Genomic DNA, 57,671 nt, shown 5'->3' with positions numbered 1-57,671 from the left:
GGTACTTTATCCAAGCTTTCAGAAAATTATTTTGACGCCGATTTCACTGAGGCACCGGACAGCGAATCATGAGTGAAAGATTAGCACAGATTCTGATTTCTTCTTTTACCAGAATCCTTATCCCCGGAATTAAAGTTACCATTCCCCTTACCTTAATTTCTTTTGTACTTGGCTGTACCATTGCACTGTTTCTGGCAGTGGTACAGACTGCAAATATCAAAGGACTGAAGCAATTTTCCAGATTCTACATTTGGGTATTCAGAGGAACGCCGCTGATTGTACAGCTGTTTATCATTTTCTTCGGTCTGCCCTCTGTGGGAATTGTGCTGGATGCTTTTCCGTCTGCTGTGATTGCTTTTGCACTGAACCTTGGCGCATACAATGCCGAAATTTTCCGTTCTGCCATCCAGGCTGTACCCCAGGGACAGACAGAAGCCGCGTACATGATAGGTTTGAATTATCCACAGACCATGTTACGTGTTGTAATGCCCCAGGCATTTCGGATTGCATTCCCGCCATTATTCAATTCCCTGATCGGATTAACCAAGGATACCTCCCTTGCTTCCAGCATTACAGTAGTGGAACTTTTTACCACCGCACAGCAGATCGCGGCCAGAACCTATGAACCATTTGCCCTGTACTGCGAAGCAGCAGTCATCTATCTAATGATCTGCACGGTTTTAACCTGGATCCAAAACTATTTTGAGAAAAAACTGGTCTGGAATACACCTGCGCCAGTGAAAGGATGATAATATGTCTTATATTTCAAAAATAAATCCGGAAACCGCCGGAGAAAAAGAAAAGAAAGTAATCGAGGAGCACCTTGCACAGGGCTATAAGCTTACCAACGAGAAGCTTACCCTGCTTCACAATGCAGAGGCGTTCAATGCCATTGAGGCCAGTTCTTATGCTCTGGACCGGGAGCTTCAGAGACTGATCGGCAAGCGGGCAGGCGACTTTTTCGAGTATGCCATCTCGGAGGAAAACGACTGCCTGGTATGCAGCACGTATTTCAGAAAGCTTCTGAAAGAGAACGGAATCGATTTCGATACCTTTGAATTTACGGACAAAGAAAATCTCCTGATTTCATTCGGACGCGCCCTTGCCAGAGACCCGAAAAATGTTCCGGAGGAAATTTATGCCCAGTTAAAAGAGCAGTTCACAGAGGAAGAAATTGTAGTGATCACCGCAATGGGCGTGATGATGATCGCCAATAACTATTTTAATGATATTCTGAAAGTAGAAGCGTGAAAACCTATGCTGGAAGTAAAAAATATTCATAAAAAATTTGGTTCAAATGAGGTCCTGAAAGGTGTGGACTTTAAAGTGGAGAAGGGTTCTGTGATCGCAGTTCTGGGAAACAGCGGCTCAGGAAAAACCACCCTTTTGCGCTGTATCAGTTTCCTTGAGCAGGCAGATCAGGGAGAGATTACCTTTGATGACTTCCAGAAGGACATTACCGCAGTTACCAGGAAGGAAATTAAAGAATTGCGGATGAAAATGGGCTTTGTTTTCCAGGGCTATAATCTTTTTCGCAACAAAACAGCCCTTCAGAATGTGCTGGAAGGCCTTACAGCAGCCCGAAAAATCTCTGTCAAAGCAGCCCAAAAAAGAGCTATGGAAATGCTGGGAAAAGTAGGCATGGAGAATCGTGCCAATTTCTACCCGGATCAGCTCTCCGGCGGTCAGCAGCAGCGCGTGGCCATTGCAAGAGCCATTGCCTATAACCCGGAAGTGGTGCTGTTTGATGAGCCCACATCTGCCCTGGATCCAAGACTCACCGGAGAAGTTCTGGATGTTATGCGGAAACTGGCAGACGAGGGAACCACCATGGTAGTAGTTACTCACGAAATGGAATTTGCCCGGAAAGTGGCGAACTGGGTGGTGTATATGGAAGATGGCGTAATTGTAGAAGAAGCTCCTTCCAAAGAATTTTTCGCCTGCCCGAAGAACCCGAAGACCATGGCATTTCTACACATGACAGATTCAGACTATTCCATTTAAAGGAAGTTAGGGGCAAAAAGCATTTTGACCCTAACTTGATATCCACGAATTGCTCCGCTGCAAAGCAGCTGTTACTGTTCACTCCGTGCCCAGTAACACGCTTCGCGATGCACAGAAATCATGCTTTGCATGATTTCGCGCCGCAATTCTCGATATCTTTAAAATTGCACTTGACATTCTTACAGTACTGTGCTAAAGTATAAACCAGTTAAACCGATGAGAAAGAGTAGTAAACCAGATGTGACATTTGGTCATTGTGAATGGAATGAGTGATGACCTGACAGAGAGCGGAGGATGGTGTGATCTTCGTATGAAGCGGCTGGCGGAATGGACTTTCGAGGGCGGCCCGAAATTTTGAACCAAGAGTAGGCACCGACGGGAACCGAACCCGTTACCAATCAGGAGTGTATGTTTGTACATGAGAAAGTGGACGATTTGTCAATTTGAGTGGCACCGCGATAATAAGAACTTATTACCGTCTCAAAGAACAACGAAAGCGTTGTTCTTGAGGCGGATTTTTATTTATCCCACTCATTCTTTCTCGCAGACAAGATGCGGGGAATCGGCTCAGTAATTCCCCAGCCAATTTTAAGAGAGAGAGGAAAACAACTATGAAAAAAAGAATGATCGCAATCGCAGCAGCAACAATGGCAACTATGATGATGGCAACACCTGTTCTTGCAGATGACTATAAGATCGGTATCTGCAACTACGTAGATGATGCATCCCTGAACCAGATCGTAGACAACTTAGAGAGCCGTCTTGCAGAAATTGGGGAAGAAAAGGGTGTAAACTTCGAGATCTCCTATGACAACTGCAACGCGGATGCCAACGTAATGGAGCAGATCATCTCTGATTTCCAGGCTGACGGCGTAGATCTGATGGTAGGCGTTGCAACTCCGGTAGCTATGCGTATGCAGGCAAGCACAGAAGGAACCGACACTCCGGTTGTATTTTCCGCAGTATCTGACCCGGTTGGAGCAGGACTGGTAGAGTCTCTTGACGCACCTGGTGCAAACCTTACCGGAACAAGCGATTATCTGGATACCGCTTCCATTATGAAGCTGATCGAAGCAGTAAATCCAGACACCAAAAAGATCGGACTTTTATATGATATCGGACAGGATTCCTCCACAGCAGCCATCGAAGCAGCAAAGGCTTACATGGATGAGAACGGAATCGAGTATGTAGAGCGTACCGGAACCACCACAGATGAGGTACAGCTTGCAGCAGATGCGCTTGTTGCAGACGGTGTAGATGCCGTATTTACCCCAACGGACAACACCATCATGACAGCAGAACTTTCCATCTATGAGAAATTCATTGATGCAGGAATCCCGCACTACACAGGAGCTGATTCCTTCGCATTAAACGGAGCTTTCGCAGGATACGGCGTTGACTATGCAAACCTTGGCGCAAAAACAGCTGATATGATCGCTGACATTCTTTTAAACGGTGCAGACCCGGCTACCACTCCTGTAGAGACCTTTGACAACGGTACTGCAACTGTAAATACAGAAACCTGCGAGGCACTTGGCCTTGATTTTGAGACTGTCAAAGCAGCTATGGAACCTCTTTGCACACAGGTAAATGAGATCACCACAGCAGAGAGCTTTGATGAACTGGAAGAAAACTAACCGGAGGAAAAAACTGTGACACTGGCTACTGCACTCTCCTTAGGAGAAACTGCCCTGAAACTGGGACTGATCTGTTCCCTGACTGTCCTTGCATTATTTTTAAGTTATTCCATGCTGAATGTCTGCGACCTTTCTACAGACGGCTGCTTTACCTTAGGCGCCGCTGTAGGAGCCGCCGTGGCAGTCAGCGGACATCCTTTTTTATCCATTATAGCGGCAATGCTTGCTGGAATCTGCTCCGGTTTTGTAACCGGATTCTTTCAGACGAAGATGGGCGTGGACAGTCTGCTTGCGGGAATTATTGTGAATACAGGACTGTATTCCATTAACATTGCGGTGATGGGAGGCTCTTCCCTGATCAATATGAACCGTACAGACACGGTATTTTCCATGATGAAGGATGTTCTGGCAGATACTCCATTGAAAGGAAGAGCAGACATTCTTGTTGCGCTGATCGCAGTAGCAGCAGTGATCGCGTTCCTGGTAGTTTTCCTGAAGACACGGCTTGGTCTTGCAATCCGTGCCACTGGAAACAACGCGGATATGGTGAAGTCGTCCTCCATCAATCCCGTATTTACAACAATCGTGGGACTTTGTATCGCCAACTCCTTTACCGCACTGTCCGGATGCCTGCTTTCCCAGTCACAGAAATCTGTGGATATCAACATCGGTCAGGGAATGGTTACCATCGCACTGGCTTCCCTTCTCATCGGCGGTACCATCCTGGGAAAAGGCGGGATCTTTGTAAGAGCGGTGGGAATGGTTCTTGGTTCCTTTATTTTCCGTCTGGTGTATACCGTTGCACTGAGATTTAACATGCCGGCATTTATGCTGAAGCTGGTATCCTCTGTGATCGTCATTCTGGCTATTTCCGGTCCGTACCTGAAACGGCAGTGGCCGCAGCTGAAACGAAGAATGACACACAAGAAGGGAGGATTTTAAGCCATGCTGAAGCTTTCACATATTTCCAAAACCTTTAATCCGGGTACCGTGAATGAGAAGGTGGCAATCCAGGATCTGTCCCTTCATCTTGAAAAAGGTGATTTTGCAACCATCATCGGTTCCAACGGAGCCGGCAAGTCTACCATGTTTAATGCCATCTGCGGGGATTTTCTCACAGATTCCGGTTCTATCGTGCTGGATGGACAGGACATTACGTTTATGCCCCAGCATGTCAGAGCCAAGAACATTGGGCGCCTTTACCAGGATCCTATGAGAGGAACAGCGCCGGGCATGACCATTGAAGAGAATCTTGCCCTTGCGGCAGGAAAAGGCGGCTGGCTTTCCCGTATTTCCAAAAGTGATAAGGAACGGTTCCGTGAGCAGCTGGCGCTTCTGGATATCGGACTGGAGAACCGCATGAACCATCCGGTGGGACTGCTTTCCGGAGGCCAGAGACAGGCACTTACCCTTCTGATGGCAACTATGAATCCGCCCAAGCTTCTGCTTCTGGATGAGCATACAGCAGCACTTGACCCGGGCACAGCCGAGAAGGTGCTGAACCTGACCAAAAGGATTGTGGAGGAACATCATCTGACCTGTCTGATGATCACCCACAACATGCAGTCTGCCTTAGAGCTTGGCAACCGCATTCTGATGATGGATTCCGGAAATATTGTTCTGGATATCAAGGGAGAAGAGAAGAAAGGACTTACGGTAGAGGGACTTCTTGATAAGTTTAAGGTTGGCGTCGGAAAGAAACTGGACAATGACCGGATTCTTCTTTCTAATGAGAAATAAAGATATAAGATACAAACATCCTGACTGCAGGGAATTTTGAAGCAGCCAGGATGTTTTTTGTATGGATAGAAGTTTTTATAAAATTATAATTTGCTGTTTGTATTCATGCACGTAAGAAGTGCCGTTTTTTTGTGCCAGCATGCTCTCGTAGAGGTTGGAGGCGAAGGTGGTTTCGTCCAATAATGGAAGAGCGGAGGAAGACTGAGAGAGCCTTATACGAACAGGTTCGCGATCCGCCAGAGCAGGCTCATCACTGGCAGCTGCAAGGATCTCCTTCGCATTGGCAAGTTTCGTAAGCAAAGGGATGTGCCCACGCTTTTTGATTTCTCCAAGAAGGGCCGAACTGCTTTTTCGAAAGCCCAGAACCCGGGCGTAGGGAATCTGCTCCGGGGCCTTCTGAATATGAAGAAGCATGTGAAGAAGCGCCCTCTGGATCCTGGTGCGGGTGATATCCCTGGTTTTCAGAAGGTCTGCAAACTGGGAAAAGGTCTCGTACTGATCCTGGCAGGCGAGAATTCTTCTGGCAAGAGAGTGGGACATGTCCAGGTATGTGCACAGGCTCGTTTCATTTTCCTGAAGGAGGCAGTAACGGTACAGGCTGTCCAGGTCATTTTCCAGAAGAAAGGCATTCTTACAAATGGCATCGTAAAACAATTCCTGGCAGGATGCAGGAAGAAAATTACGGGCGAGATCTGCAAGTGAAGCAGTATTGGAAGCTGCCGACTGGATCACCGCATTTCGGATGGCAGAAGCCGATGGGAAGCTGTCTGTGAACAAGGAATTTTCATGATAATCATTTCCTTCACGCTTTATAGCAGTCGGCACAATGGAGCTGTTTTCCCGCAGGATGGCCTTGCAGTATTCAATCCCCAGAATATTGTTGGGAGAGGAAAGCACCTGCTGGTATTTTTCAGACTCATTTCCCGGCAAAACTTCCCCAAGGGCCAAGCTCCTGGCTTTGGGAAACGTCATTCCTTCTTTCAGATTCCGTCGAAGAGCACTTTTGAATTCTTCTGGCTCTTCCACAAGAATCCCGGCCAGCTTCATAAGAATCTCCGTGTCCCCGCATTCGCTTCCAAAACAGAGGGTGTCCACCACCCCAAGTCCATCAAGAAGCTGCACGCCGCTCCTTGCAAAAAGCTCCGCGCTGGCTGTGGCACAGGAAACAGGAAGCTCCAGCACCAGGTCTGCTCCGGCACGTAAGGCCATCTCGGCCCGCACATATTTGGAAAGAAGGGCTGGCGTACCCCTCTGCACAAAATCTCCGCTCATAGCAATGACCACATAGTCTGCGCTAAGCGTACCCTTCACATGATCAATCTGATATTTATGCCCTGTGTGAAAAGGGTTGTATTCCGCAATGATTCCAGCTGTTTTCATGAAATTGCACCTCAAAAAATACGTTGTTCTGCCATATTCTAACATTGAAAAGCTTGAAATACAAGGCCGGGTGGCGTATAATGGGAGTAAGTTACCAGAGGGCTGATTCCTACTCGAAAGGTTTTGGGAGGATCACCCGGAGGACTACTGTAACGAATGAAAGGAGCCATTTAATCATGGGATTTATTGATGTAATCAAAGAAAGAGCAAAATCCAGCATTAAGACAATCGTACTGCCAGAGACAGAGGACATGAGAACTCTTGAAGCAGCAGACAAAATTTTAAAAGAAGGAATTGCTAAGCTTGTACTTGTAGGTAATGAGGAAGCAGTTAAGAAGAGCGCAGCTGAAGGCGGCTTCGACATTTCCGGTGCACAGATCGTAGATCCTGCAACATCTGAGAAGACTCAGGGATATATTGACAAATTAGTAGAATTAAGACAGAAAAAAGGCATGACACCAGAGCAGGCTAAGGAGATCCTTCTGAACCAGTATCTGTACTACGGTGTTATGATGGTTAAGATGGGCGATGCAGACGGTATGGTATCTGGAGCATGCCATTCCACAGCTGATACTTTAAGACCTTGCCTTCAGATCCTGAAGACCAAACCGGGTACCAAGCTTGTTTCCGCATTCTTCCTGATCATCGTTCCAGACTGCGAGTACGGCGCTAACGGTGCATTCGTATTTGGTGATTCCGGTCTGAACCAGAACCCGAATCCGGAAGAACTTGCAGCAATCGCAGCTTCTTCCGCAGAGTCCTTCAAGCTTCTTGTACAGGAAGAGCCTGTAGTAGCTATGCTTTCCCATTCTACTAAGGGAAGTGCTAAGCACGCAGATGTTGATAAAGTTGTTGAGGCTACCAAGATTGCCAAAGAGCAGAACCCAGACCTTGCACTTGACGGAGAGTTCCAGCTTGATGCAGCTATCGTTCCAAGCGTAGGCGCATCCAAAGCTCCGGGAAGCCCGGTTGCAGGTAAGGCCAATGTTCTGATCTTCCCAGACCTTGATGCAGGAAACATCGGATACAAACTGGCTCAGCGTCTTGCTAAGGCAGAAGCTTACGGACCTATCACACAGGGTATCGCAAAACCTGTAAACGACCTGTCCCGCGGATGCTCCGCTGACGATATCGTTGGTGTTGTTGCAATCACATCCGTACAGTGCCAGGCTCAGGACTAATTAAATATTCATACATAAGGTGTCGGGGAAGGGAGTTCGCTTTCCCCGTTATCTTACATAATCATGTAAACAGGAGAGTAGAAAAATGAATGTATTGGTAATTAACTGCGGTAGTTCTTCTTTAAAATACCAGTTGATCGATTCTGAGACAGAAGCAGTTCTTGCAAAAGGTCTTTGCGAGAGAATCGGTATCGACGGAAGACTGGTATACCAGAAGGCCGGAAACGACAAAGAGATCACAGAGGCTTCCATGCCGACTCATAAAGAAGCAATCCAGATGGTTCTGGAAGCTCTTACAAATGACAAGACAGGCGCAATCAAGAGCCTTGATGAGGTTAACGCAATCGGTCACCGTATCGTACACGGCGGTGAGAAATTCGCTTCCTCCGCTATCATCACAGATGAGATGATCAAGACTGTAGAAGAGTGCAACGACCTTGCTCCTCTTCACAACCCTGCAAACCTGATCGGTATCCGCGTATGTGCTGAGCTTATGCCGAATGTACCGCAGGTTGGTGTATTCGATACCGCTTTCCATCAGACAATGCCTGCAAAAGCATATCTGTACGGACTTCCGATCGAGTACTACAAGAACTACAAAGTAAGAAGATACGGCTTCCACGGAACCTCCCACAGCTTCGTATCCAAACGTGCTGTTGAGTTCCTTAGCCTTGACAAAGACAACTCCAAGGTTATCGTTTGCCACCTTGGAAACGGTTCTTCCATCAGTGCAGTACAGAACGGCAAATGCGTAGATACCACAATGGGTCTTACTCCTCTTGAAGGTGTTGTAATGGGAACACGTTCCGGAAGCATTGATCCGGCTATCGTTGAGTACATTGCAAAGAAAGAGAACCTTGACCTTGCAGGTGTTATGAACGTTCTCAATAAGAAATCCGGTCTTCAGGGAATGTCCGGCGTTTCCAGCGATATGCGTGACCTTCGTGCAGCAGCTGCAGAAGGAAACGAGGACGCTAAAAACGCAATCGAAGTTCTCTGCTACGGCATTGCAAAATACGTTGGCGGCTATGTAGCAGCTATGAACGGTGTTGACGCAATCGTATTTACCGCTGGTATCGGTGAGAACGTTGGCATGATCCGTGAGAAAGTTTGCTCCTATCTTGGATACCTTGGTGTTACAATCGACGCTAAGGCGAACGAGGCTATGGGCGAGGAAGTTGTAATTTCCGGTGCTGATTCCAAGGTTAAGGTTGCAGTGATCCCGACTAACGAGGAGCTTGCAATCTGCCGTGATACAGTGGCACTTGTAAAATAATTCCAGTGCACAGATCACTGCTGCGGTGCTGAAGCAACAGGCTTCTGATAACCGCAGAAATCCTTTTCGGAACATTAGGATCCTGCCGGGGCAATAGATCTCCGGCAGGATTTTGTGTGAAAGAGAGAAATTCACTGCCTTTTATTTTGTCGGCTGCAATGGATTTTCCCGGGTTCTGCTTAAATTTTACAATTTTTTTGAAAATTTATGGCAGATACGGAAAAATTCGAGTTGACAAACAATGACAGGGTATGTATAATTGATTGAGTGTGAATAGGAGACGATTATGCAGATACATTTATCAGACATTTCATCCAGTGAAGGGAAGAGCGTACACTACAGTGCAGCTTTTGAGATGGAGGACATCACCTTCCAGCAGGGAACTTTTCCAGTTCTGGAGAAGAAGCCTGTAGAGCTTACCATTACCAATACCGGAGACAGAGTTCTGGAGCTTGAGGGAAGCGGTCTTGTGACTGTTGGAATCCCGTGTGACAGATGCCTGGATCAGGTAGCGACTGAGATTCCTTTTGAGTTTAAGAGGAAGCTTGACATGAAGCTGACTGATGAAGAACGTGTGAATGATCTGGATGAGAGCAGCTATCTCACCGGCTATGACCTGGATGTGGACCGTTTGGTCTATCTTGAGGTACTGATGAGCTGGCCTTTGAAGGTCTTATGCAAAGAGGACTGCAAAGGGATATGTAGCAGATGCGGGAAGAACCTGAACAATGGTCCCTGCGGATGTACCGAGGAGCCCAAGGATCCCCGTATGGCAGCTATCAGTGATATATTCAGTAAATTTAAGGAGGTGTAACCGAAATGTCCATCTGCCCAAAGAATAAATCTTCCAAAGCAAGACGCGATAAGAGAAGAGCAAACTGGAAAATGAGCGCTCCAAACCTTGTAAAATGCAGCAAATGCGGCGCACTTATGATGCCACACAGAGTTTGCAAGGCTTGCGGAAGCTATAACAAAAAAGAAATCGTTAAAGTTGAAGACTAATAACGAACCATGAAAGGACATCTGAGCTGATCGGGTGTTCTTTTTTTATGCAAAAAAACAGAAGAATTCTTGTTTTTTACGCAGGTTTTTTATATAATATTACAAGGAGATTAGAGCTAAAATGTATTTTGCCCCCCTGACTTTGATATCTACGAATTGCTCCGCTGCTTTGCAGCTCCCGCAATTCCAGGACATTCGGAATCCGGAGATTTACTACGTAAATCGCTACTTCCTCATGTCCTGCAGGCCCTAAGTTCAAAAGCTTTATCGTGCAAGTACGAACAGCTTTTTGACCTTTTGACCTTGATATCTCAAAATATTACAACCTTGGAGGAACTATCATGTCTGAATTAAGTGATAAGATCAGATCAGAGTTTAAGAAATCAGATGACGAGCGCGATGCGCTTATGAATACCCCGGAGGACGTAGACCGCTGGGATAATATTGTATATGGACACGACGACAGGGAAATGCAGAAGCTGGATGTGTACAGACCGAAGCAGGCCCAGGGAGAGGACCTTCCGGTCATCATCAGCGTACATGGCGGCGGCTGGATGTACGGCGACAAGGAGAGATACCAGTACTACTGCATGAGCCTTGCACAGCGCGGCTTCGCAGTAATAAACTTTACATACCGCCTCGCCCCGGAGAACAAGTTCCCGGCAATGTTAGAAGACCTGAATTTGGTGTGCAAATGGGTGATGAAGCGTGCAGGACGCTTCCACTTTGACACAGAGCGTATTTTTGCAGTGGGAGATTCCGCTGGTGCCCACATTCTGGGCCTTTACGCAGGTATCTGCACCAACCCGGCATACGCTGCCAAATATGATTTCACAGTGCCGGAAGGCTTTGCCCTCACAGCCATTGCCCTGAACTGCGGCGTTTACCAGGTTTCTGGGGAGAACGTAGAAGACCTGACCATGCAGATCATGAAAGAGCTTCTTCCACAGGGCGGCACCGAAGAAGAACTGGCACAGATCAGCGTTCTTGACACCATTACAGACGTTTATCCACCTGTATTTTGCATGACAGCAGTTGCGGATTTCCAGAAAGGACAGGCCCCTGCTCTGGTACAGAAGCTGATGGAGAACAATGTGCCATTTGTTTATCGTGTATTTGGAGACAAGGTCAACAAGCTTGGCCATGTTTTCCACTGTGACATCAAGACAATTGACGCTGCACAGTGCAATGACGCAGAATGCGACTTCTTCCGGGAATTCTGCTTCTGATTTTGTGCTGCTTTTCACGGAAACCTGCGGTTCGCCACAGGTTTCTTGTTTTATTTGGAGGAATCCTATATGCTAAAACCAGAACAAATTCAAATGAGGAAATACATGAAAAGAAAAATGACTTTCTGGATTTTTGCCCTTTGTTTCCTGCTGATGCTGTGTCCTCTGACAGGCGCGCAGAAGGTGTGGGCCGGGAACAGCGTGATCACAGATTTTTCCAGAATTTTTTATATACCTGCAGGAGCTGTGTTAAGAGGGGGAAGCCTGGAGAAGCTAAAAGAGACCTATGACTCTATGAGCTGCATGGCCTACACAGAAGACGGCCAGGAGCTGGAACTAAATGTAATCTGGGATTACTCCAAAGTGAATGTGCAGAAGGTGGGGGCATACCAGATCACAGGAACCCTGAAGCTTCCGGAAGGCTATACCAGCAGTATAACTGTTCCCAGCTGGACTGTGGGAATCTCTGTTCAGAATTTTGAGGAGCTGGAGATCCAGGTGTATTCCAGAATGATTTCCGCGGGACTCTATTATTTTCCCTGGATCACAGATCAGGACCCGGATGCTATGGAAATCTGGATGCAGCCGGAAGGCGAGGACTGGATCAACATCAGCGAGGAAGGGTATGGAATGTGTGATACAGACGGTATGTACCTTTCCTGCCAGAGCATGGTGAAAGGAAATACCTACACCCTGACTGTGGTTTATCCCAATGGGAAAACAAGGAATCTGAAGTACCGCTATGCATCAGATGGAACTCTGGATATCATCAGCTACCAGCCCTGGCTTTTGGGAAGCAGCGGCGTGAAGGACACCACCATCCGTTCCTGTGAACCCATAGAAGAGGGAAGCCTGGAGCGTTTGGGGGCCTATGCCCTTCGCAAAGGCCAGAGTACCTATGGACTGAAAAAACAGCTGGAAAAGAGCTTGCATATCCTTGGCAGCACCCAGACGGAATACGAGGACAGCGCGTCCCACCCTTCGGTTGTAATGCCTTCTGTGTGGGATTTTGGCGGGGTAAATACCAATGTTCCAGGTGTTTACAAGGTAACAGGAAGCTTCCAGGCACCAGAGGGATATACGCTGGATCCGGATGCCAAGCTTCCGACAGCATCTGTCTATGTTGCCGTCCAGCGCCCGGATCAGCCGCAGGTGCAGACCTGTGCCATGGCTGGTTCTTCCCACCTGTTTTTCCCCATGATTCTGGATGCCTTTACAGACGATCAGCTAAAGGATTTTCAGCCGGAGTTAAAGTGCAAGGATCAGAAGATCAGCCTGAATCAGGACAGCTGGTACATGACCCGGGAAGGCCTGTATCTGAAAAAGACTAACCTGCAGCTAAACCATGATTACAGCCTGCAGGTAGCATATCCCGGCGGAAGCACTGGTACCTACACCTTCCATTTTGATGAAAATTTCATTACAAATGACCACTGGTATGAGAGAAATTACGCGGACCGTGACGGCAAGGACCTTCCGGACATTGACACAGGCAAAGAGACGGTCACCGATGTGTCCACCGTGATCGTGGGAAACCGTCTGGCCGCCCTTATGAGCGCACAGGTAGAGAAGATTCCTTTTGAAAGCGGAGGCGTGCTGGTTCGTGTCCCTACGAAAGTGGTGAAGGACTGGGAAGTAGGACCGGAGGATGAGGTGAAGGTGGATATTTCCAGGGAAGATGGGGAATTATCCGTAAGCATTTCCAAAAACGGCGAGGAGATCACAGATATTCCAGGTGCTACCGTGGAGATTCCAAAGAGCTCTGGGTCTGGCACCAGAACTGTGCTGACAGATGAAGAGGGAAATTCCTACACGGGAATGGTCAATGAGACCCAGAATGTAGCTGTGATCCCTGTGGATAAAACCGGGGAATATTCCATCAAAGAAGAGCAGTCCCAGGATGCTTCCGAAAACGGGGAAGAAACCGAGAAAGCATTGGATGAAGAGACAGATACAGAGGAAGAAACTGCCGATGATTCTTATGAGACAGCTGAAATCGCAGGAGAAGATGTGGAAGCTGCCCAGAAAACAACCGGGGACAGCAGTCAGGATGATTTGAGAAAACAGCATATAAAAACAACCGCCTTGGTTGCGGGAATTGTAGTTTTGTTAATATTGTTATTGCTTTTGCCTATGAGAAAAAACAGAAGGCTCCGAAAGGGGGACCGGGGTGAAGGAGAAGAGGACAGGTAAGAAAGACAGAAAGCTGCTGTGGGGAACCATCATCATAAGTATGATCCTTTCCCTTATGGTTTTTTATGTATTGTATAACGCGAACAACAAATACATGACAAGAGAAGAAAAGGCCATACACGGAATTCTCTACGCAGACGGTTCCTACGACAGCCTTCCGGTCTACTATCTTTCCAGGGAATGGGAATACTATCCGGATGTGCTGCTTACCCCAGGGGATGACCTGGAAAAGTACTATTTCCGGTATCTTTCCATCGGGGAATACGGCGGAATGGAGTTAGATGACAGAAATGGAAATCCCTATGGAAGCGGAACCTACCGGCTTCGGATCATGCTTCCCTCAGAAGAGCATACTTATGGCCTGTATCTGCCGGAGATATTTTCTGCATATAATCTGTATGTGGACGGCAAGCTGATCGAGCAGGTGGGCAATCCGGACCCGGATCACTATGAAGAGCGGATCCAGCACAGAATGTTTACCTTCAAAGGGCATACCTCTGTAGAGATCATGATCGCAGTGACGGATAAAGATTCCGCGTCTCCGGGAATCCAGTATGTTCCAGCCTTTGGCAATCCTCTGAAGGTCAATACCGTAAGGGGAATCCCGGTATTTCTCAATTCCTCTGTTTTTACCCTGGTTCTCCTGGTGCTGATCTTCTCCGTATGGGCGTTTTTCAGAACCAGAAGCCGGGCAAATGCACTGTTTGCAGGAGTGTGCGTCTGTGTCCTTGGATACACCTGCTATCCCCTTTTGCATACCTATCTGGCTTTGCGGGTACAGCCCTGGTTCAGTCTGGAAATGCTGTTTTATTATCTCACATTTCCGGCCATGCTGCTTCTGGAGCATGAGATCACAGGCAGGAAATACAAATGGGTGTGGTGGCTGGTTGGCTTTACTGCTGCGGCTGGCATTGGTGCCACAGTTGCCGGGATTTTTGCAGGAGGAATGGAAACGGCAGCATTGTTCTACGGGGTGTCGGCTGTTACAGAGGTTTTGAAATGGTTTACTGCCATATGCCTGGTGGTGATTGCCTTTTTTTACACGGAAGGAACCCGCGGGCTTCCGCTGCTTGCAGGGACAGTGCTCTATGCCTCTTCTCTGGCAGCAGACCGGATCTGGCCCTTATATGATCCCATCATCGGCGGATGGTTCCCGGAATGGGGCGGTACCATTCTGGCTGGCGTGTTTGGGGTAATTTTGTGGCGGGAGCTTACAGACGGCTACCGGATGCGGCTGATCTACGAGGAGCAGTCCAGACAGATGGAGCTGCGCCTGATGATGCAAAAGGAGCACTACGAGAAATTGACTGGTGCGTTGGAGGAAGCAAGCCGGACAAGGCACGATATGCGCCAGTACATCCGTACCGCTTCCATGCTGCTGGAAGAGGAGCATTATGAACAGCTTCGGGAGTATTTCCATCAGTTTGCAAAGGAGAGCAGTGAGAAAATGCAGGCGCCTATGTGCTACTGCAAAAACATGTCCGTGGATGCCATCCTGCACTATTATGCAGGCCAGCTGGAAGATGCAGGAGTAAGCTTTCACCATTCAATTGAAGTTCCCCAAAAGATGAAGATTACAGACCTTGATATCTGCAGGATTTTCGGAAATCTTCTGGAAAATGCGGTGCGAGCGGTGAAAGCGGATAAAGAAACAGAGGAGCCCTATGTAAACTGCATCTGCAGGGTTCGCATGGGAAAGCTTCTCATTGATATTGAAAACAGCTATTCAGGGGAAGTACGAAGAAATGGGGATGTTTTTTATTCCACAAGCCACAGCGGCCAGGGAATCGGGACAGCCTCCGTCAGCAAAACGGCTGAGAAATACGGAGGCTATGCAGATTTCGAAGCATCAGAGGGCGTTTTTCGGGCCAATGTATTTATCCCTCTGGAAAACAGCGGATCATGAGAACAGATAGTTCAGGTATTCTTTCTTGATGGCGTTGGCACCGCGCTTGCGGATCTGCACCACCTCCTGGTTGTCCAGAAGAAAGCTGTCCTCAAGGGTCTTGTGGATGCGGTCCATGTTCACAAGACAGCCCCGGTAGCAGGAAAGAAAGCAGGGAAGATCCTGGATCAGCTCCTCAAATTTCTGAAAGGTAAGATAAGTGCGCAGAACCCCGGCATCCGTGTGAAGCTGGACGGCATTGTGGAAGGTATCTGCATATAATATGGTTTTTACAGGAACACGCACAGGCGTACGGTCACAGATCACTTCGATGTACCGCACGTCCTGTGCGTTTTTGATCTGGATGGTGTCAAGCACCTTCATAAGCTTGGCGGTGTCAAGGGGTTTCAGAAGGTAGTATGCCGCCTGCACGTCATAGCTGGCCACTGCGAAAGCGTCGCTGCTGGTGACAAAGATTAAGGAGCAGGAGTCGCCTGCCTCACGGATGCGCACTGCCACGTCCATGCCGTTATCCTGGTCCATGTAGATATCAAGGAAAATCAGGTCATATTTGCCGGGAGTGTAGGCCTTCCAGAAGGCAGCAGGGGAAGAAAAGCTTTGGATCTGCACCATGATCTGCCGGTCTTCATAATAGTTCTGTGCAGCCCTGCCAAGGGTGTCAAGGTCCTGCTGTACGTCATCGATAATTGCAATGTTCAATGTTATGTATCCTCCATATGAAAAGAAATGCGCTTTCGGATTCCAAATATCACCGAAAGTGTCATCTCGTCCCATGTGTATTGTTTTTTGGAAAAAAATCAGATATAGTGGTCTCAAGGTGGTGAGGTACTTAGAGACCTACATATCATACCACAAAATTCAAAAAAGTGAGGTAGAAAATATGAAAAACTGGAAAAAAGTTATGGCGATGTTATGTACTGCAGCAATGATCACAGGATTCAGCGCACCTGTATGGGCAGAAGCTGATGCAGCAGAAGAGACAGAGGCAGCTGAAGCAACTGAAATCACTGAGCTGACCATCGATATGCTGGAGGAAGCAGCATACGAAGGAACCTGGTTGACCTTTGAACCAGGCTTCGACCTCTATGTACCAAGTAACTGGAATGTTCTGGAAGTTTCCGAGGAAGACCAGGCGGACGGGGTTATGTTCCAGGCACTGGATCCGGAGTCTGAGGATGGCGTCAATCTGGCAGTAACAGCAACAGAGGTAGGAACAGAGTATGATCTGGATTCCATGGCTCAGGAGCTTGATGAGGCAGGCTATATTGATGTTGAGAAGGTTTCCATCAACGGAATCTTTGCAGTGTCCTTTGAGACAGAGTCTACTTATGGAATCGGATTCCTGGATGACACAGGAATCATGTACAACGTTCAGATCGGACCGAAGAGCGAGGAGCTTCAGCCGACCGCAGAGACTCTGTTCATCTCCCTGATCAAGAGCGAAGAGAATACCTACAAGGATGATGCACAGGCAGCAGATGAGACAGCTGACGAAGCAGCAGACGAGGAAGCTGCAAACTAAGAAAAAAGAAGGCATAGCAGAGTAAAGTAAAATGCAATGCCGCGGCTTTGAGTGATACGAGAGGGAACCATGTATAAGCTGCAAATGACCGTGAAATAAGAAAAAAGGGCTGTTATAAAATAGCCTGAAAAAGAAGGACCTGTGGATTATAAAAAGGAATCCAGGGTCTTTCTTTTGTGATGATATGAAAGTCGGCTACCTGGCGCCTATGGGCGCTCCCACAGCGGATGACTGCATTTGTAATCCAGGCTATTGCCCAGACCATATCCAAGAATTCGCTCATGCAAGCCTAGAGCGTGTTTGAAAAATCATTCCCGCAATCTGCACGCCCCACTTTGCGGTATATTTTGCCCGAATTCGGTTGCCGTAGCCCGCTACGGCGCCCTCATCCGGACAAAATCTCCCACAAATTGTGACGCACATCTTGCAGAAAGCCTTTTTCAAACACGCTCTAGAGCGTGTTTGAAAAATCATTCCTGGATGTCGTCTGGGACTTTCATAGTAAATTACTTCAGCGCTTTCTTAATCCGTGCATTCCACTTCTGTACAATCAGCGGATTCATTTTTACTTTCTTACGGTCATAGGTAATCAGTCCGTTTACTTCCTCCTCAATATCAGAGAGCTGCGTATAAATAGCAGCGGAGTAACCCTTTTTCACAGAGGGAACAATGGTATCCTCCATCAAGCGGGCGAATCCGCTGGTAAGCCCGTCGGAGGTGGCGAATTTCTTATAGCCATAGGTATTTTTGCAGGCGCTGTGTTCCGGGATACGAAGGGAATAACCTCCAAATTCCGAGAGTGCCAGTACACGCTTAGACCTGGGAATCGGAAGACCCAGGAAATAATAGTGGAGGCTGTTAATGTCACCGCAGCCCTGGTCAAACCAGCCGCTGGCGGAATCCACCAGACGGGAAGAATCCAGCTTGTGAATCATGTCTGTGACCTGTTTCGTAGAAAACTGTCCCCACCCCTCATTAAATGGAATCCATGTAACAATGGAAGGATGATTGTACAGCGCCCGGATCATGCCCCGGATATCATCCACATATTCCTGCCGTCCGTCCTCATCTGTGCGGGAGAGAAGCTTCGCATGAATGTCCTTCACTGGAATGCGCATCCAGTTCAGTAAGGTAGCAAGGTAGGTGACAAACCAGTGATGGTAGGAGGAACCGCCGTTTGGCATGTCCTGCCAGACCAGCATGCCCATGCGGTCGCAGTGGAAATACCAGCGGTCTGCCTCAATCTTGCCGTGCTTGCGCAGCATGTTAAAGCCAAGATCCTTCATGGCACGGATGTCATAGATCAATGCCTCATCGCTGGGGGCTGTGTAAAGTCCGTCCGGCCAGTAGCCCTGGTCCAGAACCCCGCTCTGGAAATAAGGCTCATGATTCAAGAAAAAGCGGGGATATCTGTCCTCTGCCATCTGAACGTCGCATTTCCTAAGGGCAAAATAGGTAAGAACCCGGTCTTCCCCATATTCAATGGAAACGGGATACAGCCAGGGCTTCTCCGGGGACCAGTGTTTCTGGTATTTGGCAGGAACAGGAATGGAAATTTCTTTCCCCGGTTTCAGGAAGGCTTCGGTGATGGGCTGCTGGCAAAGCTCATCCGTCACGCCGTCCGCATCCAGATAGACCGGCGGATAAATCCGGCAGAGAGCGGAAGCGTGGACCGATCCTTTAGCGTCTTCGCAGGAGTCAGAAGAAGTCTTATCACTATCTGGCTGTACATCATAAGAGGCATTGCCTGTGCCGTAACGATTGTCCGGGCATTCTGTGCGCATCCGGATCTTCACATGCCCATTGTCAAAATCCGGGGTGATCCGCAGATCTCTTATGTAATCCTCTGGCACAATCTCCATCCACACAGTCTGCCAGATTCCGCTCTGTGCGGTATAGAACATGCCGCCTCTTTCCAGCTGCTGTTTGCCTCTTGCGTGGTAGGAGGTGTCGCTGAAGTCGCGGACGCTGATCAGAATGGAAATAACCAGGTTCTCCCCTACAAAATCCGTAATATCCGCGGAGAATGGAAGGTAGCCGCCCTTGTGGTAGGTGACGAACTTACCGTTAATATAAACGCTGCAGATCTGGTCTACCGCTCCGAAATGAAGAAGGAGCCGCTGACACGTTGGATCAAAGCTGCCCTCTGGAAGCTGAATCACCCGGGAATACCACAGGGTTTCATCGGGAAGCAGCTGTCTGTTTACCTGGGACAAAGGTGCTTCCGGGGAAAAGGGAACCAGGATCTGTCCGTCAAATGGAAAATATTCGTTTTCATAAAACTGCCAGGGCAGGATGCGGCTGTCCGTGATCAGATAATCCCACATTCCGTTCAGGTTGATCCAGCGCCCGCGTACCATGCCGGGACGTGGATATTCCTTTAATGTCTGTCCGTCTGCCGCCTGGCTGGTCCAGACTGTATCCAGATTTTTCAAAAATAAGTCCTCCTTCAAGTTTACTGATAATATTTTATACTATCTTTCATTATACACGAATTGCGCGCTTTTGCAATTGAAAAAGAGGGTATATTATGTTAGGATAGAAAGGATTGATGGAGGGGAGAAAATGAATAATTCACAAAACAAGAACCTGCTGACAGAAGGGTCCATCTGGAAAAAACTGATGGGCTTCGCATTCCCGCTTTTTCTGGGAAACCTGTTTCAGCAGCTGTACAATACTGCAGATTCTTTGATCGTAGGAAATTTTCTGGGAAGTGATGCGCTGGCAGCAGTCAGCTCATCCGGCAGCCTTACCTTTTTGCTGGTAGGATTTTTCCAGGGAATGGCAATGGGAGCCGGCGTTATTATAGCCAGGTATTTTGGCGCAAGACAGCAAAAGGAGCTGCAAAAAGCCATCCACACTACGGTAGCCTTTGGTATTTTATGCGGAATCCTTCTGACCATATCCGGTGTTGTGCTGGCGCCGAAGATCCTGGTCCTGATGAAAACCCCGGCAGATATTTTGCCCAAATCTACCCTGTATTTCCAGGTATATGCCATGGGTTCACTGGGACTGGTTCTTTACAATAACTTTGTAGGCATTATGCAGGCGGTAGGAGACAGCCGCCATCCGCTGTATTACCTGATTTTTTCATCCCTGCTCAATGTGACCCTGGACATGGTTTTCGTTGGAGCAATGGGAATGGGCGTGGAAGGGGCTGCACTTGCAACCATCATTGCCCAGTTTGCAAGCGCACTTTTGTGCCTGTATCGTCTCATGAAGAAGAGCCCGGAGGAATATACGGTTTCTCTTAGAAAAATAAATCTGGATCCCTATATGGTGAAGCAGATCGTGTCCAACGGTCTTCCGGCTGGCGTGCAGAACTCTGTAATTGCCATTGCCAACGTTGTGGTCCAGTCCAATATCAACAGCTTCGGCAAGCTGGCAGTGGCAGGCTGCGGAGCTTATTCCAAGGTGGAGGGCTTCGGATTCCTGCCGATCACCTGTTTTTCCATGGCACTGACTACTTTTATCAGCCAGAACCTTGGAGCCAAGAAATACGACCGCGCGAAAAAGGGCGCGCGCATTGGAATCCTGTGCAGCATTTCCATGGCAGAAGTGGTTGGAATTATTGTGTATTTTGCAAGTCCGGTTCTGATTGCTGCCTTTAACAATGATCCGGGAGTGGTGGAATATGGCGTGAGAGAGGCACATGTCATTACTTTATTTTACTTTTTGCTTGCCTTTTCCCACTGTATTGCAGGCCTGATGCGAGGGGCAGGCAGGGCTACTGTGCCTATGTTTGTCATGCTTGCCTGCTGGTGTGTGATCCGTGTGACTTACATTACTGTAGCGGTAAAAATACATCCGGTGATCCAGACCGTGTTCTGGGCTTATCCGCTGACCTGGACCTTAAGCTCCATTCTGTTTCTGATCTTCTATCTGAAATCAGACTGGATCCACGGATTTGAGAAAAAAAGAGGATAAGAACAGCAATCGCGGAGTCAGCACTGGAAAGTGTTGCAGGACTTTTGAGCTGGCAGCAGGTTATAGCAGAAGGAGTAATTAGATCAGATGAACGTACTGAATATAGAACATGTAAGCAAAATTTTCGGAGATAAAAAAATATTTGATGATATTTCTTATGGAATCCATGATGGTGATAAGATTGGTATTATCGGAATCAATGGAACAGGAAAAAGTACTTTGCTTAAGATCATTGCAGGGGAAGAAGAGACCGATGAGGGACAGGTAATTACGCAGAACGGGCTTCGGATCACCTATCTGCCCCAGATGCCGGATTTTCCAAAGGGAGCCATTGTGCAGGATTATGTGGCGGACGGTAAATGGCAGAAGGACTGGAGTACCCAAAGTGAGGCAAGGAATATTCTGAACAAGCTTGGCATCACTGAGCATGACGCCCTGGTGGAGCAGCTTTCCGGCGGCCAGAAGAAAAAGGTTGCCCTTGCCCGCACCCTTGTGAATCCTTCCGATGTGCTGATCCTGGACGAGCCTACCAACCATCTGGACAATGAGATGGTGACCTGGCTGGAGGATTACCTCAACCGGTTTAAGGGCGTTGTGATCATGGTTACTCATGACCGTTATTTTCTTGATAAGGTAACCAACAAGATCCTGGAGATCAGCCATGGGAAAATTTATTCCTATGATGCCAACTATTCCGGGTTCCTGGAACTGAAGGCGCAGAGGGAAGAAATGGAGCTGGCGTCCGAGCGGAAGAGACAGAGTGTTCTTCGCATGGAGCTGGAGTGGGCCAAGCGTGGCTGCCGCGCCAGAAGCACCAAGCAGCGTGCCCGCCTGGAGCGTCTGGAAGCGTTAAAAAACGGCAAGGCACCTACCCAGGATCTGGATGTGCAGATGGATTCCGTGGAGACCCGCATGGGAAAGAAAACTGTGGAGCTTCACCATGTTTCCAAACATTATGGGGATAAGGTGATCCTGGATGATTTTGATTATATTGTGCTGAGAAACCAGCGACTTGGCATTATCGGGCCCAACGGCTGCGGCAAATCTACCCTGATCCGCATCATTGACGGAATGGTGCAGCCAGACAGCGGTGAGGTGGAGCTTGGGGAAACCATTAAGATCGGTTATTTTGCCCAGGAAGTGCCGGATATGGATGGGAACCAGAGGGTGATCGACTATATCCGTGATGTGGCGGAATTTATTCCTACAAGAGACGGACGGATCAGTGCGTCTATGATGCTGGAGAGGTTTTTGTTTGATTCTGCTATGCAGTACACGCCGGTTGCCAAGCTTTCCGGCGGGGAGAAGAGACGTCTCTATCTTCTGAAAGTGCTGATGGAGGCGCCTAACGTGCTTCTTCTGGATGAGCCAAGCAATGACCTTGATATTCCGACTCTGACCATTCTGGAGGATTATCTGTCCTCTTTTTCCGGAATTGTGATTACCGTGTCACATGATCGCTATTTCCTGGATGATGTGGTGGACCGTATTTTTGCATTTGAGGGAAATGGAAAGCTGACTCAGTATGAGGGCGGCTACACCGATTATGTGGAGGCGAAAGCTCGGAGATTTGGCGGAGATGGCAGCTCTGCCGGGGCAGCTGATAAGTCTGGTTCCGGGGCGGATGGCAACGGTGAGGAACCGAAGAAAGCCACCAAAAAGGACTGGAAGCAGGGACAGAACCGCCAGGAGAAGCTGAAATTCTCTTATAAGGAAGAGCGGGAGTACGCGACCATTGATGATGATATCGCGAAATTGGAAGAGAAAATTGCCAAGCTGGAAAACGACATGATGGCAAACGCCACTAATTCCGTGAAGCTTCGGGAAATCATGGCGGACAAGGAAGCCGCAGAGCAGCAGCTGGAAGAGAAGATGGACCGCTGGGTTTATCTCAATGACTTGGCGGAGAAGATTGAGGCACAGAAAAATAATGGGTGACCGTGATCAGGCATCGGAGGTTCCGGAAGGCCAGAAGAGCAGAGAAGTTCCGGAAGGCTTTAGGAAAAACAGAAATGAACTGCTTCGGAAAATCCCGAAAATTGACAGGCTCATGGAGATGGAATCAGTAAAGGCGCAGTGTGAGCTGTATGGATACCAGATTGTGCTGGAAGCTGCGAGAAAAGCCCAGGAGCAGCTGCGGGAAGTGCTGCGGACGGGCAGCTGCATCGGATCGGAAGAAAGCTGCCTGGAAACTGGCAGACAAGAAAGTCCTGCTGATGTTCCGAAGAGGAATGCAGACGAATCAGAATGTTTATATGATGAAAAAAATAAGGAACAAAATATTCAGAGTTCCAGTACGTTTGAGCAGTATCTTCTTGTAAAAATGCAGGAGATTTTATCTCGGCAGGATCAGCGGCGGATGCAGCGGGTGATCAATGCAACGGGCGTGATCCTGCATACCAATCTTGGACGTGCACCTCTGGGAGAAAAGCTGGTGTTTGAGCTTGTGCCCCTTATGACCGGATACACCAACCTGGAAATGAACCTGGAAGATGGAAAGCGGGGCAGCAGGTACGACCATTTTTCCGAAAATCTGTGCAGGCTCACAGGAGCAGAAGCATGCCTTGCAGTCAATAATAATGCGGCAGCTGTCCTTGTAATGCTGACAGCGCTGGCATCTGGTGGGGAGACCGTTGTGTCCAGAGGAGAGCTTGTGGAAATCGGCGGCAAATTCCGGATCCCGGACGTATGCAGCCAGAGCGGAACCACCCTTGTGGAAGTGGGAACCACCAACCGCACTTATCTGGAAGATTACCAGAATGCGGTGACAGAAAATACCGCCGCGTTCCTCAAGGTTCACACCAGCAACTATCAGATCACAGGCTTCACCCATGAACCAACCGTGGAAGAGCTTGCAAAGGCAGCTCACAGCCACGAAATCCCCCTTCTGGTGGATCTTGGAAGCGGCTGTCTTGTGGATCTGGCATCCTATGGCCTTGGCACTGAAAAACAGGTTCAGGAGCTTCTGGCAAAAGGAGCAGACCTTGTATCCTTCAGCGGCGACAAGCTGCTTGGCGGCCCACAGGCAGGGATTCTGGCAGGCCGCAGGGATCTGATCGAAAAGATTGCGAAGCATCCCCTTATGCGCGCCCTTCGCATTGATAAATTTACAGCGGCTTCCCTGGACAGAACTATAAGTCTGTATCTGAAAGAGGATATCCGTCAGGAAATCCCAGTGTACGAGATGATGAGCCGAAGCGCTGCACAGTTGAAAACTATGGTACAGGAACTGGTCACGGAAATTGCCAGCTTTTCTGGTGAGCATATATCTGAAACTAATTCGTGGTTGAACTCCTGGGAAAAGCCACTGCCTGGTCAGCCGCAAAAACGAGGGTTCAATCAAGACGCGAACAGCAGATTCCTATTCGAAATTGTTCCCACAACCAACGTCACAGGCGGCGGCACCACGCCGGGGAAAACTCTGCCTGGATTTGCCCTGGGAATAAAACCCCGTGACAGCAGCATATGCGCCGAAGAAATCAGCCATCGCCTAAGAACCCTTTCCACCCCAGTAATCGGTCACATCCAGGATGACTGCGTCTATCTGGAAATGCGAACCCTCCTGCCTGGAGATTTGGAAATTTTGAAAAAAGAATTAAAAGATCTGTAGAGAAATAATGAAATATATTTTGCGGCAGAGGAGAATAAAGTCATGGATATGAAAAAAAGAAGAGATCTGCAGCTGGCTTACATTGCGGATGAAACAATTATGGAGGAGCAGCGCAGGTGCAGGAAAATCCTGCAAAAACTTCTTTGCAAATTATAACTGTACGATCATAGATGTGGCAAAAGTAAAAATAGGTGACAACTCAAGATTGGAAAAAGCAAGGCGTGACCGAAGTCACGCCAGATTTTTTAGTTATGCCAAGCCAGTCTCACGCTTGCAGAGTGGATTTCTCCAGTGAGCCAGTCGCAGTCGTTGGTGATCCAGTCCATAATGCCCAGCTGGCGGGTTTCCCAGGCAACGGTAGCTTCGTGAGCTTCCGGGGTCTCTTCGGTTTCCATGGTGGTGTCGATCTCGTCGTAGCCAAAAATATAGCCGCCTGCGTTCCAGATGCTGAAGTTGCTGTCCGGGCCGGGATCAATCTTGCCTTCTCTTGCGGCGACCAGACCGTCATGTCTTGCCTTGTATTCTTCCTCGCAGCCAGGTTTCAGCTTCGTCATGAACATTCTGTGGCGGATCAGCTCTTTGTTTTCGCGGACAACGCCGAAGTTGTGGTACATCAGGCGCATATTTTCCCCCGGAGTGGAGATCCAGGTGAAAGTATCCTCAATCCTAGCGGTAAGTGCCTGGATCTGGGCTTTTTTCTCTTCCGAAAATTCGTGATTTTCGTCGGTTTCGTAATATCCGAAAATCAGGGAATCACAGTTCCAGATACTGAAGTTATGTACCTTCTCCTGATCCAGAAATGCGGTAAGCTCCGGCCATATTTCGCCCAGCTTTCTGCGGTAGTCGTTCTTTTTTCCTTCTTTTAATTCCATTGCAAAGCTATGTCTTTCCATAAAAAACCTCCATACATCATATTAGATTTTTCTTCTGTTCCTTACAATAGCACAATTTCCGACAATAATCCACACCCTATATTGACATCTGCCGAAGACTTCTATACAATAAGAGAATTAGAGCGTGTTTGAAAAATCATTCCCGCAATCTGCACGCCCCACTTTGCGGTATATTTTGCTCGAATTCGGTTGCCGTAGCCCGCTACGGCGCCCTCATCCGAACAAAATCTCCCACAAATTGTGGCGTACATCTTGCAGAAAGCCTTTTTCAAACACGCTCTGGCCTTTTGGCAAACCAGTTTTTGATTTGAAAGGAGAGAGTAATTTTTGGAAAAAGAAAAAAATATCCAGGAAAACAAAATGGGCGTGATGCCTGTGGCAAAGCTTCTGCTTACCATGTCCGTGCCTATGATGATTTCCATGCTGGTCCAGGCGCTTTATAACATTGTGGACAGCATGTTTGTTGCGAAACTCAGCGAAAATGCACTGACAGCAGTTTCCCTTGCTTTCCCGGTACAGAACCTGATGATCGCGGTGGGAACCGGTACAGGTGTAGGTATCAATGCCCTGGTTTCCCGTGCCCTTGGGGAAAAGAAAAATGAATATGCCAACAGCGCGGTAAACAACGGTATTTACCTTGCTATTTTCAGCTTCATCGGATTTGCCATTGTGTGCGGATTTTTCGCTCCGGCATTTTTCAGCGTGCAGACCGATGATCCCCAGATCCTGGCATACGGCGTGGATTATGTGCGGGTGATCGGAATCATGTCTTTCGGTCTGTTTATCCAGCTGTGTGCGGAGAAGCTTCTGCAGTCCACGGGAAAAACCATATATTCTATGGCAACCCAGCTGATTGGTGCTGTGATCAATATCATTTTAGACCCGATCATGATCTTTGGTCTCTTTGGATTCCCGAGAATGGAAGTAACCGGTGCGGCGCTTGCTACTGTAACCGGACAGATCATTGCAGCTGTGATCGGTGTGATCATGAACATCAAGCTGAACAAGGAACTGCATATTTCCCTTGTGAAATATAAACTGAACGGGGAAGTGATCCGTCACATTTACAGCGTTGGATTCCCGTCTATCATCATGGCTTCCGTTGGTTCGGTTATGACCTTTGGAATGAACAAGATCCTGATGGGATTTACTTCCACAGCAACTGCGGTATTCGGCGTATACTTCAAGCTGCAGAGCTTTATCTTTATGCCGGTATTCGGACTGAACAACGGTCTGGTGCCCATTGCAGCATACAATTACGGTGCGAGAAAGCCTGAACGTATTACCAAGGCCATCAAGCTGAGCATCACTTATGGTGTGTGCATTATGCTGGCTGGATTTGTGGTATTCCAGCTTTTCCCGGGAGCGCTTCTGGGAATCTTCAGTGCATCGGATGACATGCTGGCAATTGGAATCCCGGCACTTCGGATCATCAGCATAAGCTTTTTGATCGCAGGATTTTCTGTGGTGGCATCTTCTGTATTCCAGGCACTGGGACATGGATTCCTCAGCCTTGCCGTGTCTGTGCTCAGACAGCTGATTGTACTGCTTCCTGCAGCCTTTATCCTTGCAAAAGTGGGAGGACTTGGAGCCTGCTGGTGGGCATTCCCTATCGCGGAGGTATTCTCCGGGGCGGTTTGCTTTATTTTCATCCGCTATACATTTAAGAAAGAGATTCATCCTCTTTATGAGAATGCAGGGAAATAATTGGAATTGTGACAAAATACAAGAAAGCCTCCAGAGCGATTTTACTCTGGAGGCTTTCCTGGTATTCTGGTATATGTGTCGTATATAAATAAATCACTATGCCATATGCACCGTCACATGATATTCTTTTTTACCATCCTCAACAGGAACCACATTTCCTTTCACCTGTTTTCCATCTACTTCCAGATAAGCAACGCCTTTTACCACATTGTTCGGGTTCTTCACATCGAAGTAGTAAGTGGCACCGCGGAAGCGGCGGGTGAGGGTGAAGTCACCGAATCCTTCCGGAATGCACGGATCAATGGAAAGTCCGTCATAGGTCGGCTGCACGCCCAGGATCGCCTGGGAAAGGTTGACAAAGGTCCAGGCAGCCGTTCCGGTAAGCCAGCTGTTTTTCGCCTCACCGTGGCGGGCCGCATCCCGTCCGGCGATCATCTGGGAATAAACGTAAGGCTCAGTACGGTGGATCTCACTGATGTTTTCAATATAGGATGGACAGGTCTTTTTGTAAATTTCAAAAGCACGGTTTCCTCTGCCGATCACAGTTTCCGCAATGGAGATCCATGGATTGTTGTGACAGAAGATACCTGCGTTTTCCTTGTATCCCGGCGGGTAGGAGGAAATCTCCCCAAGGTTCAGGTAATATCTGGTATAAGCAGGCTGGTGAAGCATAATGCCGTACTTGGTATCCAGACGCTCTTTCACAGAATCCAGTGCTTTCTTGGCAAGGCCTTCCTTCACGCCGATTCCGGCAATAATGCAGAAGCCCTGAGGCTCAATGAAAATCTGTCCCTCTTCGCATTCATGGGAGCCAACCTTCTGGGAGGCAGCATCATAAGCACGAAGGAACCATTCTCCGTCCCAGCCAGCGTCCAGAACGGCCTGGTACATTTCATCCACAGCCTTCTGCGCGATTTCTGCCTCTTTTTCCTTCCCAACACGTCTGCAGATTTCCGCAAACTCATTTCCATATTTCACGTACATACCTGCAATAAACACAGACTCTGCAACTGGTCCCTCGGAAGGCCCGGTAGTCTGGAAAGACTCTCCAGGCTCATTGGAGAAGCAGTTCAAGTTCAGGCAGTCGTTCCAGTCTGCCCGTCCGATCAGCGGAAGCTTGTGCGGTCCAAGATGGGTGCGGCTGTACTCGAAGGAACGGCGCAGATGCTCAAACAGGGTTGCTGCTTTTTCCATATGACAGTCAAAGGCAACCATCTCGTCTAAGATCGCGTAGTCTCCAGTCTCCTTTAAGTAAGCTGCCACCGCTGCGATCAGCCACAGCGGGTCATCGTTAAATCCGCTTCCAATATCCAGGTTGCCCTGCTTGGTAAGAGGCTGGTACTGATGGTAAGCGCTTCCGTCCTCAAACTGGGTGGCAGCGATGTCCAGGATTCTTTCCCTTGCGCGCTCCGGGATCAGATGGACGAAGCCAAGAAGATCCTGGCAGGAATCACGGAATCCCATGCCGCGTCCGGTTCCGGATTCGTAGTAGGAAGCGGAGCGGGACATGTTAAAGGTAACCATACACTGGTACTGGTTCCAGATATTTGCCATACGGTTTACATGAGGATCCTGGCTCTCTACGTGATAGCGGGAGAGAAGCTCATCCCAGTATGCATTCAGCTGGGCAAAGGCGGCATCCACCTGCTGGGAAGCGGCGAATTTCTCCATAATCTTCTTAGCCGGATCCTTCTTGATCACATTTGGTGCTTCCCATTTGTCATCTTTGGGATTCTCGCAGTAGCCAAGAAGGAACACAAATTCTTTCTCCTCGCCCGGTGCCAGGGTAACGTTGATCTGCTGGCTGGCAATTGGGTACCATCCGCTGGCAACGGAGTTGCGGCTCTTTCCTTCCTCCACAGCAATCGGATTATTGTTTCCGCGGCCAAGTCCCAGGAAATCATCACGGCTGGTATCAAAGCCATCCACCGGGGCATTTACTGTGAAAAAGCTGTAGTGGTTGCGGCGCTCTCTGTACTCGGTCTTATGGTAAATGGTGCTGCCGATGATCTCCACCTCACCAGTGCTTAAGTTTCGCTGGTAGTTGGTCATATCATCCACTGCATTCCACAGACAGAACTCCACATAGGAAAAAAGGGAAATCTCTTTCGCAGCATCAGAGTTGTTTTTCAAAGTCAGCTTGTTGATCTCGCATGGAGTGTCAACTGGAACAAAAGCTAGAAGGTCCGCTGCCAGCCCGTTCTTTTCCCCGTGGAAGCGGCTGTAGCCAAGACCGTGGCGGCACTCATAGGCATCCAGAGACGTGCGGGTAGGCATTGCCCCCGGGTTCCAGATGGAATCGCCGTCCTTAATGTAGTAATATTTTCCGTTGGAATCTACCGGAATGTTGTTGTAGCGGTAGCGGGTAATGCGCAGCAGCTTGGCATCCTTGTAGAAGCTGTAGCCGCCGCAGGTATTGGAAATCAGGGAAAAGAAATCCTGGGAGCCCAGGTAATTGATCCAGGGCAGCGGGGTATCCGGTGTGGTGATCACATATTCTTTATTCGCATCATCGAAATGTCCGAAATTCATGGAAAATCCTCCTTAAAAGTTCTATTCTTATTTATTCGACCGTATCGTATTTTATCGGTTGTAGAGTGCTGATTGAAATTGTGAGATAATTAACATACGAAAACGAATAAGTTCTGGCAAAAAGAAGTAATAGTAAAGAATAATGGTCTACATTTGCCATAAGTATAATAGATAGACTGACGAAAAGCAACTGAAAAATTACAGTAAAAATTAAATCTATTATATATGACAAATCAGAGATTTAAAGCACGAAAATTTTCGCGAAAATTTTTCGGAAACTTTCATGGCTGCAGATGAAATTGTAAAAAACACAAGAGATGAAATTGTGCAATAGGTAGAATGCAGTTAAAACGCACAAAAAATGAGGAAAAGCACTTGATTTTTTGTGCATAAGGGGATACTATAAAGCCACGAAAACGATTTAGAGATGACAGGAAAGAAAAAGGGTTGCTGTGAATGCGAGAAGCAGTAACAGACCAGAGAGTGAGGCAGGCTTATGGTTTCCATGAAAGAAATCGCGAAGAAGTGCAATGTCTCAGTCGCCACTGTCAGTAAAGCATTAAATGGTTACTCCGACATCGGAGAAGAAACAAGAAACTACATATTGAAAACGGCTTCGGAGATGGGGTACCTCCCCAACTCATCGGCAAGAGCCCTGAAGACGAAGCGGACCTTTAACCTGGGAGTCCTGTTTGTGGACGAAGCCAGAAGCGGACTCACCCATGACTATTTCAACCATGTTCTGGAGAGCTTCAAGAGTACTGCGGAGGCAAAAGGCTATGACATCACGTTTACCAGCGGAAATGTTTCCGGCAGAAGGATGACTTACTTAGAGCACTGCAGATACCGCAGCGTGGACGGCGTGGTGATGGCATGCGTGGATTTTACCGCAGATGAGGTTCAGGAGCTTCTGCTTTCGGACATTCCGGCAGTGACCATCGATCATATCTGTGATGGAAGGATTTCGGTAGTATCCAACAACATCCAGGGAATGGAAGATCTTGTTACTTATATTTATAAGAAGGGACACCGCAAGATCGCTTACATCCACGGAGATGACACATCGGTTACCAAGAACCGGCTTGGAAGTTTTTACCGTACCCTGCAGCGGCTGGGAATCGAAGAACCGGATGAATATGTAAGGCCATCTTTTTACAGAGATGCGGACCTGGCAGGAGAGAGAACTGGCGAATTACTGGATCTGAAGGATCCGCCCACCTGTATTCTCTATCCTGATGATTATGCAGCATTAGGAGGGATAAACGAGATACGGGAGAGAGGGCTTCGGATACCGGAGGACATTTCGGTAGCCGGCTATGACGGAATCAATATTGCCCAGGTTCTTGAGCCAAGGCTTACCACCCTTTGCCAGGATACTGCAGCAATCGGCAGGATCGCAGCAGAAAGGCTGATTGAGCTGATCGAGCACCCCAAGACCACCGTAATTGAGAAGTACACAGTAGACGGAACACTTTTCAAAGGAGCATCTGTGAAAACCGTGTATCCGCCCAGGGGATTCAAGTAGCAATCAAAAAAGGAAAAGATATCATATTAAAGGAGGAAGTAACATGAAGAAAAAAATGGTGAGCGTATTATTAACAGCTTCTATGCTGGCAGGAATGACAATGTTTGCAGTTCCGGTTACGGCAGAAGATGCAGCGCCGGAGAACGAAGTTACCGGAGACGCTTCCGCAGATGATTCCTTTGTTGTATGGGGCTGGAATGACGATATCAAGAAGATTCTTGACGGACCATTTAAAGAAGCCTATCCAGATGATTACGAAAGAATCGTATTCGTAAACACAGGCGGATCTGATTACTATCAGGGCAAGCTGGATCCTGTACTGGATGATCCTTCCAATGAATTATATCCGGATATGATGGGCCTGGAAGTTGACTACGTTCAGAAATATGTCAACAGCGACTGGGTTCAGAATGTAGCAGACCTTGGCATTACCGCTGACGATTATGCAAACAGCTATCAGTACAACCTGGATCTTGGCTCTGATATGGACGGCAATGTAAGAGCACTGTTCTGGCAGGCAACTCCTGGATGCTATGCGATCCGTGCAGATCTGGCTGAGAAATATCTTGGAACAACCGATCCTGCAGAGCTTGCTGAGAAGTTCAAAGACCTGGATACCATCGTTGAGACCGCAAGAGAAGTAAACGAGGCTTCCGGCGGCAAGTGCAAACTGTTTTCCGGTTATGATGAGATCAAACGAAGCCTGACCGGTTCCAGAACCCAGGGCTTCTATGATGAGAACGATAAGATCACAATTGATGACAATATTAAGACCTACATGGAAACAGCCAAGACTCTTTATGACGAAGACCTTACCTTCAATACCGATCAGTGGAGCGCTGACTGGAGTGCAAATATGAGCGGTGACGGCGAAGAATCCAATGCAGCAGTTGCTTACATGGGATGCCCGTGGTTCGTATACTGGTGTCTGACCGATTCATGGAAAGACAACACCATCCTTGTTCCTACCCAGACAAAATGCTACTGGGGCGGCACAGGCCTTGCAGCTACAACAGATTGTGCAGATACCGAGCTTGCAGCGAAGATTATGAAATTCTTTACCTGCGATGAGGACGGCATGGTTGCAATCAACACTCTGAACTCTGACTATGTAAACAATACAGAAGCAGTCAGCAAGATCATCGACGCTGGCACATCCGCAGACGGCAATGGATATCTGTATCCGGATGCTGGACAGAACTTCATGGAGTTCTTCCTTCCATTAGCAGATGGACTTGACGCTTCCATGGTAACAGCAGAAGATCAGCAGATTCTTTCCCTTATGGATACCCAGACCAAGGCTTACGCAACAGGAGAGAAAGACCTTGACACTGCAATCGCAGATCTGACCGCTTCTATCCACGATACATTCTCTTACCTGAGCGCAGAATAAATCAAACGTAAGGGCTTGTAAAAGTAAAAAATAAGTAGTAGTGAGTGTGCTGCTTCTTCCCAAAAAGAAGGAGCAGCACATTCTTCTATCTGTATGAGTTGCCGGTGGCTGCTTTGGTTTCAGAAGCAGAATGACTGCCAGTGACAGGGAAGCCAAAAAGTGGGTTCCCCTTAGTGTCAGGCGTTCTGCCCTGCCAGGGCGCATCAGGTTCAGACAGGAGGCTGTTATGAATAAGAAAAAGAAGAAAAAAATCAGTTATGGAAGGTATGGCTACTTTTTTATCGCACCGTTTTTTATTACCTATCTGGTTTTCCAGTTATGGCCGCTGATCAATACATTTTATTACAGCACGCTGACGTATTACAAGCGGAATGGACGTGAGTTCGTGGACTTTGCGGGAATCAAGAATTTTCTCAATATCCTTGGCATGACAGCTGGTGAGAGAGGGTACGTGCTCAGTTATCTGAAAAATACCCTGATCATGTGGGGCTTTAACTTTGTTCCACAGATCCTGGTTTCCCTTCTTCTGGCTGTGTGGCTTACCGATGAGAAGGTGAAGGTAAAGGGAACGGGAGCCATGAAGGTCATTGTGTATCTTCCAAGCGTTATCACCGCAGCATCTGTTTCCGTACTGTTTAAATCCCTGTTTTCCCAGTATGGACCCATTACCCAGACCTTGAAAGACTGGGGAATCCTCAGCAGCAATTTCGATTTCATGTCCAGTGTAGCTGGAAGCCGCGGGCTGATTTCCGGCATTTTGTGGTGGATGTGGTTTGGAAATACCACATTGCTTTTGATTTCTGGTGTTCTTGGCATTGACCCGGGACTTTTCGAGGCGGCAGATATTGACGGGGCAACAGGATGGAAAAAGTTCCGCTACATTACCCTGCCTCTTTTGAAGCCGATCATGCTGTATACTCTGGTGACTTCCGCGATTGGCGGTCTGCAGATGTATGATATTCCGGCGCTGTTCAATGTTCCGGAGACCGGACTTGTGGGTCTGCCGGATGACAAGACCACTACTATGGCCATGTATATTATGCGTCTGTATAACAGCGATGTTGGAAAGGCAGCAGCCGTTTCCGTTGTACTGTTTGTGATCACGTTGATTGTCAGCCTGATTCTGTTTGCCACTATGGGAGACAGTGAAGACAGGCGGATGAAGAGAGAGCAGCGGCAGCGCAGAAAGGCAGGTGGAAGATTATGAGTAAAGCAAAGGACAGCTACAGCAAAAGTCTGCTGCATCAGAGAATCTTTCGTATGGTGATCTGCATTTTCTTCTGTCTGATCGCACTTTTGCCCTTTGTACTTCTGGTGATGAATGCTACAAGGGATTCGGAATCCATTAAGGCGGGTGTTTCCCTGATTCCGTCCACCCATCTGATCGAGAACTGGAAAAACCTGATGATCAAGCAGAATGGTATGCAGATTACCCTGCAGAAGGCGATTTTGAACTCTGCAACCATTACCATTCCGGGTACTTTCCTGGCGGTTTATTTTTCCGCGCTGACGGCGTATGGCATTCATGTTTATGATTTTAAGTTTAAGAAATTTGCATGGGCGTTTATTATGGCGGTTATGATGGTGCCAAGCCAGATTTCCATTATCGGTTTTTACCGGTTTATGCTGGATCTGAAGCTGATCGATACCTACATTCCGCTGATCATTCCCACCATTGCGGCGCCTACGGTTGTGTTCTTTATGAAGCAGTATATGGAGAGCACATTGTCCCTGGAAATGATCGAGGCGGCGAGAATTGACGGCTCCAAGGAGTGGCATACTTTTAACCGGATCATTCTGCCGATTATGAAGCCGGCGGTTGCTACACAGGCGATCTTCCAGTTTATTGCACAGTGGAACAACCTGTTTACACCGACCATCCTGTTAACTACAGATTCCAAGAAGACGCTTCCGATGTTCGTGCAGCTGTTAAGCTCTAACCAGTTCCGTACGGATTACGGTGTGGTTTATGTGGGACTTTTTGTTACCATTATCCCGCTGGTTGTGGTTTACCTGGTGCTTTCCAAGTATATTGTGGCTGGTGTGGCACTTGGAGGCGTGAAGGGATGATGGAAAAATTTACCGGGATTCGGGCAAGCTTTACAAGTGAAGAGAAGAAATGAAAGTTATGGCCGGGAGAGCGATCTTCCGGTCATTTTTTAACAAGAAAATTTAGCCAATCTGAAATTTGTTGTGGTTTCGTGAATTTTCCAGGTGGCAAATGGGGAGTTTTATGGTACAATAGGGGACAGTGAGCCAGCGCATAGACGAAGAGGAAAAGAGGGAAGAAAGCGCTGGTAAAAAAATGGAAGAGGTATTATTTTATGGGGTATCAGGAAACAATTACATTTATTCTGGAAATGATCGGCACTGTTGCCTTTGCCGCGTCAGGGGCGTTGGTGGGATCAGAGCAGAAGATGGACATTTTCGGGGTGACGGTGCTGGGAGTGATTACCGCTGTTGGCGGAGGAATGATCCGTGACGTAACCCTTGGAATCATCCCGCCAGGTGTGTTCCAGAAGCCGGTCTATGCGGCTGTGGCAGTGCTCACATCTGTGCTGGTGTTTTTCCTTCTTTATTTCAAGAGGGAGCTGCTGGAGGGGAATGTAACCTATGACAAGGTGATGCTGGTGATGGACTCTGTGGGACTTGGTATTTTTACCGTAGTGGGCGTCAACACCGGAATCCGTCAGGGCTTTGCAGACAACACCTTCCTTCTGGTGTTTGTGGGAACCATCACCGGCGTAGGCGGCGGCCTGCTCCGCGACATGATGGCAGAAGTCCCACCCTACATTTTCGTGAAGCATATTTATGCCTGCGCCTCCATCGTGGGAGCCATCGTGTGCGTCTACACCTACCGCCTTTTCGGCGTAGTCGCCTCCCTGATCTTCGGCTCTGCCGCCGTAATCCTCATGCGCTACCTGGCCGCCCACTACAGATGGAATTTACCGAAGCTGAAATAACTGTCAACTGAACAAAAAGGAGTTTTTATGATACGAGCAGAGAATTTATCCTACTCTTTTCCGCATAAAGAGTTATATAACAAGATATCCTTCACCCTGGAGGATGATGTGCATTGTGCGTTTATTGGGACCAACGGGACTGGGAAAAGTACGCTGGTGAATATGATCCTTCACCCGGAAGATTACTTATATGATGGCAAGCTGATCATCGATGTTCCGGGGCAGATCGGGTATGTGAGCCAGTTCTACGCCATAGACGAAGAAAAAGAAGTAACCGTATTCGACTACCTCAGTGAAGAGTTTGTCCGCCTGCAAAATAAGATCAACCAGATCTGTGAGGACATGGGCACTACAGACCGCTTAGAAGAGCTGATGGAAGAGTATCAGACCACCCTGGATGAATTTAACGCCATCGACGGTGATTTCTACGAAAGCAACATTCGTAAGCAGCTGAAGGTTGCAGGACTTGCCGGCTATGAGGATCAGCTTTTATCCAGCCTTTCCGGCGGTGAGTTCAAGCTGGTGCAGGCCATCCGCGAAATGATGATCAGCCCTAAATTCATCATCATGGACGAACCCGACGTGTTCCTGGATTTCCAGCACCTGAACGCCCTTCGGAACCTGATCAATTCCCACAAGGGCACCCTCCTTGTGATCACCCACAATCGCTACCTGCTCAACCACTGCTTCAACAAGATCCTCCATCTGGAAAACACGGAGATCCAGGAATTTGACGGCAATTACGTGGATTACAATTTTGCCCTTCTACAGATGAAGATCGAGCAGCAGGAACTTGCCGCCTCCGACTTAGAAGAAATCGAGCGAAACCGCAGGATCGTGGAACGCCTCAGAAACAGCGCCACAGCCATTGACAGCGCCACCCGCGGAAGAAGCCTTCACGCCAGGGTTTCCCTTCTGGAGCGTTTGGAAGCGCGCAAAACCAAGTCCCCCTTTGTGGACATCAAACAGCCGGACATCCAGCTTCACACCGAAGGTCCGCTGGAAGGCCAGACCGTGCTGCATGCAGAAGACTACAGCGTAGCCTTTGACCGCCAGATTATGGAGCATGTATCCTTCTCCATTCAGGCAGGAGAGAAGGTAGCTATTGTAGGCCCCAATGGCACCGGAAAAACCACTCTTCTTCGTGATATCATCCGTGGGGAAAATCCAGCCATCCATTTAGGCGAGAATGTAAAAACAGCCTATCTTTCCCAGATGCACGGCGAAGTTTTCGATGAGAAAGCCACCGTCCTAAAGAACTTCGAGGATGCAGGCTTTGACACCGACGCCCAGGTCATCGGCTACCTGAAAACCTACGGCTTTGAGGAAGAACTGATCTACAGCCCGGTAGGAAACCTGTCCGGCGGCGAGAAAAATCTCCTCCAGCTTGCGAAGATTTCCAGAACAGATGCCAACCTTCTCCTTCTGGACGAGCCAACCAGCCATCTGGACACCTATTCCCAGCTTGCCCTTGAGGATGCCATAGAGAAATACAATGGAACCGTCCTCATGGTTTCCCACGATTTCTACACCGTAGCCAACTGCATGGATTACGTTCTTTTCACAGAAGACAAAGGCCTTCGCAAGGTTAGCATGCGCAAATTCCGCAAGATGATCTATGCCGACCACTTCGACAAGGATTACCTGGAATACGAGCAGAAGAAAAAAGACCTGGAAAACCGCATTGCCTTTGCCCTCCAGGCCGGCAAGTACGAGGATGCCAAGAAGCTTTGCGATAATCTGGAGCAGCTTCTTTTGGACAACGGTGGAAAAAATAAATAAAGCAGGCTTTTGTCAAACGCAATAAGTCAATAAAAAAGAACCTTCGGATTTTGATTTCCGAAAGTTCTTTTTTTGATGGCTCAGGCTTCTGCGTCAGTATCCTGCAGTGCCAGGTATCCTTCCTCGCCGGTTCTGATCTTGACAACGTTTTCAATGTCATAGACGAAGACTTTTCCATCACCGATCTGACCGGTATGAAGAACTCTCTTGGCTGTCTCGATGACTTTCTGTACCGGAACAAGGCTGACTACGATTTCAATCTTAACCTTTGGAAGAAGGTTCATATCCATCTCAACGCCACGGTAGAAAGCAGGAGCACCTTTCTGTACGCCGCATCCGAGAACGTTTGTGATGGTAATACCGGTAACACCGATTTCATTCATGGCCTGCATAAACTCCTCAAGCTTGTTCTGACGGGTAATGATCACAACCTTTGTCAGTTTGTGAACACCGTCCTTTGGAAGCTCCGGAACGAACTCAGCAGGAGCAGAAGGTCTGGCAACCGTAGTAAATTCTCTGGAAGTTCCCATAGGAGTCGGAACGGAACCAACTGCATCCCGGATTGCGAATCCATCGTAAGCACTTGCAAGACCATGCTCTTTTACATCAAGACCCTGAATCTCTTCTTCAGCAGATACACGAAGTCCCATAGTATGCTTGATTACCTGGAAAATAATGGTCATAGTTACTGCAACCCATGCGATTGTGATCAGCATGCCTGCAAGCTGTACGCCAAAGCCGTGGAAACCGCCGCCAACCAAAAGACCTTTCCATTCTGTACCGGCTCCGTCTGAGAAAAGACCAACTGCAAGTGTACCAAAAGCACCGTTTAAACCATGAACGCCAACTGCACCAACAGGATCATCAACCTTGAGAACCTTGTCAATAAATTCAATACCAAATACAACAACGAAACCAGCTGCAATACCGATGATTGCTGCAGATGTAGGAGATACGGTGTCGCAGCCTGCGGTGATTGCAACAAGACCTGCAAGAGAACCGTTCAGGGACATGGAAACATCTGGCTTTTTGTAGCGGATCCATGTGATCAGCATAACGGTTACAGTGGCAACTGCAGCAGCAAGGTTCGTAGTTACAAAGATTTTACCTGCACTGACAATTGCATCTCTCTCCATGGAAACTGTGGAGGCACCGTTAAAGCCGAACCAGCAGAACCAGAGGATAAATACGCCAAGTGCACCAACTGTCAGGTTATGGCCCGGGATAGCTTTTGATTTTCCATCCTTTGAATATTTACCGATACGAGGTCCAAGGATAACTGCACCGATAAATGCGGCAACACCGCCTACCATATGAACTGCACAGGAACCGGCGAAATCGTGGAAGCCCATCTGGCTGATGAAGCCGCCGCCCCAGATCCAGTGACCGGAGATCGGGTAAACCACAAGGCTGATCATAAGACTGTATACACAGTAAGAAGAGAATTTTGTACGCTCAGCCATGGCACCGGAAACGATAGTAGCAGAGGTTGCACAGAAGACAGTCTGGAAAATCAAAAATGCCCAGAACGGAACACCGTCAGGAAGCATTGTGCTTCCGTAATTTGCCTCGGTGGCAATTCCGCCGATTCTTCCGAAGAAGCCGTTTCCTGCTCCAAACATAATACCGAAACCAACCAGCCAGAATGCCGGAGTACCGATACAGAAGTCCATCAGGTTTTTCATGATAATGTTACCTGCGTTTTTTGCTCTGGTGAAACCGGTTTCCACCATTGCGAAGCCTGCCTGCATGAAGAAGACAAGCGCGGCGCCAACAAGCACCCAGATTGTGTTTACTGCTGAATAATCCATAATAATTTCCTCCCTCATCTTGTACCTGCACCGGATAAGCAGGAGCAGATACATATTTAATATCAAAAAGGCGCAAAAGAGAAAACATTTGTTTTACTTTCGCGCCTTTACGATCCTTTTATATTTTTTTGTATGTATGTAAAACAGGGGATATCTGTATCGTGTGATTAATGGATGAGGAAATCGATAATGAATTATGAAGTAGAGTTTCATAATAGATATCCCCTGGTTCTACCCTAGAAAGTCCCGGATAGCAGCTGTGAATGAGCCATGCTTGCATGAGCGAGTTCACAGATATTAGACGGGCAAGAAGGTATGAGTAAGAAGGGCGATAGCCCGGATTACGAATACCTTCGACAGCTGTGGGAGCGCTGTAAGCGCGGAACAGCTGACTTTCGTTCATGAAGATGTCGCTGTAAAGCGACATTTCCATTAGATATAGAATAACAGTTTTCCATAAGTAGGATATGGAAGCAGATCATCCGGAATAAGAGTCTCAGCCTCATCGGCAGACCTTCTAAGCTCCTCCATATCCTCAAGAACCTCAGTCTGATACAGTTTGGCATTCTCAAGCACATCCTCAGTCGCTTTTGCTTTGGCTGTATCTACTTTCAGTTTCTCAAGTCCCTTTGTCATAGCATCGGAAAGCTCAGACAGCTTGGTAATAAGTGTTGTCTCGCTTTTGCAGGAAATACCAGGAACAACAGAAGCCTTCAGGCTTGCTGTGCTTGCAATTTCCTCCACATAAGACAGAACAGACGGAAGGAGATCCTTCTGCACCATCTCAACCATTGTGTTGGACTCAATGTTGATGGTCTTGGAATAGTTCTCAAGCCAGATATCATAACGGGAATGAATCTCCTCGCTTGTGAAAATGCTGTGCTTGGTAAACAGTTCGATGTTTTTATCGGCAATCCACATAGGCATAGCATCCGGAGTTGATTTCAGGTTGTAAAGGCCACGTTTTGCTGCCTCTTCAATCCACTCATCTGTATAGCCGTTGCCGTTGAAGATGACACGTTTATGCTTTTTGATGGCTCTCTTGATCAGCTCATGAACTGCATGCTCCATATCCTCCGGAGCTACATCTGCAAGCTCCTTTGCAAACTGATCCAGTGCCTCTGCAACTGCAGTATTTAATACGATATTCGGGTTTGCAACAGAAGCTGCGGAACCCAGCATACGGAATTCGAATTTGTTTCCGGTAAATGCAAATGGTGAAGTACGGTTACGGTCTGTGTTGTCTTTTACGAAATGAGGCAGAACCGTTGCACCGATATCCATCTGAACAGCACCGTGGGAAGTAAAGTAGGTATCGTTTTCAATGGATTTGAGAACCTCTGTCAGCTCATCTCCAAGGAAAATAGATACAACTGCAGGCGGAGCCTCGTTTGCTCCAAGTCTGTGGTCGTTTCCTGCGCTTGCAACGGAAATACGAAGCAGATCCGCATATTCATCAACCGCTTTGATAACCGCCATCAGAAAAACAAGGAACTGGATATTCTCTGCAGGAGTTTTTCCCGGATCCAGAAGGTTTACGCCGTCATCTGTGATCATGGACCAGTTGTTGTGCTTACCGCTTCCGTTGATTCCCTCAAATGGTTTCTCATGAAGGAGGCAAACAAGATCATGCTTGTCAGCAACCTTTTTCATAACCTCCATGGTCAGCTGATTGTGGTCAACTGCAACATTTGTGGTATCGAATACAGGAGCAAGCTCATGCTGTGCAGGAGCAACCTCGTTGTGTTTTGTTTTTGCCGGAATACCAAGCTTCCACAGCTCAACATCAAGATCATGCATATAAGCTGCAACCTTCGGCTTCAAGGTTCCGAAGTAATGATCCTCCATTTCCTGTCCTTTCGGAGCTGGAGCACCAAGTAAGGTACGTCCGCAGAACACCAGGTCTTTTCTTTCTTTATAAAGCTCCTTTGGAACCAGGAAGTATTCCTGCTCAGGTCCTACAGTTGTGGAAACATGCTTGATTCCTTTATTTCCGAGGATGTGAAGCATATTCACAGCTGCTTTATTTAAGGTATCCATAGAGCGAAGGAGAGGAGTCTTTTTGTCAAGTGCCTCACCGCTGTAAGAGCAGAACGCTGTGGGAATGTAAAGGGTTCCATCCTTAATAAATGCCGGGGAAGTAGGATCCCATGCTGTATAGCCTCTTGCCTCAAAGGTAGCACGAAGACCACCGGACGGGAAGCTGGAAGCATCCGGCTCACCCTTTACAAGCTCTTTACCGGAGAAATCCATGATGACCTGTCCATCACCTGTTGGGGAAATGAAGCTGTCATGTTTCTCAGCAGTCACGTTTGTCATAGGCTGGAACCAGTGTGTATAATGGGTAGCACCATTTTCGATGGCCCATTCTTTCATGGCAACTGCTACAGAGTTTGCAACATCAAGCTCTAAGTGAGTACCATTTTCAATGGTTTTTTTCAGTGCCTTGTACATGTCCTTTGGTAATTTACTGCGCATGATCCTGTCGTTGAAAACAAGACTTCCATAAATTTCGGGAATATTCTGTGTCATAACAGATACGCTCCTTTCACTCTTCATTTTCTTTCTTCATAAGGAAATGTCTGCTGATGCAGACATTATTATAAAAGTGAATTGCTCCGCGCCCTGGCGCTCCCGCAATTCCCACCCGCATTCGCATTCCGACCTGCCGGTCTGCATGCTCATGTGGGTTAGCCCGTCCAATGTCTATGCCGAAATCCAAGCCAGCTTGCATTTCGGCATAGCCGCTGTCCGGGACTTTTATAACAAAAAAGGCGCCTTAGATTTACATTTCTGTAAAATCTAAAGCGCCTTTGCTTTATGTCATGTAGTATACTCAAAAAAACGGACTTGTCAATATATTTTTTGAAAAAAATTCCAAAATATTTTTGCAAAAGCCTGAAAAAAATTCTTGATAAAAATGAAAAAAGCGCACTTGACAAATGAGCTTCTTTAATTATAATTTTTTTTGTTTCTATAACATAAATCAGCACCAAGGAGGAAGACAAATGGCAGAAATTAAAGAAGAATGCGGCGTCTTTGGAATCTACGATCTGGATGGAAATGATGTGACAGCATCTATTTATTATGGTCTTACATCTTTGCAGCATCGTGGACAGGAGGCCTGCGGACTTGCAGTATCCGATACCAAAGGTCCTATTGGAAATGTAAAATTTCACAAGGATCTGGGTCTGGTCAGTGAAGTACTTCGCGAGGAAACTCTTCATAAAATGAGTGGGGACATTGGAATCGGACATGTGCGCTATTCTACAACCGGAGCGTCTGTTGCTGAAAATGCCCAGCCTCTTGTTTTGTCTTATGTAAAAGGCAGTCTGGCACTTGCGCATAATGGCAATCTTGTGAACACCAAGGCTCTGAAATGGGAACTGATTCAGAGCGGAGCAGTTTTTCATACAACAACAGATTCAGAGGTCATCGCATTCCATGTTGCAAGGGAACGTGTGCATACCAGCTGCGTAGAGGATGCTGTACTAAATACAGCCAAAAAGCTTCAGGGTGCATACGGTCTGGTGATCATGAGTCCCCGCAAGCTGATCGGCGTCCGTGACCCCTATGGCCTGAAACCTCTTTGCCTTGGAAAAAGAGATAATGCTTATGTCCTGGCATCTGAAAGCTGTGCCCTGACTTCCGTTGGTGCTGAGTTTATCCGCGACATTTTGCCGGGGGAAATGATTACCATCAGCCATGAGGGGATCAAGTCTGATCTGACACTGGCCAATTTGGTGAAAACCCGCGCCCACTGCGTATTTGAATATATCTATTTTGCAAGACTGGATAGTACTCTTGATAAGGTCAGCGTTTATGATGCCCGTATCCGAGGAGGAAAATCCCTTGCCAAATCTTACCCTGTAGAGGCAGATCTTGTCACCGGAGTACCGGAATCCGGAATTCCTGCCGCAAAGGGATTTTCAGAGGAATCCGGAATACCTTTCGGATTTGCATTCTATAAGAATTCCTATATTGGAAGAACCTTTATCAAGCCTACCCAAAAAGAAAGAGAATCCAGCGTTCATCTGAAGCTAAGTGTTCTGGAAGCAGCAGTAAAAGGCAAACGAATTGTCCTTGTAGATGATTCTATTGTCCGGGGAACCACCATTGCCAACCTGATCCGTATGCTTAAAGAGGCAGGCGCCCTTGAAGTTCATGTAAGAATCAGTTCTCCGCCATTTTTGCACCCCTGCTATTTCGGAACAGATGTGCCAAGCAATGACCAGCTGATTGCGGCACAACACTCCACAGAGGAAATCTGCAAAATGATCGGCGCAGACTCTCTTGGCTATATGGAAATAGAGTATCTGGAGGGCATGGCAGGAGGACTTCCTATTTGCAAGGCATGCTTTGATGGCAATTATCCCATGGAAATTCCCAATGAGAATAATTTACAAAATGATTTTGAAATTCATAAAATTTAAGATGAAAAATGGCTTTTGTAATATTGGTTACAGAATGAACCCAACAATGAAATGGTGAATAATAGCCAAAAAATAATGCGAAAAATTGTGCAACATACATAAAATACTGCTGAAATGTGGAAAAAAACAATGTACAAGAAAGAACTTGACAAAAATCGAAAATGGGTGCATAATCTGCCTCAATCAAGGAAAAAACATTCCTGTAAAACAGAAAGGGTGAATAATGATGTGTCAGAAGCAAATTAAGCTGAATGCGACGGAAGAGGTTCAGGAGTTCGTCAAGGCAGCAGGGAAATGCGATTTTGACATAGATGTATTCTATAACAGAATTATCATTGATGCAAAATCCATTCTGGGAGTTCTGAGTATGGACCTGACACGGGTGCTTACTGTGCAGTGCCATGGAGAGAGCAAGGAATTTAATCGTACATTACAGAAGTTTGCAGTTGCTTAAGTCCGCTTGAATGGCTTTGCAGCAGCTGTCAGACTGGCACCTGCTTGGTGTCCCACTAAAATTGCAAAAAACAGATATTGCCGAATTGACTTGAAATACGAGACAGCATGGAATCGGCGGTGTCTGTTTTTTTTATTTTTCACAGGAAATGCTGAATTATTTATGGTAGAGAACCCAAGTGTATGATAGAATAGCAAGGTGATTATATAACCAGATCAGAGTCTTTTTCAAACATGCTCTGGTATGGTGGAAAGAGGAAAAGATGAGAAAAGAAAAAGGAATTGCCTTGCTTCCAATCGGTGTATTTCTCGTATTATATCTTGGACTTGGCATCTTGTTTGAGTATGTGATGGATATTCCCATGGGATTTTATAATGTACCCATTGTAATCGCATTTCTTGCAGCGATCTTGGTAGCCTGTTTGCAAAACAGAGCATTGAATTTTGACAGGAAGCTGGAGATCATGGCACAGGGTGTGGGAGACAAAAATATTATCACTATGCTTCTGATTTTTCTTACAGCAGGCTCCTTTGTAGGAGTTGTGGGAAGAAGCAGCGCAGAGAGTGTTGCATATTGTATGCTAAGTCTCATACCGGCCAGGTTTTCAGTGGCTGTTTTGTTTGTTGTTGCCTGCTTTGTATCTGTGGCAATGGGGACTTCAGTAGGAACGATTACCCTTCTGATCCCAATCGCAGCAGCAGTTTCCAATGCATCCGGATTTAATCTGGCATTTTGCGTGGCATCTGTTATGGGCGGAGCTATGTTTGGGGATAATCTTTCTTTTATTTCAGACACCACCATTGCTGCCTGTAACGGACAAGGCTGCGAGATGAAGGACAAATTCCGGGAGAACTTCTGGATTGCTTTTCCGGCAGCAATAGCTACATTGGTCCTGATCCTGTTTTTGTCATTCCAGACAAAAATTCAGGGACATGTGAGCCAGCCCTATCATTTGATGCAGATAATACCTTATGTGCTGGTTCTGATCGGAGGAATTGTTGGAATCAATGTGTTTGTAGTATTGCTGACAGGAATTGCATCCGGTGCAGTTATCATGCTGATCGGAGGAAATACCACACCTGTAGAGATTCTGAAAAACATGGGCTCCGGTGTCTCGGGAATGTTCGAGACCTGTATGGTAGCGATCCTGGTGGCTGCTATGTGCGCATTGATTCGTGAATATGGCGGATTTGATGCACTTCTTAGCTGGATACATAAAATTTTCCGTGAGAAAAAAGGCGGTCAGCTTGGAATCGGACTTCTGGTGGGAACTATGGATATTGCAACTGCCAATAATACCGTGGCAATCGTGATGGCAAATCCTATTGCAAAGGAGATGGCAGAGGAATACGGAATTACGCCGAAAAAGACAGCTTCCATTCTGGATACCTTTTCCTGTGTTTTCCAGGGAGTGATTCCCTATGGTGCACAGATGCTGGTTGCAGTCTCGGCAGTAAATGAACTGGGCGGTGAGATTTCTGCATTTCAGATTATGCCGAAGCTGTTTTACCCCATGCTGCTTCTGCTTAGTTCACTGATCACAATTATGAGAAGCTCAGATTGTGAAAAATAACATTGACAAATCCCCAAATATGATATATTATATAGCATATTTTTGAATAAGAATTTGTTTTGACAAAGGCGTCAAAGAGGATAAACAGGTCAAGTGCCCCCTGAAATCCCTCTTTGGTGCCTTTTTGTGTATTCGGGCCATCCATAAGGAAGCCCGGAAATCAGGAGGAGGAAATCGAAAGATGGCAGTAAAATACGTATTTGTCACTGGCGGTGTTGTGTCAGGACTGGGAAAAGGAATCACAGCAGCATCATTAGGAAGGCTTCTAAAAGCCAGAGGCTTCCAGGTAACCATGCAGAAATTTGACCCCTACATCAACATCGACCCCGGAACCATGAACCCCATCCAGCACGGCGAAGTCTTCGTAACCGACGACGGAACCGAGACCGACCTGGATCTTGGTCACTATGAGCGCTTTATTGATGAAAGCCTGGATAAAAATTCCAACGTGACCACCGGAAAAATTTACTGGTCCGTTCTTCAGAAGGAACGCCACGGAGACTTCGGGGGAGGAACCGTACAGGTCATTCCCCACATCACAAATGAGATCAAAGGCCGTTTCTACCGTGCCAAATCCCCGGATGAAGACCGAATTGCCATCATTGAGGTAGGCGGAACAGTAGGAGACATTGAAAGCCAGCCGTTCCTGGAATCCATCAGACAGTTCCAGCATGACGTAGGACACGAAAATGCCATCCTTATTCATGTAACCCTGATTCCATACCTGAAGGCTTCCGGTGAAATGAAAACCAAGCCCACCCAGGCCAGTGTAAAAGAGCTTCAGGGAATGGGAATCCAGCCGGATGTGCTGGTATGCAGAAGCGAATATCCCCTCACCGACGACCTTCGTGCCAAAATCGCCCTGTTCTGCAACGTACCCGTATCCCACGTACTCCAGAACCTGGACGTAGAATATTTATATGAAGCACCACTTGCCATGGAACGTGAAAAACTGGCAGACGTGGTCATGCAGTCCCTTGGACTTGAGAAGCGCAAACCAGACCTTACCGACTGGGAAGAAATGGTAGAAAATCTCCGCCACCCGGACAAAACCGTAAACATTGCAATGGTAGGAAAATACACTCAGCTCCACGATGCCTACTTAAGCGTCGTAGAAGCCCTGAAGCACGGCGGAATCGCATGCAAGGCAAAAGTAGAGATCACCTGGATTGATTCCGAAGAACTCAATGAGAAAAACCTGGACCAGAGACTTTACAGCGTAGACGGAATCCTGGTACCAGGCGGCTTCGGCGGAAGAGGAACCGAAGGCATGATCCTGGCCGCACAGTACGCCCGTGTCCACAAGATCCCATACCTTGGAATCTGCCTGGGAATGCAGATGGCAATCGTAGAATTTGCCCGCCACGTCCTTGGCTATGAAGATGCAAACAGCATCGAGCTTGCCCCGGAAACTACACATCCGGTCATCGCCCTGATGCCAGACCAGGAGAAAGTAGAAGACCTTGGCGGAACCCTCCGTCTTGGCAGTTACCCATGTGTCCTTCAGGACGGCTCTTTATCATTAGAACTCTTTGGAAAGAAAGAAATCCAGGAGCGCCACAGACACCGGTACGAAGTCAACAACGCATACCGCGAGGAGCTTGCAGCCAAAGGCATGACCATTGCCGGAACCTCCCCGGATGGTCATATTGTGGAAATGATCGAGATTCCGGAGAATCCGTTCTTTGTCGGAACCCAGGGACATCCGGAATTTAAGTCAAGACCAAATCATGCACATCCTTTGTTCCGCGGATTTGTTAAGGCAGCAGCTAACCGAAGAAAGCAAAAAGAGGAAACTCTGAATCAACAATAGAAAGGATGAGGAAAATGAGAGAAGTGATAAAGGAAAGGCAGGGACTTTACCGCCAGGAATTTGAGCATGACAACTGCGGTATCGGTGCAGTTGTAAACATCAAAGGTAAAAAATCTCATGATACAGTGGCAAATGCTCTTCGTATTGTAGAGAATCTGGAGCACCGTGCCGGAAAGGATGCCGAAGGCAAAACCGGTGACGGTGTAGGTATCCTTCTTCAGATCTCACACAGATTTTTCAAAAAAGCCTGCAAAAAAGAAGGAATTGAGATCGGTCAGGAAAGGGAATACGGTATTGGCCAGTTCTTTTTCCCGCAGCACGAGATCAAACGTGCCCAGGCGAAAAAAATGTTCGAGATCATCGTGGAAAAGGAAGGTCTGGAATTCCTTGGCTGGAGAGAAGTCCCGGTAGTCCCGGAGGTTCTTGGACATAAGGCAAGAGAGTGCATGCCATGCATCATGCAGGCATTTATCAAAAAGCCAGATGATCTGGAAAAAGGTCTTGCATTTGACCGCAAGCTGTACATTGCCCGCCGGGAGTTCGAGCAGAGCAACGACAATACCTACGTATGTTCCATGAGCAGCCGAACCATCGTCTACAAAGGAATGTTCCTGGTAGGCCAGCTTCGCACATTTTTCTCTGATCTTCAGAGCCCGGATTATGAATCCGCCATTGCCCTTGTGCATTCCCGTTTCAGCACCAACACAAACCCAAGCTGGGAGAGAGCACATCCTAACCGTCTCATTGTTCACAACGGTGAGATCAACACCATCCGCGGAAACGCAGACAAAATGCTGGCAAGAGAGGAAAATATGGAGTCCCCGTACCTGGAGGGCGAAATGCAGAAGATCCTTCCGGTTGTCAACCGAAACGGTTCCGACTCTGCAATGCTTGACAACACCCTGGAATTCCTTACCATGAGCGGCATGGAGCTTCCCCTTGCAGTGATGATCACCATCCCGGAGCCATGGGCAAATAACGATACTATTTCCCAGGAAAAGCGTGACTTCTATCAGTACTATGCAACCATGATGGAGCCATGGGATGGACCGGCATCTATTCTCTTTTCAGATGGAGATGTGATGGGTGCAGTTCTTGACCGAAACGGTCTTCGTCCATCCAGATACTATGTAACCTCAGATGGCTGCATGATCCTTTCCTCTGAGGTAGGCGTTCTGCCGGTACCGGAAGAGAAGATCATTCTCAAAGAGCGTCTTCACCCAGGCAAAATGCTTCTGGTAGATACCCTTCAGGGAAAAATTATTGATGACAACGAATTAAAGGAAATGTACGCAAAGAAACAGCCATACGGCGAATGGCTGGACAGCAATCTGGTACATTTAAAGGATATCAAAATTCCAAACGAAAGAATGGAAGAGTACACCGAGGAGCAGCGCTCCCGCCTGCAGAAAGCCTTCGGCTATACCTACGAGCAGTACCGCACCTCCATCCGCAATATGGCATTAAACGGAGCAGAAAGCATTGGTGCAATGGGCGTGGATACCCCATTAGCTGTATTTTCCAAACAGAACAGACCACTTTTTGACTACTTTAAGCAGCTTTTTGCGCAGGTAACCAACCCGCCTATCGATGCCATCCGTGAGGAAATCGTAACCAGCACCAGCGTTTACGTTGGAAAAGACGGAAACCTTCTGGAGCAGATTCCGGAGAACTGCAAGGTACTGAAGATCAATAACCCGATTCTTACCAATACGGATATGCTCAAGATTAAGGAAATGCATCACGAGGGCTTTAAGGTTGCAGTAGTTTCTACCTTATATTATAAGAGCACAAAGCTGGAGCGTGCCATTGACCGCCTGTTTGTGGAGGTTGATAAAGCCTACAGAGACGGTGCTAACATTCTGGTGCTTTCTGACAGAGGAGTGGACGAAAACCACATGCCAATCCCGTCACTGCTTGCTGTTTCCGCAGTACATCAGCACCTTGTAAAAAACAAAAAGAGCACTTCCCTTGCAATTATTCTGGAATCCGGCGAGCCAAGAGAGGTTCATCACTTCGCAACACTTCTTGGCTATGGCGCAAGTGCAGTGAACCCTTATCTGGCACTTGAGACTATCCATGAGCTTATTGACACACATATGCTGGACAAGGATTACTATGCTGCAGTGGAAGACTACAATCACGCTGTGATCAGCGGCATTGTAAAAATTGCCTCCAAGATGGGTATTTCCACGATTCAGTCTTACCAGGGCTCCCAGATTTTTGAGGCAATCGGTGTATCCCAGGACGTAATTGACAAATACTTCACCGGAACGGTAAGCCGCGTAGGCGGTATTACACTGGAGGATATTGAGGATAATGTAGAAAAGCTTCATTCTGAGGCATTTGATCCTCTTGGACTTACCACAGACCTGACCTTAGACAGCGTAGGTGCTCACAAAATGAGAAGCCAGGGTGAGGAGCACCGTTACAACCCGGCAACCATCCATCTTCTTCAGCAGTCCACAAGAACCGGAAGCTATGAGATGTTCAAGCAGTACACCGATCTTGTCGATAAGGAAAATCACGGCAACCTTCGTGCTTTGATGGACTTTAAATATGCAAAGAACCCGGTGCCGATCGAAGAAGTGGAAAGTGTAGATGAGATAGTAAAGCACTTTAAGACCGGTGCTATGTCCTATGGCTCTATTTCCCAGGAGGCTCATGAAACTCTTGCCATTGCCATGAATCATCTTCACGGAAAATCAAACACAGGAGAAGGCGGTGAAAGTGAGGAAAGACTGGATTCAGCAGGAAGCATGGATGACAGATGCTCAGCCATCAAGCAGGTAGCCAGCGGACGTTTTGGCGTTACCAGCCGCTATCTGGTATCTGCAAAAGAAATCCAGATCAAAATGGCACAGGGAGCAAAGCCAGGTGAAGGCGGACACCTTCCGGCAAAGAAGGTTTACCCGTGGGTTGCAAAAACCCGTCATTCAACTCCTGGTGTCAGCCTGATCTCCCCGCCGCCACATCATGACATTTATTCCATTGAGGATCTGGCAGAGCTGATCTATGACCTGAAAAATGCAAACAAATATGCAGATATTTCCGTAAAACTGGTTTCTGAGGCTGGTGTGGGCACTGTAGCAGCAGGTGTTGCAAAGGCCGGCGCACAGGTTATCCTGATTTCCGGCTATGACGGAGGTACAGGAGCTGCTCCAAGAAGCTCCATCCACAATGCAGGACTTCCCTGGGAGCTTGGACTTGCGGAAACACATCAGACCCTTCTTATGAACGGACTTCGAAACCGTGTCCGCATTGAGACAGACGGCAAGCTGATGAGCGGCCGTGATGTTGCCATTGCCGCACTTCTTGGTGCAGAGGAATTTGGCTTTGCAACCGCTCCCCTTGTAACTATGGGCTGCGTGATGATGAGAGTGTGCAACCTGGATACCTGCCCGGTTGGTGTTGCCACCCAGAACCCGGAGCTTAGAAAACGCTTCAAGGGCAAACCGGAATACGTAGAAAACTTCATGCGCTTTATTGCACAGGAGCTTCGTGAATATATGGCAAAGCTTGGTGTTCGCAGCCTGAAGGAAATGGTAGGACGCACCGATCTTCTTGTTTCAACAGATGCCGTGGACGAGCCACACAAGGGAAAGGTTGATCTTAGTGCCATCCTGAACAATCCATTTGCAGGAGAAGGCAATATGGTAACCTTTGACCCGAAATCACAGTACAACTTCGAGCTGGAAAAAACACTGGATGAAAGGATCCTGCTCAAAAAATGCAGCAGTGCAATCCGAAATGGTGAAAAAACACAGCTCTCTGTGGCTGTTAAAAACACAGACCGTGCATTTGGAACCATCCTTGGTGCTGAGATCACCAGAAACCACAAAAAGGGACTTCCGGAAGACACTGTAGAAATCGACTGCACAGGAGCAGGCGGACAGAGCTTTGGTGCATTTATCCCCAAGGGACTTACCCTGAAGCTTACCGGTGACTGCAATGATTATTTTGGAAAAGGTCTTTCCGGCGGTAAGCTGATTCTGAAAACTCCGGAAAATGCAGGCTACAAAGCAGAAGATAACATTATTGTAGGAAATGTTGCCCTTTATGGAGCCACCAGCGGAACTGCCTTTATCAATGGTATGGCAGGCGAGCGCTTTGCAGTACGTAACTCCGGTGCAAATGCAGTTGTAGAAGGTGTCGGCGAGCATGGCTGTGAGTATATGACAGGCGGCCGTGTGGTTGTTCTTGGAAGAACGGGCAAAAACTTTGCAGCAGGTATGAGCGGCGGTATTGCTTACGTTCTGGATGTGGAGAATGTTCTTTACAGAAATCTGAATAAATCCATGATTTCTATTGAAAAGGTGGATAATAAATATGACGAAAAAGAGCTTCGGGATCTGATTGAAGCTCATGTAGCCGCAACAGGCTCAGCCCTTGGAAAGAAAGTTCTGGATCAGTTCGACGAGTACCTGCCTCACTTCAAAAAGCTCATTCCAAATGAGTACAAGAAGATGATCACCTTAAGCGCAAAGCTTGAGGAAAAGGGTCTGAACAGTGAACAGGCACAGATGGAAGCATTCTACGAAAGCATAGGAGTTAAGCATTAAGGAGGCGAAGGATCGTGGGAAAACCGACTGGATTTTTAGAATATAACAGAGAGGTGGCAAAGGTTCTGCCGCCTAAGGTGCGAATTGCCAATTTCAAGGAGTTCCGTACCCCTTTAAATAAAGAAAAACAGAAGCTTCAGGGAGCACGCTGCATGGCATGCGGCGTTCCCTTCTGCCAGGCAGGAATGATGATCGGAGGCATGGCTTCCGGCTGTCCTCTTCACAACCTGGTACCGGAGACAAACGACCTGGTATTTACCGGAAACTGGAAGCAGGCATTCCTTCGCCTGAACAAAACACACAGCTTCCCGGAATTTACCTCCCGTGTCTGCCCTGCCCTTTGCGAGGCAGCATGTACCTGCAACTTAAACGGAGACCCGGTTTCCACCAAGGAAAACGAGCGAGCCATCATTGAAACTGCCTATGCAGAAGGATGGGTAAAACCACAGCCTCCGGCTGTCCGCACAGGCAAGACCATTGCAGTAGTAGGAAGCGGCCCATCCGGACTTGCAGCCGCACAGCAGCTGAACCGAAGAGGCCACAGCGTCACCGTATTTGAGAGAAGCGACCGCATCGGCGGCCTGCTTCGCTACGGCATCCCCAACATGAAGCTGGAGAAATCTGTCATCGACAGAAGACTGAAGCTGATGGAAGAAGAGGGCGTGAAATTTGTGACCAATACAAATGTAGGCGTTGACATCACGGCAGAAGAGCTTCTGAAAAAATTTGACCGCGTGATTCTTTGCTGCGGAGCCTCCAATCCCCGTGACATCAAGGTACCGGGAAGAGATGCCAAGGGAATCTATTTCGCAGTAGACTTCCTGAAAAAAGTAACCAAAACCTTACTGGACAGCGACTTTACCAAAGCACCTTACGAGGATGCAAAGGGCAAGCATGTGCTGGTGATCGGCGGCGGTGATACCGGAAACGACTGTGTGGGAACCTCCGTCCGTCTGGGTGCCAAATCTGTAACCCAGCTGGAAATGATGCCAATGCCTCCAGTAGAGCGTGCAGCCTCCAACCCGTGGCCGGAGTGGCCGAAGGTTCTGAAAACCGATTACGGCCAGGAGGAGGCTATCGCCGTATTCGGACACGATCCCCGCGTTTACCAGACCACAGTCACCGAGTTTATCAAGGATAAAAACGGAAACGTGTGCCAGGCCAAGATCGTGAAGTTAAAAGGCGAGAAGGATCCGAAATCCGGTCGTATGATGATGGTTCCCGTAGAGGGCACTGAAGAAGTGATCCCGGCTGACCTGGTACTGATCGCAGCCGGATTCCTTGGAAGTCAGAAATACGTCACCGATGCCTTCAAGGTAGCCACAACCCCTCGCACCAACGTGGAGACAAAGCTGGAAGCTTACGAAACCAGCGTTCCGAGAGTTTTCACAGCCGGCGACATGCACAGAGGCCAGTCTCTTGTCGTATGGGCCATCCGCGAAGGAAGAGAAGCTGCTAAGGCAGTGGACGAATCCTTAATGGGTTACTCTTATCTGTAAAAAACATAGATACCAAAAATCTCCAGATGCGCATATCTGGAGATTTTTTTGTCTCAAAAACACAAATCGAAGCAGGAAATCCCCAGGCGGCAGATCCACCCACTGCGTGTTGTCCAGGCACACCGGGATTCCCACAGGCTTCTGGTGCGGGGTGAAAGAACTGCTTATGAGCCGGAGAACCCGGAAACCATTTCCGTAAAAACACGGGAAAAAGAAGAGGCAAAAGACCTGACCCTTTCATATGCAGGGGCAGCAGTCCTTGTGCTTATCCTGGTGATTGGTCTTCTGGCAGCAGGAATCAGAAAAAGGAAAAAGAAAAAGTTTTCCTGTAGCTTTCGGAACCAGATGTGGAAATGACCCTGTATCAGGTAGCAGAAGTGGAAGACGGGGAACTCTATTATACAGAGGCCTTTGCAGACTGCGGGGTAGATCTGGAAGGTCTTTCCCAGGAAGAGGTACAGGACGCAGCTGAGCTCCTTGCAGTCTATGCAGGATAGGCGTTTGCGAAACGCCAAAAGCCGCATAAATACGGCATTTTTTCTTGTTAAAAATAAAATATTTCCTCAAGGTTTATGGTAAAATAGAGTTGTCGAGAAACTATCAACCAATCCACCTAAAGGAGATATACCTACACGGCAATATACTGGCAATGATTTGATGAAGTGCTTGAAACGCTTGATTTTACTGGATTTTTCGGCTGTTTGATAAAGGGGAAAAGTTGAGTTTAGACCATTTGAAATGTGTAAAAAATGAGACAAAAATTATCAAATGGGAAGCCTTGTACATGATATTATTTATGTAGAAAAGTACACATTGGAGATTGCTCATGAGAAAATTTATGAGGATAGAAATCGTCCGGTGATGTGTGGAATTGTATCCATGCGTCACCGGATTTTTTTGTTTTCCGGAAGCGAAATGCGAATATACCGCTATATGTTGCTACTCGGAAAGATCCCGTTTCATATTTCAAAAATGGAGCAACAAAGAAAATCACATTTTAATTCACCTTGCGCATTTGCCTTGATGATAAAGATGAAATTATCAACACTAAAATGGCTGGATATTAAATAATCTGCTTTAATGCCTGTGATGAAAGGATACATGCGTGGCATGTATGAATATAAATTAAATTTGTTATCAAGGGATTCTTTCAAGTGAATTAATGCTTCAAGTCGAGGTTTTATCATCTCTTCGTACTGGGCTGCTTTTTGAACTTTTTCAAATAGTATTTTACCCTCAAGAATTCTATCAGCAATTTTGGCAGAAGAATAATTTGGAAGTGAGATATCTTTCATATACTGGAAGCCAGCTAAATGCGGATAATCTTCCAGAGAAAAGGTAAGATTAATTGGATACAGCTGTTTCTTATAGCCATATGTAAACAAATATCTATATTCAGTTATTTCTTTCCAGGCTTGTGCAGACTGTTGTAATAGATCCATATTATACCTTGTCCTTTGCAAAAAATAAAGGACCCTGCCAATGCAAGGCCCTTAAAAAGCGTTTTCATTCAGTTCCGAAGAACCTATTCGGTTTGAGGTTATCGCATAACCCAAGGTCAGGCTCCACAACCGGCTGCATGCCGACACAGTCAACTGCTTCAACACCACGATAGCTGGTCAACGCCGCTATCCTCTAGCTTCATTGTACCACAAAAATACTCGTAGTCAACAGAAAACGAGTTTTTGAGGAACACTATTTGCTTCATATTTGCTTCGTGTTCTTAATTATTATATGTAGAAATAATGGTTTTGACAATAAAAAATATTGGAACTTGAGAAAGGAGGAATTCCGATGGCGGGAAGAAAGCCAAAGCCTACAGCTGTGAAGAAGCTGGAAGGTAATCCAGGTAAGAGAAAATTGAATACGAAAGAGCCAGTCCCAGCAAAAGGAATGCCTGCCTGTCCTGATTGGTTAATGCCGGAAGCTAAGAAGGAATGGGAACGCTTGGCGAAGTTGATGAATCAGATGGGTGTTCTTACTGAAGTTGATATGGCGGCGTTTGCTGCATATTGTCAGTCATATGCAAGATGGAGGGAAGCTCAGGAGCATATTACTTCTGGCGGCTCGACATTTGAAACTGATAAAGGATATCAGCAGCAGACACCTTGGGTTGGAATTGCAAACACGAATCAGAAGTTGATGTTGCAGGCAGCGTCAGAATTTGGGCTCACGCCATCTTCGCGTAGCAGGATTGTTGCCGGTAATGGTAAAGCGAAAGAAACAGAGGATGAGATGGAGGCATTACTTGGGGATAGTGGTGTGTTTGGATAGACAGTCGGCAAAAATCAAGGAGGTGTGATGGGCGATGGCGCGTGAAACAAGACCAAAAGACTGTCCAAAGCTGAAAAATTATCAGCCGACAAGGTTTATGCTTCCGACTTCTCATTACGATAAGGCAAAGGCAGACAGGGCAGTTGCTTTTATTGAGAATTTATGCCACACAAAAGGCAAATGGGCTGGAAAGAGGTTCTGGCTGCTGCCCTGGCAGGAGCAGTTGATAAGAGATATCTTCGGGATCGTCAAGTCTGATGGTAACAGGCAATTCCGTACAGCTTTTGTAGAAATCTGTAAAAAGGTTGGAAAGAGTGAACTGGCAGCTGCCATCGCTCTTTATTTACTTTATGCAGATAATGAACCGTCTGCGGAGGTTTATGGTGCAGCGGCGGACCGGCAGCAGGCATCCATTGTTTTTGATGTTGCAAGACAGATGGTTGAGATGTCACCGGCACTGATGAAGAGAAGCAAGCTGATGTCAGCTACCAAGCGAATTGTCAATTACGGAAATGCCGGTTTTTATCAGGTGCTTTCAGCAGAGGTTGGAAGCAAGCATGGTTTTTCGATTTCGGGACTTGTGTTCGATGAAATTCATACACAGCCGAATCGTCAGTTATATGACGTACTCACAAAATACAGTTCAGATGCCCGGCAGAATCCATTGCACTTTATTATTACGACTGCTGGAAATGACAGGCATTCGATTGCGTTTGAACTGCATACCAAAGCAGTAGATATTCTGGAAGGACGGCGTGTAGATCCAACCTTTTATCCTATGGTATATGGTCTTAAGGATGATGAGGACTGGGAAGATGAAGCAAACTGGTACAAGGTAAATCCTTCCCTTGGATATACGGTGGATATTGAGAGACTTCGTGATGCTTATCGGGAAGCAAAATAGAATCCGGCATATGAGATAACGTTTAAATGGCTTCGTATGAACCTATGCAGCACCGGTGCCGCTTCCGGGATCCGTGTCACTGTCCCTGGATGCCAACGGGGAGCCAGAAAATTTTTATGCGGATGGTATTGCGTATTATGTGATCAACAACAATATGGGCTATGACGGGGATCTGGAGCTTGCACTGATTCCGGAAAGTTTCAGGACGGATGTGCTGAGAGAAAAGCTGGATGCCAAGGGCGTTCTGATTGAAAACTCGGATGCAGAACTGGCACTGTTTGCCCTGCTTTTTGAGTTCGACGGGGATGTGCGCCATATCCGCCATGTGATGTATAACTGTTCGGCCTCCCGTCCGAAGATCGAGGGCAAGACCAACGAGGAGAAAAAGGAAGTGCAGACAGAAACACTGACTATCAAGGCTACACCATTGTCGGATGGAAAGGTGAAGGCGAAGACTGGGAATACTACGGATGCAACTGTTTATGCAGACTGGTACAAGTCGGTGTATCTGTCGGCTGCGGATCCGTCTATTCCGGATAATCCGGAGGAATGGCTGGATGAGTTTAATACATTCAGTATTTACCAGGTTCTGCCGAAGCTGATCGAGCTGTGGGGAATGAACATCAGGACGGATGTGGAGGCTAAAAAAAACTTCATGCAACAGACCGTGAAATGACAACTCCCCTGTTTCTTCTCCGGTGTGTGCAGCTGGGAATTTCCATCCGGGATCTGGATCTGCTGACTATCGGGATGGTGAATGATATGTTTGTGGAGAGCAGGAACGATGAGTATAAGGGATGGAGACAGGTTGCCACGCAGGAGGATTTTGACAGGTTCTGATCTGATGAAATGTGGTGACAGGATGATTCAGAAAGGGTATAATGGGTTTATCAAAATCGTTAAGGAAAGAATCGAAGGTGGTGCAAACGAAAAAGCAGTATTGAGA

Annotated in this window: 44 protein-coding genes and 4 pseudogenes (1 of these 48 running past the window's edge); 38 read left to right on the top strand and 10 right to left on the bottom strand. The window is 47.4% G+C overall.

Annotated features, from left to right (window positions below; genetic code table 11):
* The 7 genes from DWZ38_RS15075 to DWZ38_RS15040 form a co-directional block, all read left to right on the top strand.
* On the top strand, window positions 1-72 hold the 3' portion of the coding sequence (locus DWZ38_RS15075) for a transporter substrate-binding domain-containing protein (protein WP_117853912.1). Its footprint begins 735 nt before the window's first position; 72 of the gene's 807 nt are visible here — the last part of the coding sequence; its start codon lies beyond the left edge, outside the window; its stop codon occupies window positions 70-72.
* Window positions 69-749, top strand: a complete 681-nt coding sequence (locus DWZ38_RS15070) for an amino acid ABC transporter permease (protein WP_021925037.1) — start codon at window positions 69-71, stop codon at window positions 747-749. Before DWZ38_RS15075 ends, DWZ38_RS15070 begins: the two co-directional genes overlap by 4 nt.
* A gap of 4 nt (window positions 750-753) precedes the next feature.
* Window positions 754-1,251: a hypothetical protein gene (locus DWZ38_RS15065; RefSeq protein WP_021925036.1), complete on the top strand. Its 498-nt coding sequence runs from the start codon at window positions 754-756 to the stop codon at window positions 1,249-1,251.
* 6 nt (window positions 1,252-1,257) lie between these two features.
* Window positions 1,258-2,004: an amino acid ABC transporter ATP-binding protein gene (locus tag DWZ38_RS15060; RefSeq protein ID WP_021925035.1), complete on the top strand. Its 747-nt coding sequence runs from the start codon at window positions 1,258-1,260 to the stop codon at window positions 2,002-2,004.
* A gap of 611 nt (window positions 2,005-2,615) precedes the next feature.
* Window positions 2,616-3,641, top strand: coding sequence for an ABC transporter substrate-binding protein (locus DWZ38_RS15050; RefSeq protein ID WP_117853910.1), 1,026 nt, complete (start codon window positions 2,616-2,618; stop codon window positions 3,639-3,641).
* 15 nt (window positions 3,642-3,656) lie between these two features.
* The gene (locus DWZ38_RS15045) at window positions 3,657-4,583 is read left to right on the top strand and encodes an ABC transporter permease (protein WP_117853908.1); all 927 of its coding nucleotides are present in this window, start codon (window positions 3,657-3,659) and stop codon (window positions 4,581-4,583) included.
* Between the two features lie 3 nt (window positions 4,584-4,586).
* A complete protein-coding gene (locus DWZ38_RS15040) occupies window positions 4,587-5,381 on the top strand; it encodes an ATP-binding cassette domain-containing protein (RefSeq protein ID WP_021924266.1) in 795 nt (264 codons plus the stop codon).
* Window positions 5,382-5,456: 75 nt separating this feature from the next.
* Here the strand turns inward: DWZ38_RS15040 and DWZ38_RS15035 are convergent, their stop codons facing one another.
* Window positions 5,457-6,761 carry a nucleotidyltransferase family protein gene (locus DWZ38_RS15035; protein ID WP_117853905.1) on the bottom strand — a complete coding sequence of 435 codons (1,305 nt, stop codon included), beginning with the start codon at window positions 6,759-6,761 and terminating at the stop codon, window positions 5,457-5,459.
* 176 nt (window positions 6,762-6,937) lie between these two features.
* Here DWZ38_RS15035 and pta point away from each other — a divergent pair, with 176 nt between their 5' ends.
* The 7 genes from pta (at window position 6,938) to DWZ38_RS15000 (ending at window position 15,548) form a co-directional block, all read left to right on the top strand.
* On the top strand, window positions 6,938-7,942 hold the full coding sequence (pta, locus tag DWZ38_RS15030) for a phosphate acetyltransferase (RefSeq protein WP_117853900.1): 1,005 nt from the start codon (window positions 6,938-6,940) through the stop codon (window positions 7,940-7,942).
* 85 nt (window positions 7,943-8,027) lie between these two features.
* The gene (locus DWZ38_RS15025; protein ID WP_117853896.1) at window positions 8,028-9,218 is read left to right on the top strand and encodes an acetate kinase; all 1,191 of its coding nucleotides are present in this window, start codon (window positions 8,028-8,030) and stop codon (window positions 9,216-9,218) included.
* Window positions 9,219-9,504: 286 nt separating this feature from the next.
* On the top strand, window positions 9,505-10,032 hold the full coding sequence (locus DWZ38_RS15020) for a DUF177 domain-containing protein (RefSeq protein ID WP_117853894.1): 528 nt from the start codon (window positions 9,505-9,507) through the stop codon (window positions 10,030-10,032).
* Window positions 10,033-10,037: 5 nt separating this feature from the next.
* Window positions 10,038-10,220 carry a 50S ribosomal protein L32 gene (gene rpmF / locus DWZ38_RS15015; protein ID WP_077610953.1) on the top strand — a complete coding sequence of 61 codons (183 nt, stop codon included), beginning with the start codon at window positions 10,038-10,040 and terminating at the stop codon, window positions 10,218-10,220.
* A 341-nt stretch (window positions 10,221-10,561) separates the two neighbouring features.
* Window positions 10,562-11,449, top strand: coding sequence for an alpha/beta hydrolase (locus DWZ38_RS15010; RefSeq protein WP_117853891.1), 888 nt, complete (start codon window positions 10,562-10,564; stop codon window positions 11,447-11,449).
* A gap of 105 nt (window positions 11,450-11,554) precedes the next feature.
* On the top strand, window positions 11,555-13,642 hold the full coding sequence (locus DWZ38_RS15005; RefSeq protein ID WP_178105353.1) for an Ig-like domain-containing protein: 2,088 nt from the start codon (window positions 11,555-11,557) through the stop codon (window positions 13,640-13,642).
* Window positions 13,620-15,548, top strand: coding sequence for a GHKL domain-containing protein (locus tag DWZ38_RS15000; RefSeq protein WP_117853887.1), 1,929 nt, complete (start codon window positions 13,620-13,622; stop codon window positions 15,546-15,548). The genes DWZ38_RS15005 and DWZ38_RS15000 overlap by 23 nt, the downstream gene beginning before the upstream one ends.
* Here DWZ38_RS15000 and DWZ38_RS14995 read toward each other — a convergent pair.
* On the bottom strand, window positions 15,543-16,247 hold the full coding sequence (locus DWZ38_RS14995) for a LytTR family DNA-binding domain-containing protein (RefSeq protein ID WP_021926701.1): 705 nt from the start codon (window positions 16,245-16,247) through the stop codon (window positions 15,543-15,545). The genes DWZ38_RS15000 and DWZ38_RS14995 overlap by 6 nt on opposite strands.
* Before the next feature lie 181 nt (window positions 16,248-16,428).
* On the opposite strand from DWZ38_RS14995, the gene DWZ38_RS14990 reads away from it, so the two are divergent.
* On the top strand, window positions 16,429-17,070 hold the full coding sequence (locus DWZ38_RS14990) for a hypothetical protein (protein ID WP_021926702.1): 642 nt from the start codon (window positions 16,429-16,431) through the stop codon (window positions 17,068-17,070).
* A 279-nt stretch (window positions 17,071-17,349) separates the two neighbouring features.
* Here DWZ38_RS14990 and DWZ38_RS23625 read toward each other — a convergent pair whose 3' ends face one another.
* Window positions 17,350-17,493 carry a DUF6783 domain-containing protein gene (locus DWZ38_RS23625; protein ID WP_317259468.1) on the bottom strand — a complete coding sequence of 48 codons (144 nt, stop codon included), beginning with the start codon at window positions 17,491-17,493 and terminating at the stop codon, window positions 17,350-17,352.
* Here DWZ38_RS23625 and DWZ38_RS23620 point away from each other — a divergent pair.
* A pseudogene (locus tag DWZ38_RS23620) lies at window positions 17,431-17,655 on the top strand (DUF6783 domain-containing protein); the annotation flags it as partial. The gene DWZ38_RS23625 and the pseudogene DWZ38_RS23620 sit on opposite strands and share 63 nt — an antisense overlap.
* Here DWZ38_RS23620 and DWZ38_RS14980 read toward each other — a convergent pair.
* The gene (locus tag DWZ38_RS14980; RefSeq protein WP_021926703.1) at window positions 17,577-19,505 is read right to left on the bottom strand and encodes a glycoside hydrolase family 2; all 1,929 of its coding nucleotides are present in this window, start codon (window positions 19,503-19,505) and stop codon (window positions 17,577-17,579) included. The pseudogene DWZ38_RS23620 and the gene DWZ38_RS14980 overlap by 79 nt on opposite strands.
* 130 nt (window positions 19,506-19,635) lie before the next feature.
* On the opposite strand from DWZ38_RS14980, the gene DWZ38_RS14975 reads away from it, so the two are divergent.
* The 3 genes from DWZ38_RS14975 (at window position 19,636) to selA (ending at window position 24,607) form a co-directional block, all read left to right on the top strand.
* On the top strand, window positions 19,636-20,997 hold the full coding sequence (locus tag DWZ38_RS14975; protein WP_021926704.1) for an MATE family efflux transporter: 1,362 nt from the start codon (window positions 19,636-19,638) through the stop codon (window positions 20,995-20,997).
* Window positions 20,998-21,084: 87 nt separating this feature from the next.
* Entirely contained in the window at window positions 21,085-22,935 is a 1,851-nt protein-coding gene (locus tag DWZ38_RS14970; protein ID WP_021926705.1) for an ABC-F family ATP-binding cassette domain-containing protein, read from the top strand.
* Window positions 22,928-24,607, top strand: coding sequence for an L-seryl-tRNA(Sec) selenium transferase (gene selA, locus DWZ38_RS14965; protein ID WP_173766285.1), 1,680 nt, complete (start codon window positions 22,928-22,930; stop codon window positions 24,605-24,607). Before DWZ38_RS14970 ends, selA begins: the two co-directional genes overlap by 8 nt.
* A gap of 245 nt (window positions 24,608-24,852) precedes the next feature.
* Here the strand turns inward: selA and DWZ38_RS14960 are convergent, their stop codons facing one another.
* Both DWZ38_RS14960 and DWZ38_RS23615 read right to left on the bottom strand, forming a co-directional pair.
* Entirely contained in the window at window positions 24,853-25,500 is a 648-nt protein-coding gene (locus tag DWZ38_RS14960; protein WP_021926708.1) for an L-rhamnose mutarotase, read from the bottom strand.
* Window positions 25,501-25,601: 101 nt separating this feature from the next.
* Window positions 25,602-25,712, bottom strand: a pseudogene (locus DWZ38_RS23615) (DUF6783 domain-containing protein); the annotation flags it as partial.
* On the opposite strand from DWZ38_RS23615, the gene DWZ38_RS23610 reads away from it, so the two are divergent.
* Together DWZ38_RS23610 and DWZ38_RS14950 are read left to right on the top strand one after the other, a co-directional pair.
* A complete protein-coding gene (locus DWZ38_RS23610) occupies window positions 25,671-25,811 on the top strand; it encodes a DUF6783 domain-containing protein (protein ID WP_317259470.1) in 141 nt (46 codons plus the stop codon). The pseudogene DWZ38_RS23615 and the gene DWZ38_RS23610 sit on opposite strands and share 42 nt — an antisense overlap.
* Before the next feature lie 49 nt (window positions 25,812-25,860).
* On the top strand, window positions 25,861-27,207 hold the full coding sequence (locus tag DWZ38_RS14950) for an MATE family efflux transporter (protein ID WP_021926709.1): 1,347 nt from the start codon (window positions 25,861-25,863) through the stop codon (window positions 27,205-27,207).
* A 96-nt stretch (window positions 27,208-27,303) separates the two neighbouring features.
* On the opposite strand, the gene DWZ38_RS14945 is transcribed toward DWZ38_RS14950, so the two are convergent.
* Entirely contained in the window at window positions 27,304-29,739 is a 2,436-nt protein-coding gene (locus DWZ38_RS14945; RefSeq protein ID WP_117853877.1) for a glycosyl transferase, read from the bottom strand.
* A 496-nt stretch (window positions 29,740-30,235) separates the two neighbouring features.
* On the opposite strand from DWZ38_RS14945, the gene DWZ38_RS14940 reads away from it, so the two are divergent.
* The 6 genes from DWZ38_RS14940 to DWZ38_RS14915 all read left to right on the top strand — a co-directional run bounded on the left by DWZ38_RS14940 (window position 30,236) and on the right by DWZ38_RS14915 (window position 37,402).
* Window positions 30,236-31,264: a LacI family DNA-binding transcriptional regulator gene (locus DWZ38_RS14940; protein WP_178105352.1), complete on the top strand. Its 1,029-nt coding sequence runs from the start codon at window positions 30,236-30,238 to the stop codon at window positions 31,262-31,264.
* 43 nt (window positions 31,265-31,307) lie between these two features.
* Window positions 31,308-32,657 (top strand): hypothetical protein, encoded by a 1,350-nt coding sequence (locus tag DWZ38_RS14935; protein ID WP_117853875.1) that lies wholly within the window; start codon window positions 31,308-31,310, stop codon window positions 32,655-32,657.
* 226 nt (window positions 32,658-32,883) lie between these two features.
* The gene (locus tag DWZ38_RS14930) at window positions 32,884-33,864 is read left to right on the top strand and encodes a sugar ABC transporter permease (protein WP_117853873.1); all 981 of its coding nucleotides are present in this window, start codon (window positions 32,884-32,886) and stop codon (window positions 33,862-33,864) included.
* Window positions 33,861-34,727 (top strand): carbohydrate ABC transporter permease, encoded by an 867-nt coding sequence (locus DWZ38_RS14925; RefSeq protein WP_021925845.1) that lies wholly within the window; start codon window positions 33,861-33,863, stop codon window positions 34,725-34,727. The genes DWZ38_RS14930 and DWZ38_RS14925 overlap by 4 nt, the downstream gene beginning before the upstream one ends.
* Before the next feature lie 254 nt (window positions 34,728-34,981).
* A complete protein-coding gene (locus DWZ38_RS14920; protein WP_021925844.1) occupies window positions 34,982-35,620 on the top strand; it encodes a TRIC cation channel family protein in 639 nt (212 codons plus the stop codon).
* A gap of 27 nt (window positions 35,621-35,647) precedes the next feature.
* On the top strand, window positions 35,648-37,402 hold the full coding sequence (locus tag DWZ38_RS14915) for an ABC-F family ATP-binding cassette domain-containing protein (protein ID WP_117853871.1): 1,755 nt from the start codon (window positions 35,648-35,650) through the stop codon (window positions 37,400-37,402).
* An 80-nt stretch (window positions 37,403-37,482) separates the two neighbouring features.
* Here DWZ38_RS14915 and DWZ38_RS14910 read toward each other — a convergent pair whose 3' ends face one another.
* Complete coding sequence (locus DWZ38_RS14910; RefSeq protein WP_117853868.1) at window positions 37,483-39,213, bottom strand: ammonium transporter; 1,731 nt, start codon at window positions 39,211-39,213, stop codon at window positions 37,483-37,485.
* A 432-nt stretch (window positions 39,214-39,645) separates the two neighbouring features.
* Window positions 39,646-41,745 carry a glutamine synthetase III gene (locus DWZ38_RS14905; RefSeq protein WP_021925841.1) on the bottom strand — a complete coding sequence of 700 codons (2,100 nt, stop codon included), beginning with the start codon at window positions 41,743-41,745 and terminating at the stop codon, window positions 39,646-39,648.
* Window positions 41,746-42,221: 476 nt separating this feature from the next.
* Here DWZ38_RS14905 and purF point away from each other — a divergent pair, with 476 nt between their 5' ends.
* The 8 genes from purF to DWZ38_RS22290 all read left to right on the top strand — a co-directional run bounded on the left by purF (window position 42,222) and on the right by DWZ38_RS22290 (window position 54,044).
* Window positions 42,222-43,646 carry an amidophosphoribosyltransferase gene (gene purF, locus DWZ38_RS14895; RefSeq protein ID WP_117853863.1) on the top strand — a complete coding sequence of 475 codons (1,425 nt, stop codon included), beginning with the start codon at window positions 42,222-42,224 and terminating at the stop codon, window positions 43,644-43,646.
* Window positions 43,647-43,872: 226 nt separating this feature from the next.
* Window positions 43,873-44,100 carry an HPr family phosphocarrier protein gene (locus DWZ38_RS14890; RefSeq protein ID WP_117853985.1) on the top strand — a complete coding sequence of 76 codons (228 nt, stop codon included), beginning with the start codon at window positions 43,873-43,875 and terminating at the stop codon, window positions 44,098-44,100.
* 262 nt (window positions 44,101-44,362) lie between these two features.
* On the top strand, window positions 44,363-45,673 hold the full coding sequence (locus tag DWZ38_RS14885; protein ID WP_021925838.1) for a Na+/H+ antiporter NhaC family protein: 1,311 nt from the start codon (window positions 44,363-44,365) through the stop codon (window positions 45,671-45,673).
* A 181-nt stretch (window positions 45,674-45,854) separates the two neighbouring features.
* Window positions 45,855-47,486, top strand: a complete 1,632-nt coding sequence (locus tag DWZ38_RS14880; protein WP_117853861.1) for a CTP synthase — start codon at window positions 45,855-45,857, stop codon at window positions 47,484-47,486.
* Window positions 47,487-47,491: 5 nt separating this feature from the next.
* Entirely contained in the window at window positions 47,492-52,048 is a 4,557-nt protein-coding gene (gene gltB / locus DWZ38_RS14875; RefSeq protein WP_117853859.1) for a glutamate synthase large subunit, read from the top strand.
* 14 nt (window positions 52,049-52,062) lie between these two features.
* The gene (locus tag DWZ38_RS14870; RefSeq protein ID WP_117853856.1) at window positions 52,063-53,547 is read left to right on the top strand and encodes a glutamate synthase subunit beta; all 1,485 of its coding nucleotides are present in this window, start codon (window positions 52,063-52,065) and stop codon (window positions 53,545-53,547) included.
* A 48-nt stretch (window positions 53,548-53,595) separates the two neighbouring features.
* Window positions 53,596-53,904 (top strand): hypothetical protein, encoded by a 309-nt coding sequence (locus DWZ38_RS14865; protein ID WP_117853854.1) that lies wholly within the window; start codon window positions 53,596-53,598, stop codon window positions 53,902-53,904.
* The gene (locus tag DWZ38_RS22290; RefSeq protein WP_173766262.1) at window positions 53,895-54,044 is read left to right on the top strand and encodes a hypothetical protein; all 150 of its coding nucleotides are present in this window, start codon (window positions 53,895-53,897) and stop codon (window positions 54,042-54,044) included. The genes DWZ38_RS14865 and DWZ38_RS22290 overlap by 10 nt, the downstream gene beginning before the upstream one ends.
* Window positions 54,045-54,506: 462 nt before the next feature.
* Here the strand turns inward: DWZ38_RS22290 and DWZ38_RS14860 are convergent, their stop codons facing one another.
* On the bottom strand, window positions 54,507-54,989 hold the full coding sequence (locus tag DWZ38_RS14860; RefSeq protein WP_243000289.1) for a PBECR4 domain-containing protein: 483 nt from the start codon (window positions 54,987-54,989) through the stop codon (window positions 54,507-54,509).
* Window positions 54,990-55,335: 346 nt separating this feature from the next.
* Between DWZ38_RS14860 and DWZ38_RS14855 the strand changes: the two genes are divergently transcribed.
* From DWZ38_RS14855 to DWZ38_RS14845, 3 genes and pseudogenes are all read left to right on the top strand, one after another.
* Complete coding sequence (locus DWZ38_RS14855) at window positions 55,336-55,821, top strand: phage terminase small subunit P27 family (RefSeq protein ID WP_117853982.1); 486 nt, start codon at window positions 55,336-55,338, stop codon at window positions 55,819-55,821.
* A 34-nt stretch (window positions 55,822-55,855) separates the two neighbouring features.
* Window positions 55,856-56,722 (top strand): annotated as a pseudogene (locus DWZ38_RS14850) (terminase large subunit); the annotation flags it as partial.
* Window positions 56,723-56,777: 55 nt separating this feature from the next.
* Window positions 56,778-57,236: pseudogene (locus DWZ38_RS14845) on the top strand (major tail protein); the annotation flags it as partial.
* Window positions 57,237-57,671 lie beyond the last annotated feature (435 nt).

Source organism: Ruminococcus sp. AF31-8BH (assembly GCF_003460605.1).
GTDB classification, from domain to species: Bacteria; Bacillota; Clostridia; order Lachnospirales; family Lachnospiraceae; genus Blautia_A; species Blautia_A acetigignens.
Note: the sequence above shows the minus strand (reverse complement) of the source record. Positions and strands in the feature narration are given on the sequence as shown.

Coding starts and splice junctions, on each gene's coding strand:
- DWZ38_RS15070 (WP_021925037.1), top strand. CDS start 69: ATGAGTGAAAGATTAGCACAGATTCTGATTTCTTCTTTTACCAGAATC.
- DWZ38_RS15065 (WP_021925036.1), top strand. CDS start 754: ATGTCTTATATTTCAAAAATAAATCCGGAAACCGCCGGAGAAAAAGAA.
- DWZ38_RS15060 (WP_021925035.1), top strand. CDS start 1,258: ATGCTGGAAGTAAAAAATATTCATAAAAAATTTGGTTCAAATGAGGTC.
- DWZ38_RS15050 (WP_117853910.1), top strand. CDS start 2,616: ATGAAAAAAAGAATGATCGCAATCGCAGCAGCAACAATGGCAACTATG.
- DWZ38_RS15040 (WP_021924266.1), top strand. CDS start 4,587: ATGCTGAAGCTTTCACATATTTCCAAAACCTTTAATCCGGGTACCGTG.
- DWZ38_RS15035 (WP_117853905.1), bottom strand. CDS start 6,761: ATGAAAACAGCTGGAATCATTGCGGAATACAACCCTTTTCACACAGGG.
- pta (WP_117853900.1), top strand. CDS start 6,938: ATGGGATTTATTGATGTAATCAAAGAAAGAGCAAAATCCAGCATTAAG.
- DWZ38_RS15025 (WP_117853896.1), top strand. CDS start 8,028: ATGAATGTATTGGTAATTAACTGCGGTAGTTCTTCTTTAAAATACCAG.
- DWZ38_RS15020 (WP_117853894.1), top strand. CDS start 9,505: ATGCAGATACATTTATCAGACATTTCATCCAGTGAAGGGAAGAGCGTA.
- rpmF (WP_077610953.1), top strand. CDS start 10,038: ATGTCCATCTGCCCAAAGAATAAATCTTCCAAAGCAAGACGCGATAAG.
- DWZ38_RS15010 (WP_117853891.1), top strand. CDS start 10,562: ATGTCTGAATTAAGTGATAAGATCAGATCAGAGTTTAAGAAATCAGAT.
- DWZ38_RS15005 (WP_178105353.1), top strand. CDS start 11,555: ATGAAAAGAAAAATGACTTTCTGGATTTTTGCCCTTTGTTTCCTGCTG.
- DWZ38_RS14990 (WP_021926702.1), top strand. CDS start 16,429: ATGAAAAACTGGAAAAAAGTTATGGCGATGTTATGTACTGCAGCAATG.
- DWZ38_RS23625 (WP_317259468.1), bottom strand. CDS start 17,493: ATGTGCGTCACAATTTGTGGGAGATTTTGTCCGGATGAGGGCGCCGTA.
- DWZ38_RS14975 (WP_021926704.1), top strand. CDS start 19,636: ATGAATAATTCACAAAACAAGAACCTGCTGACAGAAGGGTCCATCTGG.
- DWZ38_RS14970 (WP_021926705.1), top strand. CDS start 21,085: ATGAACGTACTGAATATAGAACATGTAAGCAAAATTTTCGGAGATAAA.
- selA (WP_173766285.1), top strand. CDS start 22,928: ATGGGTGACCGTGATCAGGCATCGGAGGTTCCGGAAGGCCAGAAGAGC.
- DWZ38_RS14960 (WP_021926708.1), bottom strand. CDS start 25,500: ATGGAAAGACATAGCTTTGCAATGGAATTAAAAGAAGGAAAAAAGAAC.
- DWZ38_RS14950 (WP_021926709.1), top strand. CDS start 25,861: ATGGGCGTGATGCCTGTGGCAAAGCTTCTGCTTACCATGTCCGTGCCT.
- DWZ38_RS14945 (WP_117853877.1), bottom strand. CDS start 29,739: ATGAATTTCGGACATTTCGATGATGCGAATAAAGAATATGTGATCACC.
- DWZ38_RS14940 (WP_178105352.1), top strand. CDS start 30,236: ATGGTTTCCATGAAAGAAATCGCGAAGAAGTGCAATGTCTCAGTCGCC.
- DWZ38_RS14935 (WP_117853875.1), top strand. CDS start 31,308: ATGAAGAAAAAAATGGTGAGCGTATTATTAACAGCTTCTATGCTGGCA.
- DWZ38_RS14930 (WP_117853873.1), top strand. CDS start 32,884: ATGAATAAGAAAAAGAAGAAAAAAATCAGTTATGGAAGGTATGGCTAC.
- DWZ38_RS14925 (WP_021925845.1), top strand. CDS start 33,861: ATGAGTAAAGCAAAGGACAGCTACAGCAAAAGTCTGCTGCATCAGAGA.
- DWZ38_RS14920 (WP_021925844.1), top strand. CDS start 34,982: ATGGGGTATCAGGAAACAATTACATTTATTCTGGAAATGATCGGCACT.
- DWZ38_RS14915 (WP_117853871.1), top strand. CDS start 35,648: ATGATACGAGCAGAGAATTTATCCTACTCTTTTCCGCATAAAGAGTTA.
- DWZ38_RS14910 (WP_117853868.1), bottom strand. CDS start 39,213: ATGGATTATTCAGCAGTAAACACAATCTGGGTGCTTGTTGGCGCCGCG.
- DWZ38_RS14905 (WP_021925841.1), bottom strand. CDS start 41,745: ATGACACAGAATATTCCCGAAATTTATGGAAGTCTTGTTTTCAACGAC.
- purF (WP_117853863.1), top strand. CDS start 42,222: ATGGCAGAAATTAAAGAAGAATGCGGCGTCTTTGGAATCTACGATCTG.
- DWZ38_RS14890 (WP_117853985.1), top strand. CDS start 43,873: ATGTGTCAGAAGCAAATTAAGCTGAATGCGACGGAAGAGGTTCAGGAG.
- DWZ38_RS14885 (WP_021925838.1), top strand. CDS start 44,363: ATGAGAAAAGAAAAAGGAATTGCCTTGCTTCCAATCGGTGTATTTCTC.
- DWZ38_RS14880 (WP_117853861.1), top strand. CDS start 45,855: ATGGCAGTAAAATACGTATTTGTCACTGGCGGTGTTGTGTCAGGACTG.
- gltB (WP_117853859.1), top strand. CDS start 47,492: ATGAGGAAAATGAGAGAAGTGATAAAGGAAAGGCAGGGACTTTACCGC.
- DWZ38_RS14860 (WP_243000289.1), bottom strand. CDS start 54,989: ATGGATCTATTACAACAGTCTGCACAAGCCTGGAAAGAAATAACTGAA.